Consider the following 57,671-nt stretch of genomic DNA (forward strand, 5'->3'; position numbering starts at 1 on the left):
ATCGGAAGGAGTGAATACGTGGCCAACATTGGCGCTTCGTCTGTCAGGGTGTAAATAATCTTGGCCATGGGTGAGCGCTCTCCTGCGAAAATTCAATCGATTACTTGAGAATCTAGCGATATTTCTTTCCCTCTTAACTTACCCGAGAGAGCCGCTTTGCCCGCTATCGCCGCTTTAGGTGACACACGCCGTCAGTGAACTCGGCCGTAATTTCTGTGCACGATGGCCAATTTCGCCATAGCGTGGTGCCATGGAACTCAAAGGAAAACTCGCAGAAGCCATCAACGACCAAATCACGCTGGAGATTCAAGCAGCCGTGGTCTACCGCCAGCTGGCCATCGAAATGGACGTCCAGGATCTTCCCGGCATCTCCGGCTGGTTCTTGGCCCAATCGGCCGAGGAACTGGTACACGCGCAGAAGTTCACCGATCACATGACCGATCGCAACGCGGCACCCAAGATTGGCACCATTACGGCCCCCAACGTGACCATCAACACGGTGCTCGAGGCCTTCGAAGCGTCCTTAGCCCATGAGCAAAAAGTCTCTGAATCCATCCGCAACCTCTACCGCCTTGCCCAGCAGGAAGGCGACATCGATTCCATCCCGCTGCTGAACTGGTTCATCGAGGAGCAGTTGGAAGAGGAAGCCTCGGTTGGCGAAATCATTGGCCGCGTGCGCCTGATCGGTGCCGACGGCAACGGCCTGTTGCGTCTGGACGCCGAGCTAGGCTCACGCAAGAGCGCCGGCGAATAACCGCCTTTTCAAACGCCGCATCATTTTACGGGGTTTAAACCGTTTCGCTCCCGCACTTATGTGCGGGAGCGAAACGATTTAAAGCCCCGAATGTGATGGAGCGAAACGGTTTTAACCCCGTTATGTGGTGCAGCGTCTGAGGTGTTAGCGGGAGCCGGTGGGCGGGATCGCTTGGGCGCCCGGATGAGGGACGTTCTCCGGCCGCAACGTTTCATGCTTTGCTGGGCGCATCCTGCCTACCAACAACAGAATCCCCAGCACAACTACGATCAAGACGAAAATCCCGATCACAATGGCCATACCCAATGAACCTGACATGGTCCCCACTCCCCCTCATAATGCGGTTAACCCGCGTTGACTCGAGTCTGCCACACACCGCCGCGTCTTAGTGGAAGAAGTGGCGGGCACCCGTGAAGTACATGGTGATGCCGGCGGCGTTGGCAGCCGCGATTACTTCTTCGTCACGCACGGATCCACCGGGCTGAACGACGGCACGAACACCGGCGTCGAGCAGGATCTGCAGGCCGTCGGCGAACGGGAAGAATGCGTCGGAAGAAGCTACAGCACCGATGGAACGCTGTGCGGAAGCACCAACGGCACCTGAAGCACCGCCGGCTGCGTCGACGTCGGATTCAACCACAACACCGAGCGTGTTGGCGCGCTCAACGGCCAACTTGCAGGAGTCAACACGGTTGACCTGGCCCATGCCAATGCCAACTGCTGCACCGTTGTTGGCGAGCAGGATGGCGTTGGACTTGGCGGCACGGACGGCCGTCCAGGCGAAGGCGAGGTCGACCAAAGTAGCCTCATCGGCGGCAACGCCAGCGGCTAGGGTCCAGTTAGCGGGGTTGTCGCCGTCGGCGTCTACCTTGTCCGACATCTGAACCAGCATGCCGCCGGAAACCTGACGAACTTCTGCCGGGTAGCGGCCGTAGCCTTCGGGCAGGGCCAGCAGGCGGATGTTCTTCTTCTTGGAGAGGATCTCCACGGCTTCGGGCTCGAAGTCAGGGGCGATGACAACTTCGGTGAAGATGCCGGCCACGGTGCGAGCCATGGCCGCGGTAACGGTGCGGTTGGCCGCGATGACGCCACCAAATGCGGACAGCGGATCGCAGGCGTGCGCCTTGGCATGGGCGTCGGCGATGGGATCTACGGCGTCCGGCGATGCCACGGCAACGCCACAGGGGTTGGCGTGCTTGATGACGGCAACGGCGGGCTCATCGAAATCGAAGGCCGCGCGCAGGGCTGCATCGGCGTCAACAAAGTTGTTGTAGCTCATGGCCTTGCCGTGGAGCTGATCGGCCTGGGCAATGCCCGCGGGCGCACCCTTGTCTACGTAGAGAGCTGCCTGCTGGTGCGGGTTTTCTCCGTAACGCAGAACCTCTGAACGTTCCAGGGAGTAACCGGCGTAGGACGGCCAGTCGATGATGCCGTCGCCGTCTTCATCCAAGAACTGAGCGGAGGTCCATGCGGCAACAGCGTTGTCGTAGGCGGCCGTGTGGGAGAAGGCTGCTGCGGCGAGGCGCTGGCGGGCAACAAGGGTGAAGCCACCCTCGGCTGCGGCGAGCACTACATCGGCGTACTTGGCGGGATCAACCACAACGGCAACCGACGGGTGGTTCTTTGCCGCGGCGCGGACCATGGACGGGCCGCCAATGTCGATCTGCTCAACAACAGCATCCTGGCTGGCGCCAGAGTTCACGGTGTCAACGAACGGGTAGAGGTTAACAACCACCAGGTCGAAGGGCTCAACGTGCATTTCTTCAAGCTGACGCACGTGGTCTTCCAGGCGGCGGTCGGCCAGGATGCCGGCGTGGATGAGCGGGTGCAGGGTCTTCACGCGGCCGTCGAGGCACTCCTGAAAACCAGTTACCTCGGAAACTTCGGTCACGGGAACACCCGCTGCGGCGATCTTGGAGGCCGTTGAACCGGTGGAAACGATGGCGACACCGGCGGCGTGCAGGCCCTTGGCCAACTCCTCCAAACCGGTCTTGTCGTAAACCGAAATCAAAGCTCGGCGAATGGGAACACGGTTAAGCGGAACGCTGGTCACAGAAATACTCCAGAGGTGGATCGAAGGTGGCGACTCCATAAAGTTTATGCCACTTGAGCACCTATATGATCTCCCTTATGACCTACCGTGATCTTCGCCACGAACAAGCACCAGCTGCGGCCGGTTCCCCCACCCCGAAAGACGGGCTTCCACTGGAGCTGCCCCGCCTGATTAACTCCGTGATCCTGCCGGGGTTCGTGGGCACCACGGCACCACCGTGGTTGGTGGGCGCCCTCGATAACGGGCTGGCCGGCGTCGTATATTTCAGCCACAATATTGAAGCGGACGCACCAGGCCAGGTGGCCTCGCTCTCCGCCGCGATCCGTGCCGCAAACCCGGACGCGGTCATCGGCGTCGATGAGGAGGGCGGCAACGTCACGCGCCTGCAGTCCCGCGACGGTTCCGGCATTCCAGGCGCAGCCGTGTTGGGCGCACTCAACGAAGTAAAGACGACCGAAGCTGCTGGCCGCGCCATCGGCCGCCTGTGCCGCGACGCCGGGATCAACCTGACCATCGCACCCGTGGCAGACGTCAACACGAATCCGCGAAATCCCGTGATCGGCGTGCGCGCGTTCGGCGCGGATACCGCGTTGGTGAGCGCTCACACGGCCGCCGCTGTCACCGGTATCCAGTCCTTGCGCGTGGCCGCGTGTGCCAAGCACTTCCCGGGGCACGGGGACACCATTGCGGATTCGCACATGGACGTGGCGCGCGTGGAATTGAGCATGGAGGAGATGCGCCAGCACCACCTCCCGCCGTTCCGGGCCGCCGTGGAGGCCGGAGTTGCCGCCATGATGAGCGCGCACATCATCATTCCCGAGCTCGGCGAGGCCCCTGCCACCCTGAACCCGGCTGCGAGCGCGCTGCTGCGGGAGATGGGTTTTGCGGGCGTGCTGATCACCGATGCCCTGGACATGGCGGCCGTGCGTGCCACGGTGGGCCCGGGCGAGGGTGCCGTCTTGGCGCTGCTGGCCGGCAACGATCTGCTCTGCGTTGGCAATCCCCTCAACGCGTACACCACGGGGCGCGATGACGAGTCCTGCTACACCGAGGTCTATGACGCCCTGTTCGCTGCCGTGGTTTCCGGCCGCCTGTCCGTGGAGATCTTGCGCCGCGCAGGTGCCCGGGTCCAGGCGTTGGCACGGTGGTCGGCCGGGGAGATTTCTCAAAACGCGGACGACGCCGTCACGTGGGTTTCCGTGGCTGCCCGCGCCTGCCGCACGGACTCGCTAGGTGCAAAGCCCGTACTCGCCGGCGCCGGTTCCGTCACCTTGATCGATGCCCGAACCGGCCACAACATGGCGGCCGGGCCTACCGGGAACTTTCTGGCCACGGCGTTGGGCGGCTATGGGGTGACCGTGATCGGCTCCGATGCACTTACCGAGTCCCAGCTTCACGCTGCCCAATCCGAGGGCGCCGTTCTGGTGCTGGTCGATTCGCTATCCTCCCCCGAGCAACTGGCATCACTGGCGAAGATTCTCGCGGCCGCCCCGCAAGCCATCTGCATCAACGCCGGGCTAGCTCCAGACACACCCGCGAGCTTTGCCGCCATCCATTGTCACGGCTTCAGCCGCGTCACAGCCCGGGCCGTAGTCAGCCTGCTCGAGAGGTAACTCGCCCCAGGGCCGGTCCCGGCAAGTTGATCCCGCAGCTCTGACCCCCACAGTAAGAATCAGCCCTGACTGCGGTCCTTGCCGCCGGGCCCTTGGACGGCTTGATGCGTGGCCTCGAGAGCATCCACCGCACCGTCGAAGCGTTGCTGGGCAATACCAACAAAAAGGCAGTCCACCACTGCCAGCTGCGAGATGCGGGATGCCATGGCTCCGGCGCGGAACGGAGTTTCGCGCACAACGGTGAGCAAATGCATGGCGGCGGCCTTGGCAGCCGACGAATCGGAGACATTGGTGATGACAAGTGAGTCCGCACCGTGGGCCCTGGCTGTATGCAGGAACTCCACAACAGAGCTGGTTTCCCCTCCGTGGGAGAAAGCAATGGCGACGTCTTCGGGTCCCATCAGGGACGCGCCCATGAGCGCGTTGTCCTCGTTCGGGAACGCGTTGACGCTCATCCCGATGCGAAAGAGCTTGTAGCGCAGATCCTCCGCCACCACGGTTCCTGATCCCACGCCGTAGAGGTTGATTCGCCGAGCTGCCGCGATGGTGGTGACGGCCTTTTGCAGTACCACCAAATCCAGGTTTCGGGTGGTCTCTTCGATGGCCATCGTTTCGGTAAATCTGATCCGGGCAACCGTCTCTGCCAGCGAGGAACCCGGATTGAGGTCACCGCCAAATTCGGGAGCAGGCGCTTCCTCCGAGGTGGCACCTTCGCGGCCGAGCTCGGTGGCTAGCGCAAGTCGCAGCCCGGCATATCCGGTGAAGCCGATGGCTTGGCAAAAGCGGACCACGGAAGGATCCGAGGTTTTGCACAGCTGCGCAAGTTCGGAGATGGTGTGGTTGAGCACCCGCGAGGGGTCGGCGATGATTGCCATGGCAACCCTGGCCGACGCTGGCGGCAGTGATGGCAGCCTGGATTGGATCGTGGATTGAATACTCACCGTACGCCTCCTTGCGTTATGTTCCGTCAGTTGTGATCTGTGCGTTGTGGTCCCTCAATGAGCCCGGAAGCTTGGGCTATGGTGCCCGGGGCCCTCGAAGAATATACTCAAAACTACATGTAGTTATTGACTTACGAAACTGATTCGTTCATTGTAAGAAAATTACACCTATGACTTAATCATCCCTCTCCACATGAAAGGACGCCGTGAATACCTCAGACGCTACTGCTGCACTGCGAACCGAACTCGCCTCCCTGACCACCGAGGCGTCCAATGACCGCTATCCAGATCTTGCCGCACTCAGCACTGCGGAATTGGCGGCGGGCATGAATGGCGAGGATGCATTGGTACCGAAAGCCATCGAGAGCCATCTACTCACCATTGCGGCCATCATCGATGAGATTTCCCTCCGGATGCTCGAAGGCGGCCGACTCATCTATGTGGGCGCCGGTACCCCCGGGCGCATAGGAATCCTGGACGCCAGTGAATGCCCGCCCACCTTTGGCACGGATCCATCCTTGGTGGTGGGGGTCATTGCCGGTGGCCGGAAGGCCGTCAACCAAGCCGTGGAGAATGCCGAGGATAGCGCGGCAGCCGCAGTATCGGACCTGGCAGAGCTGACTTTGACAGCCAAGGACAGCGTCATCGGCCTTGCAGCATCAGGCCGCACACCGTACGTCATTGCAGCCATCAAGGCCGCGAAGGAGATCGGAGCCTTCACAGTGGGGTTTTCCTGCAACAACAATTCCCCGCTGGGGGCCGCAGCACAGATCGCCCTGGACATCGAAGTGGGCCCGGAATTCCTCAGCGGCTCCACCCGGCTCAAGTCGGGAACCTGCCAAAAACTGGTCTTGAACATGATCAGCACCATCACCATGGTTCGTCTGGGAAAAACGTACAAGAACGTCATGGTGGATCTGCGAGCCACCAACGCCAAGCTGCACGCGCGCAGCGAGCGCACCTTGATGACGGCAACGGGCTGCGACGCCACCACGGCAACCTCGGCCTTGGCTGCTGCCGACGGCCATGTCAAGGCGGCCATCTTGGCAATTATGACCGGATTGCCGGCCGGCGAGGCCGCGGCGCTGCTGGCCGGCAATGGCGGTTACCTCCAGAAATCCATCACGGCCGCCAGCTGATCTCAAGGAGCTGGACCCGCGGCGGCTCGATCGGGGTCATGGTGATGCGAAGCCGCAAGGATCCGTCGCGGGCCGGCATTTCCCATTCCACGGCGGCGGGCGTCTCCCACCGCTCGGACGGGCGATCGCCCGTGGAATCATCGCCCGTGGAATCAAGGAGCGGTCCGACGGCGGCGAGCGCGGCATCGAGCCCTGCCCGCCTTTCATCCCACGGAAGATCCTGAGCAACGTTGGGGCCGAAGATGTCCGGGCGGACCACTGACGTTTGCGAGCGAATAAACTCTTCTACAGCCGCTATGGCACGGACGGTTTCAGGCCACGGGACAACAGGAGCCTCTGGACTTGCCAGGACTTCCGTCTCCTCCTGGTTGGGCGCATCCGAAACCGCCGCCGGAGTCCACTCAAGCAAGTCTTCCAGCAGCGCCCGCACGGCGAGCCCAACTTTGGAGTAGGTGGCATTTTCAAAACCGATGACGGCGGTTCCTTGTCCCGGATGCCAGCGCATATGGGAACTGAAGCCCGGATATCCACCCGAATGCCCCACCACCGTGCCGTGAACTCCGTGCTGTTGGACCACGAGGCCGTAACCATAACCGTTGACGGTGGCGTCGGCCTCGACCGGCTCTGTCATCTGATGCATGGTCTGCATCTCCAGCCGCGATTCCCTGCTGAGCGGCCCGGGGCCGGCCTCAACCTCAAACGCATCCATCAACCATGACGCCCAGCGGCCAAGATCATCCAAGGTACTGAAAAGCCCTCCGATAGCTGAGAAAACGCCCGGGCCGGTCATGGGCAACGCCGTCCACCCATACGCCTGTGCATCCTGTGCATCCGGCACCCCAGCGGAGCTGTCACTGGATTTCTTGCGGTAGCCGGTGGCTATCCCGGTGGCCGATGAAGTGCCAGCTGCAATGCCCGTCAGCACCGATTCTTTACTGAAGGCGGTTCCGTCCAACCCCAACGGTTCGAGGAGTTCGCGTTCAATAAACGTTGTGCAGGCAACTCCGGACACCCTCTCCACCACCTGGCCGAGCATCGCATATCCCAGATTGGAGTACTCATAGGCTGAGCCTGGCTGGCGAACCAGCCGCACGCCGTCGGACATTAGGAGTTCAAAGTCCTCGTGACTCATGCTCTCTTGACGATCCGCCCAGGGATCATCGGTGGGCAGACCGGCAGTCATGCTCAGGAGCATGTGCAGGGTCATCGCCGTACCGTCAGAACCAGCCGTGCTGTCAGAACCCCCGGCCCAGCCCATGACGTTCAGCTCGGGCAGATAGCGCCTGACGTCATCGTCAAGATGGAGTAGTCCCCTGTCCCGCAGCACCAAGACCGCGGCGGCCGTAAATGACTTGGTGCAGGAGGCGATCCTGAAGGCCATGGTGGTTTCCGGAGCGGATCCCTGCTGGTCCACTCGTCCAGCCAAACCCTGCCCTATCCGGGCGCCCTTGGAGTAAGCGGCCAAGGCGCTCGCCGGAGCCCAACCCGCGCTCACACGGGCCTGCGCTCGTTCCTCTATTTCCATCATCGCTGCCCGCTTATCCCCGAGGACCCCTGTCCGCGATGCCACCTAGACGGCACCCAGAAAGTCTTCCAAGATGAGTTGGCCGGCGACAAGGCTGGCGACAGGAACCCGTTCATCAATTCCATGCACACCCGCCGAGGACCGCCCCTCAGGGTCTGCCCCCATGGGTGAAAACCCGTAACAGGAGATGCCCAACGGTGCGAAGGCCTTGGCATCCGTGCCGCCGCCCATGCAGTAGGGAACCACGACGGCGGCCGGATCGTGGCGCGTCAACGCGGCAGTCATGGCCGCGAACCAGTGCGAATCGGATGACGATGATGTTGGCGGCTGGAAGGACAGGAATTCCCTGCTGATTCCGGCGCCGAGCAAGCCGTCAATAGTAGCCAGGGTTTCCTCCACCATGCCCGGTAGCGCCCTGATATCAATGTCAGCCTCGGCAACTCCGGGGATGACGTTGACTTTGTATCCCGCGCGAAGCACCGTTGGGGTGGATGAGCTGCGCACCGTCACGGCGGCCACCGCACCGGCGCTCCCCATGGCCTCGATGGCAGCCTGCACACCTTCCTCGTCGGTGAGATCCGCAGCGAAGCCGAGTGCCGCCGTCGTCCGTTCCATATAGTCGCGAACAATCGGAGTCAGGGTGAGCGGCCAATGGTAATTGCCAACCCGGTCCAGCGCGGAGATGAGGACCTTGACGGCGTTCGTTTCCACAGGCCGCGAGCCATGCCCGGACGTCCCATTGGCTCGCACACGGATATGCAGCGTGCCGCGTTCACCCACGGCCACCGGGTACAGGTGCACAGGGGAACCATCGGCGCCGGTCAGGATTGTTGCAGCACCGCCCGATTCGCCAATGGCCGCCTCGACGCCGACAAAAAGTTCCGGGTGTTCCGCAACCAACCACAGGGCACCATAATCGCCCTTGTCCTCTTCATCGGCCACGAACGCCACCACAATGTCGCGGCGCGGTTTGGTTCCGGCGCTGGCCCAGTCCAGCAACGTAGCCAGTGTCATGGCCACCATGTCCTTCATATCCGAGGCCCCGCGCCCATAGACATAGCCGTCCTTGATAATCCCGGCGAACGGGTCAAAGCTCCACTGTTCGGGCTCGGCAGGCACCACATCCAGATGTGCGTGCACCAGCAACCCGGGCAGGGAACGGTCCGTTCCCGGCACCCTGACGACGACCGATGAACGCTGCGCGTCCGGCCCCAGCAAAACCGGATCATAGCCCGCCTGATGCAACAGCCCCCAGATGAAATCCGCAGCGTCCCGCTCCCCCCGGCTGTTTCCTTCACCAAAGTTCGTGGTGTCAAAACGGATGAGTTGGGCACACAACTCGGCTACGTCCTGCTTCATGGGTTCTCCTCATGATGGTTTTTCGTAAGAATTGAACTTTTCCTAGCAATCGTAAGTGATTTGCATTACGTTTGGGGAGTTCGTAACTCATTTACGCAATTTGTTTCAAGAGTTCCGGGTCGTGACCGAACAGCGCCGACCCGCGTGTTGCACAGCCGAGGGGAAAATAATGGTCTTCAACATAACCACCGACTCACCGATCCGCAGTTCGCGACGGAAAACCGAGTCCCGCAGGCCACGCTTGGCCGCCTGCGTTCTGGCACTTTCCTTGGCCTTGGCACCGCTTGCGGCAGCCCCTTCGGCTATGGCCGCCACGGACGATGCGAGCACCGGCACCATCTTGAAACTTGCTCTCACAGGTGACATCGATTCCCTGAACCCGTTCAAGGCCATCCTCGCCTCCAGCACCAGCATCCTTGGGCTGGAATACCAGAGCCTGGTGTCCTACGGCCCCAAGGACAATGAGGAAATTCCGGGCATGGCCGATAAGTGGGAGACCTCCCCGGACGGTTTGGTGTGGACCTTCCACATGCCCAAGGACCGCAAGTGGAGCGATGGCGAGCCCATCACTGCCAAGGATGCCGCCTGGACGTTCAAGGCCATCGCGAGTAACGATGCACTGAAACAAGCCAACGGCTCCCTTCTGGAAAGCGTTGCCTCCGCCGAGGCCACAGATGACGAAACCCTGGTGGTCACACTCAAGGCACCCCAGGCACCGAACCCCGGAACTCAGCTACCCATCATGCCGGCCCATATTTGGTCCGAGGTTGATCCTGCCAGCTTCACCAATGACAAGGACAGTGTGGGTTCGGGCCCCTTTGTGGTGACCAAGTACGACAAGACCTCTGGCGTGACGCTCAAGGCAAACCCCAACTACTGGGAGGGTGAGGCAAAGATCGCCGGCATCACCTATATCCCGTACAAAAACACCGATGCGGCCGTTCAGGCCTTGAAAACTGGTGAGTTGGATATTGTCAACGGTTTGACTCCGGCTCAGTACAACGCGCTGAAGGACGTTGACGGGATCACCACCAACGCCGGAACGGGCCGCCGCTACCAGGCAATTGGGATCAATCCCGGGACCCAGACCGCCGACGGAACTCCCATGGGAGACGGCAACGTTGCCCTTCATGACCTGAAGGTGCGCCAGGCCATCGTCATGGCCATTGACAACAAGACCCTGCTGGAAAAGGTACTTCAGGGCTTGGGTCAGCCCGCCACCGGCGAGATCCCCGCCGCTTACCCGTTGTACACCTGGAAGACGGACTCAGTGCCGCTGCAATACAACGTCGAGGCGGCCAACAAGCTCCTTGATGAGGCTGGGTACACCAAGGGTGCCGATGGAATCCGTGTCGGCAAGGACGGCAAAGCGCTCAAGCTACGCCTCACGGGCCGCAACTCCGATGCCACCCATCAGCAGATGGCCGACTACATCAAGCCGTGGCTGAAGGAGATTGGTATTGACATCACCACGGCAATGAAGGCACCGGCACAGCTCAACGACGATTCGACCGTTGGCAACTATGACCTGTACTTCACGGGCTGGGGCATGGGACCGGAGCCGGACTTCCAGCTCTCCATCAATACCTGCGCATCACGGCCCAATGCAGACGGAACCGGCGCCACAAGCGAGAACGGTTACTGCGACCCCGCCTACGATGCCATCTACAAGGCACAGCACGTGGAACTGGATCAGACCAAGCGCAGCGCCCTAGTGGCCCAGGCCCAGGAAATGATCCACAAGGCTGCCGTCAATAACGTCATGTACTACGCCAACACACTCGAGGCCTACCGGTCCGACAAGTTTGAACCGTTCACAACCCAGCCCGAGGTGGGCGGTGTCATCACCGGACAGAACGGCCCCTGGAGCTACTACTACGCCACACCGGTCGCCAGTACTTCCTCGGAAGACTCCGACGGCGGTTTCAATGCGGCCGCCGTTGTTGTCCCTCTGGTTATCGTGGTTCTGGCCGCCGGCGGATTTGTTCTCTACCGCCGCCGTCGTACCTCCTCCGACGAGCGAGAGTAACCTATGTCCGCGTCGCAACTAGTAGGGGCGGAGCCAAGCAAGGAGATCGACGAACCAGGCCGGGGAACCTCGTGGCTGCGCTACGTGGGATTGAAGGCAGGCGGCGCCCTGTTCTCCATGATCATGGTTGTTCTGCTTGGCTTCTTTGCCTTCCGGATTCTCCCCGGGGACCCCGTACGTTCCTTGGCGGACGGCCGCCAAGTCACGGCAACGCAGATGGATATTCTCCGTAAGCAGTATGGCTTGGATCAACCGGTCATCGCCCAATTCTGGCGGTACCTGACCGATCTGATGCAGGGCAAGCTAGGCGATTCATATACCTACAACCGGCCGGTCATGGAGCTAATCCTTGACCGGCTGGGTCCAACCCTTCTACTCACCGGAACCGCCGCCGCGCTGTCCGTTGTGCTCGGCCTGTGGCTCGGTCAACGGGCAGCGTGGCGCCGCGGCAGCATGTTCGACAAGGCGCACACCGGAATTGCCTTGACGCTCTGGTCGGTCCCCACCTTTTGGTTGGGTCTGCTGATGCTTCTGGTCTTTGGCGGGATGCTGCACTGGTTCCCGACAGGAGGCATGGCAACGGCTGGAAGTTCGGCAACAGGATTGGCGTACATCTGGGATATCGCCAGGCATCTGGTGTTACCCATGCTCACCATGGTTGCCGTGGTCTACGCCCAGTACCTCATGGTGATGAGGGCTTCCCTGCTTGAGGAAATGAGCGCCGATTATCTCGTCACGGCCCGGGCCAAGGGATTGCGTGAGGATGATGTGCGGCGAAAGCACGCCGTCCCCAACGCGCTGCTCCCGACCGTCACACTGATCTTCCTCACGTTGGGCGGCCTGATTGGCGGCGCCGTGACGGTTGAGACCGTATTCTCGTGGCCGGGGCTCGGCTACCTCACCTTTCAAGCGCTGTCAGCCCCTGATTTCCCTCTCCTGCAGGGAACCTTCGTAGTCTTTTCGTCGATTGTGATCATCATGAACTTCTTCGCAGACATCTTGTACCGAATCCTTGACCCCCGGTTGCGTACAGCATGAGCGTGCATACCGGGCAAGAAACCCGGATTCCCGCACGCAAAGTCAATGTGGCAGCCGCACGACGGCGCCAACGGGCCGGGGAGGTGTGGCGTGAGTTTTGCGACAACCGCTCCGGCCTGATCGGCTTGATCATCTTGTTGGTGGTTTTTGCGCTGGCACTATTGGCTCCCGTCCTCGCCCCTGTCGATACGCTCGACGTCACTAAGATCACGGCCGGCCAGAATGAAGCGCCGTCCTGGGCTAACCCCTTGGGCACCGATCCAGCAGGCAGGTCCGTGCTGGCCATGCTGGTTTGGGGCGCCAGGGTTTCATTGTTGGTGGGCTTTTGTGCCACGGCGGTCTCCATGGTCATCGGCACCGTGGTGGGCATGGCAGCGGGTCACTTCACCGGCTGGACTCAGGCGGCGCTGATGCGCCTTATCGACTTCTTCCTCGTGGTTCCGGGCCTGGTGCTGGCCATTGTCTTGTCCTCCATCATTGGCCCCGGCGTTGCAACTATCATCATCGCCGTCGGGATCACCTCGTGGGCTGGAACTGCACGCGTTGTCAGGTCACAGACCTTGACGGTGGAATCCAGGGCTTACATTGAACGCAGCTGGGCCCTGGGCGCCTCCAACGCCCACATCATCAAAAAGCACGTGCTTCCAGCGGTCATGCCGTTGGTGTTAGCCAATACAACGCTGACAGTCGGTTCCGCGGTGATTGCAGAATCGACCCTGTCCTTCCTTGGCTTGGGCGATCCCAGCAGTATCTCGTGGGGCTCCATGCTCAAGATGGCGCTAGACACCGGAGCCGCTACAGGAGGCTTCTGGTGGTATGTGCTCTCCCCCGGACTCGCGATCGTCGGAGTTGTCCTGTGCTTCACCCTCGTGGGCCGCGCCCTTGAATCAGTCATCAATCCAACATTGAGGGGACGCTAATGCCACGCTTGGAATTTGTGGATATGTCAGTCATCTACCGAACGCAAACCACTGTGGGCCCGGGCGAACTGCGGGCTGTTGATGGCGTGAACCTCGTGGTGGAACCGGGCTCAACGCTGGGATTGGCTGGCGAATCCGGCTGCGGAAAATCAACCCTTGCCATGTCTGTGCTGCGGCTGTTGCCGGCCAATACAACCACTACCGGGAAGATCCTGCTCGGGGATGAAAACGTGCCCGATCTGGGTTGGGGCCGCCTTCGCGCCGTCCGATGGACGGAAGCGGCCATCGTTTTTCAAGGCGCCATGCACTCACTGAACCCGGTGCGCAAGGTGCGGGATCAGATCGGCGAGGCACTGCTGGTCCATGCCACCGGCGAGCGGGCAAAGTACAAGGAAGAAAAAACCCGCAACGCCAGGGTGGCAGAACTGCTGGCGCTCGTTGACCTGTCCCCTGCCAAGGGAGCCAGCTACCCGCACGAACTTTCCGGGGGTCAAAAGCAGCGCATCATGATCGCCATGGCGCTGGCGTGCGAACCGGAACTGATCATTGCCGACGAGCCCACCACCGCACTGGATGTGGTGGTTCAGGCTCAGGTGCTGGACGTACTCAGTGAGCTTGTGGCCTCTCGCGGCTTGTCCCTGATCATGATCAGCCACGACCTTTCGGTCCTGGCTGCAACCTGCGAGCGGATTGTGGTGATGCAGCGCGGAAAGATCGTCGAGGACGGCCCGTCCGAACAGGTGATTCGGCATCCCCAACACCCGCACACGCAGGCCTTGGCGTCGGCTTTTCCACTCATCGGGGACGCTTCCTCACGTCGGCGCCTGCCTAGCTACTCCGCGCCCGAGCCAGCCACCGCCGTCGGTGACCCAGTTGCCGAGGGAAGCAACGACGTCGTCCTTGAGGCTCGCAACGTCACAGTCACCTTTGGTTCCAGGGGCAGCGGCACCACCGCGGTCGACGGCGTCAATCTCACCTGCCGGCGCGGCGAAATAACTGCACTTGTGGGTCAGTCCGGCTCCGGCAAGACTACTTTGGCCCGCACCCTGCTGGGCCTACAACAGCCCACGTCCGGGACGGTCCATTTCGAGGGAAAGCCGCTCAAGCACGGACGAAAGGAGCTCAAGGCTTACCGCAAGTCGGTGCAGTTTGTGCTGCAGGACCCTGCTGCGGCACTTAATCCCAAGCACACCGTGTACGAGGCCGTTGCGGAAGGTCCACGGCTGCACAAGATGCCCGGGGATGAGCGGGAGATCGTTTCCAACGCCTTGCGTCGGGCTGAGCTCAATCCGCCGGATCGGTACCTCGCCTCGATTCCGCAAGAACTCTCCGGTGGGCAGCGGCAACGAGTTGTCATTGCCGGAGCGCTGGCGCTTGACCCGGAGTTCCTCGTTGCCGATGAGCCGGTCGCTAGCCTTGACGCGTCCGTGCGGGCCGATATCTTGGCACTTTTGCTGAAACTGCGCTGCGAATCAGGGCTTGGCGCCCTCGTCATCACCCATGATCTTGGCCTGGCATGGAACATTGCTGACAGAGTTGTGGTCATGTATCAGGGAAAAATTGTTGAGGAAGGTCCGGTGGAACAGGTCTTGTTGAATCCACAGCACGAATATACGAAGAAACTGCTCAGTGTTGTGCCAACTGCGGATGCGTCCACTGTGGAAGTACCCACGGCATTAGCGTCCGGTGTGGGGCTCTCCGATCTCAGCGGCGCCAAGTGAGTGCCGCGCAGTTGCCCGGACCCCTAAAATCCGGGGACCGGGTAGGACTCATCTCCACCTCGGGAGCACCTACAGCTGAAAATGTAGACCGGGCCGTGGCGCTGCTTCAATCGTGGGGTTTGGTACCCGTCCTCGGCGAACACATTCGTGGCACCCACCCCCGGGCGAAGTATTTGGCTGGCACGGATCAGCAGCGCGCCGCGGATTTACAGTCCGCGTGGTGTGACGAAACCTTGGCGGGAGTCTTTGTGGTGCGCGGCGGCTACGGGACTGTCCGGCTTTTAGATCACCTTGAGGCTGATGCTTTGCGGTCGGCCCGCCCCAAACCTTTGTATGGTTCCTCGGATGTGACCGGTCTGCATGAATTTTGGGCTGACGAGCTTCATATCCCCACCTGGTTCACGCCCATGATCGCCACCGGATCCCTGCTCGATGATCCTGGTGCCACCGAGAGCCTGCGGCGGGCAGTTTTTGAACCGGTGTCGGGGCGGACGTTCACTGCAGAGACGGCTGAGACCCTGGTCCCGGGGACTGCCACAGGGGTGACAGTTGGCGGCAACTTGAGCCTTCTGGCCATGACCATGGGCGCCAAGGGGCGCAACAAGTCCTCCAATACAGGGAAAATCGGCCTGCTGGAGGACGTCACCGAGGACATCTACAAGCTCGACGGTTTGTTGCACACGCTGCTGCGGTCCGGTTGGTTTGCCGGCATGACAGGGTTGGCTTTGGGGTCTTGGAAGGACTGCGGCGAGTCCGCCGACGTCCGTGCATTGTGCGAGGAACTTCTGGTCCCCCTGGGAATCCCGTTGGTTTGGGAGCTAGGGTTCGGCCATGACGCCAATGCCCACAGCATCCCGCTGGGAGTACCCGCAACGCTGCTCGCGGACGAATCACCCCGGCTCGTGCTGCAATGACGACGCCGGGTGCCCAGCCGAGTGCCCTCGCGGACGTGCTGACCGGGCTGTTGGAAGACGCAGTGGCCGGGGGCGTCACGCCGTCGGCCACGTGCGCCGTCGTGATGGGCGGGCGCCCACAGCCTGTTGTTGCAGCAGGTGCGGCAACCGCCGCCACGTATTTCGATCTGGCGTCGATCACCAAGGTCTTCACGGCTGTGACTGCCTTGTCTTTGGTGGACAGCGGCGATCTGGCGCTCGATGAATCCGTGGGCACGTGGCTGCCTGATTATGGGAACGGCGCCAAGTCCGCCGTGACCTTGCGCCACCTGCTCACGCACACCTCCGGACTGCCTGCGGTCTGGCCAGGCTGGCGATCGGCATTGGCCACAGGTGAGCCGTTCAATCGCCGCGACCTCCTTGCCGATCTGCTCGCCATGGATTTGTCCGCGGCGCCCGGGACCCGCTTTGAATATTCTTGCGTTGGTTTTAACACCGTCATGGCCTTGGCCGAACGGGCTACCGGACGGCCGTGGGGCGAGCTGGTGGGCGAACGCGTACTGGGCAAACTGGTCGGCGGGAATTTTGCACCGGGATCTCCGGAATTGACCGGCAGCCCCGATCCAGAACGCTGCGCCCCCACCGAGTTGCAGCCGGAATACGGCAGGGGCATGGTGCAGGGCGTTGTCCATGACGAGTCAGCATGGTCACTGGGTGGACTCAGTGGCAATGCAGGAATGTTCGGAACAGCCACGGGGCTGGCTGTCTTCGGAGATTCCCTGCGCGAAGGCTTGCCCGGAATTCTCAGTCCAGCTCTGGCCGAGGAGATGTGGCGCGATCAGCTACCGGAGGTGCTGGGCCATCACCTAGCTGCAGGCGGTCCAGGCTACGGTCACGGTTTGGGCCTACGGATCGGTCAAGAGTCCTGGATGGGCGCCCACCCCGGCGCCCGCGGGCACAACGGGTTCACCGGAACCTCTCTGCTGATGGACCGCGAGGCCGGCATCACCGCCGTCCTGCTGACCAACCGGGTCCACCCCAGCCGCACTCTCTCGGACGTCACCGAACTTCGTCATGCTGTGGCTGATGCCGCGTACGCCGGAGCCTCCGCGCTAACCGAGCAGCCCACCCAGTACTAGAAAGGTCCTCCATGTCCCTTACCTCTGATTACAGCGACGGCGTTCCCACGGTCTCCTTCCACCTGACGGATATGTCAGGGACGGTCTTGGCCGAACGCAATGCCGACGTAACGTTCTATTCCGCCAGCACCATCAAGCTCGGCGTTCTGGTCGCTGCCATGCAAGCCGTGGAGCGCGGCGAGCTGTCCCTGGACCAGCCTGTTGTCTCTACCCACACCTTCAAGAGTGGTGTTGGGGCCAACACCCCGTTTAGTTTTGACCCCGACGACTATGACGAGGGGCTGCCTCCCGAGGGCAGCCTGACCACGCTGCGCACGGTACTCGAGCGCATGATCATTGTTTCCTCCAATGAGGCAACGAACCTTGCCATCGAGCTGGTTGGCTTCCCTGCCATCAATGCCTCCCTGGCTGCCTGCGGTGCCACCAACTCGTTCATGGACCGGATCTACGGTGACATGGACGCGTTGGCTGCCGGGCTGACCCATCAGGTCACCGCCCGGGATCTGGCCACGATCATGCATACCGTCTTGAGCGGGCGCGCGGCCGGGCCTGAACTGACGGCGATGATGATGGGTTGGCTGCGAGCGCAGGAGTATCCCGTGATCGGCCTCGAGGCCCAAGCCTTGGAACCGGGATGTGATTGGGGAAGTAAGTCCGGGTGGGTGACGGGGATCCGGCACGATGTTGCTTTTGTAGCTCCGGCCAGTGACGCGTCGGCAACAGGCAAAGCCCCGTCTGAGGGTTACATCCTTGCCGTCTGCACGCGGGCTTACTCCGAAGACGACGCCACCGAGGTGGTCCGCTCCATCACGGCCATGGCTCACGCGATCGTCAACTCGAAGCTGACGCAAACCCTGTAATGCCAAGCCCTGGCGCCTGAGAAAGCAGGATTTCCGGGCCGTTGTACGCGGCTCCGCCGGAGACCGGTGACGCTGCCAGCCATAAGCCGCCGTCCAAGTCTTGAGCCATGGCGGGCAGTGTCGAAGCGAAGGATGCGGCCGCTGCAATGCCAACGCTGCTCTCGAGCATGCACCCAACAACCACCCCGAGCCCGGCCTCGGCTGCCCGGTTGGCCAGTTTCCTTGCGTGCCGGAGCCCACCGGTCTTGGCCAACTTGATATTGACCAACGATGCCCCCCGATGCTTCACAAGTAGTTCCAGATCGGCGCAGTTCCAGACGCTTTCATCCGCCATGATGGGAAGGTCGACGGCGGCGCTCACCTTGGCGAGTCCTGCCCAGTCAGCTGCCGCCACGGGTTGCTCAACAAACTCCACACCCAGGTCCGCCCTCTCCAGTTCCCGGATGAATGCGATGGCCTGTTCAGGAGTAAACGCTTGGTTGGCGTCGACGCGCAGGATCGGATCCACTCCCACGGCGGCACGCACGGCCACCATCGCGGCCAGCGGGTCACCGGCAGCATTGAGCTTCACCTTGAGGCAGTTGAACCCCTCACTGACGTGGAGGAGTGCCGTTGCCGCCAAGTCTTCAGGCGAGGCAATGGAAAGCGTCATGTCCGTCAATACCGCTGTCGGGGCTGAGGCGCTCCCCTGAAGCCGGTCATTGAGATACTCCGCCAAGGGAATCCCGGCCTGCTGTGCGGCAAGATCGTGGAGAGCGCAATCCACGGCAGCTCTGGCAACGGTTGGTTCGCGGCTTTGTTCAACGAGCGCTAGTGCGTGATCCACGTCGTCGGCCGCCACTATCAATGACCAGAGCGGCCCATGAACCGAGGCCACCACCGCATCCGTTGTTGTCTTCGTGACAACGCTAATGGGCGCTTCGCCCCAACCGCTTCGGCCGGCGTCGTCCCGCAGTTCCACAATGACCGTCTCCAGCTCCACGGCGCTACGCACCGCAGTGGTAAATGCTCGGCGCAGGGGCACCTTGATTCGGTGCGCGATCACTGACACGAACTTCACGGGAACCGCCTTCTTGTTAGTGAAATACACAGCCACCATCAGTTTAGTAATTGATCTTCTCCACGAGGTGCGACGGCGGTCACTTTGCCGGATAATCTTGAGGCAGGTGCAACGCCAGACGTGAACAAAGGACCCCATGAGTATCCCCACAGCCATCTTGACCGGCGACCGTGTAGTGCAGGAACTGCCCTGGCGCTGGAAGGTGCAGGGCAGCATCTTCCTCATTGGCGGACTCGGCTTCATGTTCGACGCCTGGGACGTGACGCTCAACGGCTTCCTGATTCCCTTGCTCTCCAAGGAATGGGGACTCAGCCCAGGGCAGGCGGCGTGGATTGGTACGGCGAACCTGATCGGCATGGCAGTTGGTGCGTTTGCCTGGGGCTCCATTGCCGACATCATCGGGCGCAAGAAGGCCTTCACGCTGACACTGCTGATCTTCTCAATTTTCACGGTTCTTGGCGCCTTCTCCAATGAGCTCGTACTCTTTTGTGTGTTCCGCTTTATGGCAGGTTTTGGCTTGGGCGGGTGCATCCCGGTGGACTACGCACTGGTTGGCGAGTTCACGCCGCGCAAACTTCGCGGCCGCGTGCTCACGGCAATGGATGCCTGGTGGCCCATTGGCGCATCCCTGTGTGGCGTGGTTTCCGCCGTGCTCATGGCATCGTTTGGCAACTGGCGGTATTTGATGTTGGTCATGGTGCTCCCGGCGCTCTTAGTATTTTGGGTGCGCGTTGGAGTGCCGGAATCTCCCCTGTATTTGGTGCGGGCCGGCCGGCAGGCCGAGGCCAAGGCCGTGATTGAGAAACTCATTGAGCGGACCGGGGCCGTTGTTGGGCCGTGGAAACTACCGGATCCTGCCGACGCCCCGAAGTTGTCGCTGGGCAAGGTAACGGATCAGCTCGCTGGTTTGTGGCGGTTCAATTGGCGGATCACCAGTGTCGCGTGGTCGCTGTTCCTGACCATTCTGTTGGTCTACTACGGTGCGCTGACGTGGATGCCTTCCATTTTGGTGGCCACCGGCTATGCCGAAAACAAGGCGTTCATGGCCACCGCTTCGATGACAGCGATCGGCCTGTTGGGCGTTGTTGCCGCGGCCTTGCTCGTTGAGCGCGTTGGCCGGAAGTGGATCCTTGCCATCACCGGCCCGCTGGCCGCGCTGTCGCTGGTGATTTTCGCGCTGGTGCTGGATGCCCCGGTCGCCGCACAAATCTGGCTGCTGGTGTTTGGCTTTGTCATTCAGGTGGCAATCCCGGTGCTGTACACCTACGTCTCGGAGCTGTACCCCACACACCTGCGGGCCACTGGCTTCGGCTGGGCCTCAACCATGTCGCGGGTGGGCGCCGGGTTGGTGCCGCTGATTTTCGGCTCGCTCCTGTGGCCCGTGCTGGGCCTGCCACTCACCTTCGCCCTGACCGGCGGACTGGTGCTGCTGGCCGTCCTGTGGATGGCGATCTCCGCACCCGAGACGAAGGGCGCCGCGCTGGATTAAGGCTTGCCGTGTCCGCGCAGGAGAACCCTCAGGGTTTGTCCAAGTTCAAGCGATACTGTGTTGCTGACATTGTGTTGCCAACTTTAAGGATCATCATGAGCGCGCTGCTTCCCACTGCCCTTGCCACCACCGGCCTGTTGGGTGGTTACCAGACCGCCCGTGCCACGGGGAATCGTCAATTGGGTGGCGCGGTTCTGGCGGCAGCGGGAGCAGCAGCATTCATGGGCTGGAAGAAGAACGCCGGCGTAGGAACGGCCGCGGCACTGACGGCCGCCTACGTTGTAGCGTTTGGCGCCTCGCACCCGTTGGCCAAGAAGTTGGGCGCGTGGCCGGCCGTCTACACCGTGACGGCCGCAACCGCTGTGGCCTCGCTGGTGTTTGGCCGCGCCAAGAAGTAGCGGCCCCGCTCCCCTCCCCTTCCCTCTCCTCGCCGTAATCGCCTAGGGCGAGGGGGTCCGCCATGTCCCAAGCTCACGTAAACTGGTTTGACCGGCACCTCGCCGGAATCTCCTGCTTTTACAAGTTTGACAAGGACACCATGGAACTCGCGGCCTACGACCCAGGCTTGATGCAAGGGCTCTGGGTGTACCTCGCAGGCGGCGGATTCGTCATGGTTTCAGCCTTCATCCCGCCCGTACCGAGCACCACCGTGTTTGTTGCCTTAGGCGCTTTGGCCGGGCTCGACGGCGGACCTCAAGCGTTGCCGCTGGTGCTCGCCATGATGGCAGGAGCCTTGGCCGGGGACCTTCTTACCTACTGGTTCACCAAGTTGTTCGGCCATACGCGGTGGGGATCCAGCCGCGGTCCCAGGCGCCAACGCGCCGTGGACGCTGCAACCCGCCGGTTGCGTCAGCGCCCGTACATGTTCATGTTGACGTCGCGGTTCATCCCGCTGGGTAGGCTTTCCTCGAACATCGCCGCCACAGTGGCCGGCTACCCGCTGCGGGCCTTCACCATATTTTCGCTGGTCTCCGCCAGCGTGTGGTCGCTGTACTCGGTGGGCATTGGCATGCTCACCCGCCACTGGCCCAACGTTTCAACGCAGCTGGCCGTGGTGGTCGCCATCGTCTTCTCGATCGTCCTTGGCTGGCTCGTTGGCAAAGTCTCCACGTGGATCATGGACCGGAAGAGCGCAAAGCCCTCCCCCGCCGTCGCACCTTAAGCGGGTAAGCCTCAGTAGGCGCAGCGTCACGCCCTAGACGTTTAGGCGCTGGCCAGGTCTCCGAGGACCTTGATGAGAAGTTCACGCTCGGCAACCTTGATGCGCTCGTGGAGCGTTTCCTCGGTGTCGTCCGGGAGGATCGCCACGGGGGTCTGGGCGATGATGGGGCCCGTGTCCACTCCGGCGTCGGCGTAATGGACCGTGCAGCCGGTGACCTTGACGCCGTACGCCATGGCATCGCGGACGCCGTGGGCGCCGGGGAATGCGGGCAACAGGGCCGGGTGGGTATTGACGTAGCGGCCGGCAAAAGCGTCGATGAAACTCGGCGCAACGATCCGCATGAAGCCGCTGGAAATCACATAGTCGGGCGCATAGGCGGCCACGGCATCCAGCAGGGCTGCATCCCACTCGGCGCGAGTGGCGAAGTCCTTGAAGTTCACAACGAACGTCTCCACGCCAGCAGCAGCCGATCGCTCAATGCCGAACGTATCCGGCCGGTCCGCACCTACGGCGGCGATCTCGACGGGCAGGCTGCCTGAAGCCACGGCGTCGAGGACTGCCTGAAGATTTGAACCGGAACCAGAGACTAAGACAACTATGCGCATGAGAACAATTTTAGGGGCACGGGGCACCAAGCCCTATTCGGCTACGTCTTCACGACGGCGCAGCATGTGCAAGCCCTCGCGTTCTCCTTCGAGCCAAGGGCCTAGCAATGAGCCAAGCATGACGCCAATACCGATTTCGGCACCGACCCACAGGGCAGCCGTGAACGGGTCCGGACCAACTTCGGTCAGCCGCCCCACGCCAGCCGAGCCCTGTGAGAGCCAGAACAAGACCCAGGCAAAGCCAGCCGCCACAGTGCCAGTAACGGCGCCAAGGAAGATCGTCGAGCCGGGCAGTGAGAGCCAGCGCAGGGAGGTCTTCTGCGAGAGCCATTCATCGAAGTGGTTCTCGCCAGCACGGACAAACCACCAGCCGGCCAGGGTTCCGGCAATGACGGGGATCAGCAGTGCGGCAAAACCCCAGGTCAGGGTTCCGGTGGGCAGTGCGGCGAGGATCGGGATGGGCGGCACGGGTGCCACCGAGGTTCCCAACGGGGACACCGTGGATCCAACGCCCAGCTGGAAGCCGTCGCCACCGGCCCACGCCAAGGTCCAAATGGCAAGGTTCGGCATGAAGGCCAATTGTGAAATGGTGAGAGCCGATCCGCCGATGGCACCCGGGCGCAAGGCCTGATAGACCGCGACAATATCGGCCCACCGCGCCATGAGATTGATGGCCAGCATGAGAGCTGAAAGGGCCAGCGCGGACATGGCAGCAATAAAACCGGAGCGCAGCACGGTCCAAGCATAGGAGCCGGCCCAGCGCTGATCCTGACTCGTCTTCTCAATCCAGTCCGAGGCGCTCATACCAATCAGGCGGCTCCATGAACCAGCCTCGAGCCGCGCACCAACAATGAGCCCGGCACCTGCAGGTATGACAGGGATGAACGTGGCCGCCAGCAATGGCGCATTGAATCCCGGGTCGCTGCAGACAAACGCGGTGGCCATCCCGGCTGCCCCGTAGACAATCGCTGCACTGAGGAGCGGTTGCCACAGCTGATCCGTATAAGAGGCCCTGGCCAGACGCCGACCGGCACGCCAAGAAAGGAAGAACGGCACCATTAAGAGGCCAAGAGGCAGCAGGCTGAAGGTCCCAGTCTCAACAGAGGCTGAGCTGGGGCCGCTGCCCAAAGTGAGGTTGAGTGGAACACCGTGGCCCAGGAGCCAGATCTGCCCAGCCAAACGGGCAACTACGGCCCCATCTTTTTGTTCGAAACCTCCGGCAAACCAGGTGGCCGCCAAGGGAATGGCAACGATCAGGGCCGAGATAACGAACATTTGGGCAGACTCAAAGGCCCCTTGCAGCCAAAGCGGCATGGGAATCCCGTCGCGTTGGCGCTTGACCGCATTGGTGTTCATCGTCTTCAATGGTGCCACATGGTGGGCATTTGTCTCGCGAACGGCGCTCGTGGACTTCCCCACAAAACGCTTTTAAACACAAATAAGGCCCGGGCGTACCCGGACCTTATTTGTTCAAGCCCTAAGGACTAAAGAATTTGCACGGTTACCCGCACGATTTCTTCAGAATTAGATAGCCTGGATGTTGACTGCCTGAGGACCCTTGGGACCCTGCTCAACATCAAAGGAAACCTTCTGGTTTTCTTCGAGGGAGCGGTAGCCCGAGGAGTTGATCGCTGAGTAGTGAGCGAAAACATCCTGTGACTGGTCATCGGGAGAGATGAAGCCGAAGCCCTTTTCAGCGTTGAACCACTTGACGGTACCTGTTGCCATTATTTCTATTTCCTTCTGAAGTTGGAGATTCCGCCCGACCTTCGGGCCTCCGTGTACGGTGTAAGTCCGCTTCTCCAGAAAAGCGACGTCTTCCCCGAAAGGATGGCGTCGCTTCAACTACAAAAAACGCAACACTACAACTACGAACAAGTATACATGTCTGAGGGGGCTGTGCCAGTTAAAACTGAGAGGTGCGTCACTAATTCTCAATGAGGGTCCTATGGATTCAAAAAATTCCCCTAGATTCAGGGGATTTTTTGATGGCATTTGCGACGTGTCACTCATTGTTTACTGATTGTTCACCGGGCATGTCGGATAAAAGTTGCGTCATAGAAGGAAGTTCGACGCCGGGCCCTTACCTTTTGCGCGGCCGCCCCGAACTTCTCCCCTCACCTGGCTGCTGCTGTACTTACCGCTGGCGCTCCTGCTCCCGCAGCCAGGCAACCACCTCAGGCCACAGTCCCTCGCGCAGCCCGCGGCGGAAGAATCCCATGTGCCCAATCGCGGCCACACCAAAGTCCGCCGGCGAATACGTACGCCGCTCAACGGCAGCAGCGGTCAAGTGATCTGTGATCGCCTCGATCTGCTGCGGCGTTGCCCAGGGGTCGTCGCTGAAGCCGATAGATAAGACGGGGCCTGTCACCTGCGATGCCCTATGAGCGGCGTTCATTGACGGATCGTCAAAGAAATACCCGGGCTTTCGGGACCAGCGGCTCCATTCGAGCATGGCGCCAGCCGGAATATCTTCGCCCAGGCCCAGCTTGCTTCCTGGCACATAACCCAGCACCCTGCCGGTCAATGGTCCCGCCACACGCAAAATCAGCCAGACCTTGCACCGTTCCAGCAGGGAAGGGATGGTTGCCGTGACGCCAGCATGCGAAGCGATGGAAACCATCCCCAGGAGACCATCCACCCCGGATCCCAAGGACAAGGCGTGCCCACCAACACTGTGCCCAATGGCGAACCGTGGCAGTTTCGGGAACTCAGCAGCGGCCCACTCGGCCACGTCCGGGACGTCCTGGTCCATCCAGTCCCGCATACGAAGAGAGCGATTGACCTTCGGCGACCCAGATTTACCCGTGCCGCGATAGTCGTAGCTAATGACAGCGAAGCCCTGTTCAGCCATGTACGTTGCGAATGCGGAATAGAGCCGTTCCGGAACGGCGGTTGCCGGATGAACCACCACGAGGGCACTCGGTTCAGTGTCCGACGGCGTCCGCAACGTTCCGCGAATCTGCCCGCCACCCCGGGATGCGATGCACAGGTCCACGGAGTCAATCACGCAAGTCTCATTGTTACTCATGAGTAACATCGTAGGGTCTTGCCTCAGAATTGTCTGCAGCTGACGGCGTCTAGACCCGTTCCAGAATTCCTGCCAGGTCCGAGTGTGCGGGCAAGTTTCCGTAGTTAAAGGAGCGTTCGGTTCCCAGCCGGGAAATCACGAACGCCTCTGACACCGAGACCGGGGCAAAACGAAGCAACAACGACGCCTGCAACGCCAGTGCCATTTTCTCCACTATGTTGCGTGCTTCCCCGGCGAAATCCAACGGCGCCGCCCGCATGGGTGCCAGCTGCTCCTTGAGCCGGGCCACGAAATCATCGAAGACGGGGTGCTCCCCCGAGGCCACCCGCAGCTCCGCAAAAAATGCGTCAACGGATTCAGGCTCATTTCCCATGGCCCGCAAAACATCCAGTGCGATGACGTTGCCCGTGCCTTCCCAGATCGCCATGACCGGCTGCTCCCTGTAACGCATCGCCAGCGGGAAGTCCTCGGTATAACCGTTGCCACCCAAACATTCCATGGCCTCATAAGCATGATTCGGGCCGCGCTTGCACACCCAATATTTGGTGACGGCAGTGGCAAGGCGACGGAAAGAGAGTTCGGAGGGTCCGGCGTCGTTATCAAAGGAACGGGCCAGACGCATGCTGACGGCGGTGGCGGCCTCGGATTCCAGGGCCAGATCAGCCAACACATTCGTCATGGCGGACTGGTCGATCAGCCGCGCACCAAAGGCCTGCCGATGCCGAGCATGCCACACCGCCTCGACCACAGATTGGCGCATGCCGGCCGCCGTGCCCAGCACGCAATCAAGGCGGGTCCGGCCCACCATGCCCCTGATGGCGCGCACGCCGCGGCCAGGTTCGCCCACGCGCAGGCCCAGCGTATTGGCGAACTCAACCTCGGAGGAAGCATTGGATCGGTTGCCGAGTTTGTCCTTGAGCCGCTGGAGCAGGAATGTGTTCCGCTCGCCATCCGGCAGTACGCGAGGCACCAGGAAACAACCGAGCCCGGCATCCTCCTGCGCCAAGACCAGGAAGGCATCGGACATGGGCGCCGAGCAAAACCACTTGTGACCCGTGAGCAGGAAGTGATCGCCATCGGGTACGGCGCGTGTGGTGTTGGCTCGGACATCGGAGCCACCCTGCTTCTCGGTCATGGCCATGCCGAACAACGCACCCGCTTTGCCCGTCCCCAGCAACGGAGAGTACGTCCGCGAGTACAGCCGCGGCAGCCACTCCCCCGCAAGCGCCGGAGTCTGCATCAGGGATTCGACGGCGGCGTGACTCATGGAAATCGGGCAGGCGTGGCCGGGCTCAACCTGCGCAAACAGCATGAACTGGGCGGCCCGCAAGGCATTGGCTCCGGGCCCGGGCTGCTCCCACGCGGCGGTATGCGCACCGGCCGCCACCGCCTGCGAAATAATCCGATGATATGCGGGGTGGTATTCCACGTCATCAATGCGCTGCCCGTATTTACTGTGCGTATGAAGAATGGGGGTGTTCTTATTGGCCAGCCGGGCATCGTCCTGAAACTGCGCTGAACCTACGACGGCGCCCGTCGCCTCGAGCGCCTCGCTTGCCGGAGCATCCCCGATGGCAGGCAAATACTCCCGCAACGGAATGTTCGCGGTGAACTCGTTGATGTCCACGCGCGGTGGGGGCTGGTTGGGTACGCCGCGCGGTGGGTGGGAGAGAGGTCCGGCAGAATTGACGGTCATGGCAACAGGCTACGCCTCTCGGTCAAGTGGCTACCTCGGCTGGGCAGTTGTGGATGCGGCACCGAGCCGTCAGTGTTGGTGCGGTCTCAGGGCTGCGAGCGCCAGCTGGCCAGGATCTTTTCCGTGGCGTGATCGGCACTGCCCTCGAAGAATCGCTCGAGCACTTCGCGGAACAGTTCCTCCTCTGGAACCGCCACGACGAAAAGCGTCATGCATGACTGCAGCTTCCTGGAATCGACAACCCCGAAGATGTCTACGGCGCTACGGTCACGCGTGGCCATGACAAGTGAAGCGCATTCCCGAAGTCGGGCTCCGAGAATTGGGTGGGCTGCGTAGTCCACGGCCTCCTGCAGGGACGCTATGGCATACAACTGCGCCCAAGGGCTGGTACCAAGTCCACTCACCTGCGGGAAAACAAACCACATCCAGTGGGTGACTTTGAGCCCAGTGGCTATTTCGGTGGTGACGTCGCTGTATATAGGGTCTTGCGCCTCAAGAAAGCGATCCAGATTGCGGCTCATGGGGTTCCTTCATTTGTATTGGCTGACAGCATCTCCACGCACGCACCGTCCAGGAATTCAGCCACCTCGCGAGGATGGGACAGCATCGGTGCGTGGCTGGAGTCGATCTCCGTGATCGCGGCACCTATGCGCTCAGCTATCTCGTGCTGCAGCCCCGGCGGGACCGCCTGATCTTGGGTTGCCACCAAGTAATGACTCGGCAAGGGCAGCCACGCGGGCGGGCCTACCTTCACCCGGTCCAGACCAATCCGCACCATCCGCTGTGTGGCCGCGGCGATAGCGATGGTTTCCGCCACCGCATCACCTGCGATGACGTCTCCGAAGTGAGCCCTATCTATATACGTATAGTCGCCGGCCACTACAACGTGTGCCGGGATTAAACTTCCGGGATATTTGCGCGACAGTCCGCTCACCGATTCACCTTCGGCCGGGGCGAAAGCGGCAACGTAGGCGAGCGCTTTAACGGACTCGACACCCTGTGCAGCCTCTCCGATGACTGCCCCGCCGTAAGACCAACCCGCCAGTAACACCGGCCCCGCCACAGTGGCGAGCGTGCGGCGGACGGAGGCAACGTCGTCGTCCATGGAATTCAGGGCGAGCTGGGCGGCCACGGGCTCGTGTCCCATGGCGCGCAGTTCGGTGATGACCTGGGCCCACGCCGAGCCGTCCGACCACAGTCCGTGAACTAAAACTATCGTTGCCATGCCCGCTCCGTTGCTGTTTCGCCCAATGTATCAGCTGCAAAAATAGGGCGCCGCTACTTCGCGGGCGCCGCGCGAACGTGCATGCGTTCCCCCTGCGGACCAAAGAGGGTCAGGAACTCAACGCTCTCGGTGGTGGCCCGGCCAAACCAGTGGGGTGTGCGGGTATCGAACTCGGCAGCCTCGCCTTGCTTGAGCTCAAAGTCCCGCTCCCCCAGCACAACTCGCAGACGGCCGCGCAAAACGTACATCCATTCGTATCCCTCGTGGACCTGCGGATCGGGTTGGGGCAAGGAACTGCCACCGGGAAGGAGCAGTTTGAAGGCCTGCAACCCACCAGTGCCGCTGCTGAGCGGGAGATAGGTCTGCCCATTTCGCTTGAAGGGGCGCAGATGGACGCGCGGGTCTCCTGTTGCCGGGGCACCGACGAGCTCGTCCAGCGGAACTGCGTGCGCCCGGGCCAGCGGCAGCAGCAATTCAAGGTTCGGCCGCCGCTGCCCGGATTCCAGGCGCGAGAGCGTACTGACGGAAATACCTGTGCTCTCCGCCAGCTCCGCCAGAGTGCTGCCCCTCTGAAGTCGGAGCGCTTTGAGCCTGGGGCCCACGCCGGACAGTACCGCTTCGGTCTCATTAGCCATAGCCCCAGTTTGCCATTCCGGCAACAAAGATTGCCAGTCTTGCAGGTCGCGGGGCACGCTTGAATAACCAACACATTTCAGCAGAAGGCGGACATCATGCAAGACGTAATCATCATTGGCGGCGGCACAGCCGGTCTCAGCGCGGCGCTTCAGTTGGGGCGCTCGCGCCGGTCCGTGACAGTGGTCGACGCCGGGAATCCTCGCAATGCGCCGTCACCTGCTGCCCATGGTTTTCTCACGCGCGACGGCGTTGCTCCCCTAGAGCTGACCCGGCTTGGTCGCGCTGATCTTGAGCCCTATGACGTAAGCGTTGTTGAAGGAACGGTCACGAATGCGGTCAAGGACAACGACGGTTTCCGGGTCACGCTGGCCAGTGGCGACGTCCTGACAGCGACGCGGCTCTTGATCACCACGGGTGCGGTGGATGTACTTCCGGAAATTCCTGGACTGGCCGAACGGTGGGGCAAGGACCTGGTGCACTGCCCGTATTGCCACGGCTGGGAAATTCGTGATGAGGCCATCGGTGTCATCGGCAGCAGCACCATGGCGGTTCATCAAGCACTGCTCTTCCGCCAGTGGTCACCCAACATCACACTGTTCCTTAACAGCGCACCCCAACCAACCGACGCCGAACGTCAACAATTGGCAGCCCGCGGGATCAAGCTCATCGAGGGACCAGCGTCCAGGATCCACAGCACAGATGGCGCAGTAAGCAGCGTGGAGATGGCCGATGGATCCAGCCATCCCGTCCAGGCGTTGACGGCGCAGTCGCGGTTGGTAGCGCGCGGCAAGTTCCTTCGAACGCTGGGGCTGGTTCCGGTGTCCAGCGAATTTGGCGAGCTGATCGAAGCAGACGCAACCGGACTTACAGATATTCCCGGCGTTTGGGCGGCCGGGAACGTCACGGACATGAGGGCCAACGTTGTGGCCTCAGCTTTCGCTGGCGCCATGTCCGGGGTGGCCATCAACATGGACATGATGGCGCAAGAGTTGGCCGAGGCCGTGGCCGCCCACTCGTGAAATAGCTGCGGGGCTAAGCCGGGTTCCCAAAAATGCACCTCTGGGAGCCCGGCCTACACATTGCACTTATTGTCTGTGCCACGCGGCGACGAATCCACCGTTCTTCGCAACGCGCAATAGTCGTTTACTTCCAGATCGTTCTCGCGGTCATCTGAAGTAACGCGTATCTAGACCGTCTTACGCATGATTGTCACCGTTGGCATAAATCCAACCTCACCCACGTCATAGCCTCCGCGAGTATGAGCTTTCACCCGAATTGTCTTCTCAGCGTTTCGATGCGATCCGGCAGGTCGACGCATAGTTTCCCTGACTGAATGGGCGATTTTGGCCCCATGCTGAATAAAGAAGTCTTCACCTAATCCGGCTGAAACTACATCTCCTTCGATAGTGATTGGGACGAGCCAAGAACTCTGCGGCTTATAGCTCAGGACTCTTGAAGGTGTTGCCGCCTTACCCGCGAAGTAGTTCCTTCCTAGCGGTGCATTCGGCTTTTCTTGAACTCTTCGAATCTTGTACCCGGCACGCAACATATTTGCGGCCTCGGCCAAGAATGCTGCCGTAGTTCGTGCAGAATCATCCAGTCCCACACCACTTTTCAAGGTGAACTGTTCGCCTACCAAAGCCTGATATTTGCCGTCGAACATACCTTCCAGCCAACTTGCCAGATCTTGGAATCGCACAATACAAATCGATATATTTCGCTCGATTGACCAGAATATGAATCTACTTCGCCCAAGATCAGTCAACAGTCCGGTCGACATCGGGAGGAGCTTTTTCGTCTGGACAATTAGTGTCTTTTCTGAGACTTGGCCCGAGTTCCGCCTTGTCTTTTCTGCGATAGCGTTGCCAACGTCGTGGTAGGCAAACAAACCGAATTTGCCGACAAAAACCTGACTCATGACCCCCAGCAGTGTCTCTTTAGTTCCCTCAAACTGCGGTTGATCTGTTGCCAGAGCCGTCCGAATTTTCCGGTCCAGCTTGACTACTCGTCTGAACTGATCAAATAGCACGGCATGATCTTTGGGCGAAAAATCCCCAAGTGTATTGGTCAGTTGAGAGATCTCACGGGCACCGATACCCACGGCCGTATGAACAGTTGGACGGTCGGAATTTCTCCTAGAAGACGCTCCGGAGGTCGTCCTTTCTGGATTAAGTTCTCTTGCGATAGTTCGCTGCGCCCGTTGGCTGCGCAACGCTGCGACCGCTGGATCCTTCGGCGGCACTATCGCCATTCCAGAAATAGAACTGTTAGCAGCAGGGAAGCCCCTCTTTGGCCGGCTAGTCGTTTCATTGGCCGAAATTTTGTCGTCTAACATCCGAGCCAAGTTGGGTTCGTCTTGTGACCCACGAGCTTTCACTGCAACACTTTGTTCCGTCAAGACGTTTAGCTTCGCCTTTACGGCGGCGCGATTCTGATCGATTCTCAGGTGAAAATGCTGCTGGACTTGAGGCCAACTACGGTTCGGATGAGCTACGACATCTCTGCGTATAGGTAGGTAGCCACCATTGAGCAGGTGCTGTCGGTAGTTCACGTCAAGAAGATCGTAGTCGGACAACCTAATTCTCCCGTCAGCCCGCGGAACATAGTCCGAGGCCTTCCACGGTTGCTTCTGGAGTTGCTGATAGTGAGAAACAAATTCTGTGAGCGAATCACATTCTGCCTGACTTAGCAAAAATGAAGATGGACTGGCGCCGACAGGAATCCCTAGTACACGTGCCTCCTCGACAAGCAACGCTATTGAAAAATCTAAGCGTCTCGCGAGACCACCCAGTCCAACAGATTCCATCGACCCTCGAATATTCCGACTTCGAGTGGGAGTGTGTCTAGACGTCACGTCCGACCTCTTGACGGCGACCCTCTTGGGTTTCCTAACTTCGGAATACTCGCTCCGAAATTGCCGTGCCGGACTCGATTTAGCTGAGGATTTACTTGAAGCCGTCCTCTTAGGGGCCGCTTTTATCTCTGGCGCCCCCGCATCGCGTATTACCTTACGATCGTCCCGGACCCCAGGAAGCGTTGCACGAAGTGATTTCAAAAGCTGAATTTGATCATCAGAAAATGCGGACATTATTATTCTCCCAACAGAATAAGAACGGGCGGAAAGACGATGAGCGCGAAATTTCTTCTCGATGAACTCAGATCTATGCGCTCAAATCGACCTTGTATTGAATCCTATCGATGGGGTATGACATTCATCCGCGGATACGCACGCACGACTCCGCACGTAGACAAAATTGACCCGCCGAAATAGATATTCCAGCGTTCCATTCACCTACCTGCACTCCCTAGAGCCGCATGTCCCCGGTCTCGATGTACCGCTGGTGCCAGGACAGTGCCTCGCCCATCAGGTGCGGTGTGTGCTTGCCATAGGAATCACGCAGGGCGCGGTCGAAGTAGTCCTCGAGCATCGGCTTGTATTCCGGGTGCGCCAGCTTTTCCGTGATCAACCGGGCGCGCTGCTTCGGGGAAAGTCCGCGAAGGTCGGCGTAGCCCTGCTCGGTGATGAGCAGCATGGTGTCGTGCTCAGTGTGGTCAACGTGGCTCGCCATCGGCACAATGCCGGAGATGCGGCCGTCCTTGGCCACCGACGGGGACATGAAGACGGAAAGGAAGCCGTTGCGGGCAAAGTCGCCGGAGCCGCCGATGCCGTTCATGACATGCGATCCAACCACATTGGTGGAGTTCACGTTGCCGTAAATATCGGCCTCAATCATGCCGTTGAGCGCAACGCAGCCCAAACGGCGGACCAGCTCGGGGTGGTTTGAAATCTCCTGGGTCCGCAACACAATGCGTTCCCGGTAGAAGTCCACGTTCTCGTTGAACTCGGCAATGCCGGCCTCGGACAGTGAGAATGACGTGGCCGATGCAAACGCAATGGTGCCGTCCTTGATCAGTCCCAGCATCCCATCCTGGATGACCTCGGTGTACGCCTTGAGCCCGTGGTATCCACCACGGGACAGCCCGGCCAGCACGGCGTTGGCAATGTTACCCACGCCCGATTGCAGCGGCAGCAGCTTATCCGTCATGCGCCCGGACTTGATTTCTCCGTCGAGGAAATCAAGCAGGTGGTCCGCAATCTTGTTGGAGGTGGCATCAGGCTCTGCGAAAGCGGAGAGCCGGTCCGGCGCGTCCGTCTCAACCACGGCGATGATTTTCGAAATATCAACGTCAAGGTACGGCTGACCAATCCGGTCTTCCGGCTGCGTCAGCATGATCGGTTTGCGGAATGGCGGCAGGGCGGTGCCGTAGTAGATATCGTGCATGCCGTCCAGACCTGCCGACTGCTGCTGGTTGACCTCGATGATCACGGCATCGGCCATGTCCAGCCAGGTCTTGTTGTTACCCACGGAAGAGGAAGGAATCAGGCTGCCGTCTTCACGAATGCCCACAACTTCAATGATGGCGATGTTGATGTCGCCGTAGAATCCGAACCAGGTGTGCTGGGCAACGTTGCTGAGGTGAATATCCATGTATTCAATTTCGCCGTCATTGATCCGCTTGCGCAGTGCCGGATCGGACATGTACGGCAGGCGCATTTCAATGCCGCCGACTTTCGCGAGCACGCCGTCGAGCTCGGGAGCGGTGGAGGCGCCGGTGAGAATCTTGATCTTGAAATCGGATCCCGCGGCATGCGCAGCTTCCATCTGGACAGCCAACGCCTGCGGGACTGACTTCGGGTAGCCGGCACCGGTAAAGCCACTCATGGCAACTGTCATGCCGGGCTTGATGAGAGCCGCCGCGGCCTCAGCTGACATACGCTTTTCCAACAGTCCGGAGTGGCGGATACGGTCATGCACGGTGGGCCTCTTTCACAACGTTGTCGAGACATCCTGCAATGCCATCCCAACCACTATAGACCGTGACGCAGGATACACCAGAACCAAAGTCTGGTCTATAGTTTTGACTCATCGAAAGTACGACGTCGAACCCTCCTGAGCTGGGCACTGGAACCTACCGCCGTTGCTGGTAGAAATAAGGGATGACCGAGAATCCCAGCCACCCTCCAGTTCACGGCGAACTGCGCCACAATCAGCGTTCGCAACTTAGCGGGACTGTTGCCTCACTGATTGGCTGGGCCGTGGTGATTCTGCCGATCGTCCTGCTGGCCATACTCATTTTCGCCGCCGTGATGGATCCCAGCGCTGGCATGGCCACACCTGGACGGATTGCGATCGCCGTTGGAGGCGCCGCGCTGCTGTTCTGCATGATCGCCGCACCCCATCTACTGGGGCAGGCCGTGATTCATCGCGAACGAGCCATGTGGAGAGCCGCGCTCATCACCGGCATTCCCGCGGCATGCGTGGTTATCTACTTCGTGTTCCGCTGGCTCAGCAACCTCGGCTGACATAGAAACCGTTCAGTTTCGCATGCCAAACTGGAACCATGCCCCGTCCCCACAGTGAGATCCCGTCCCAACGTCTGGCTGTCGCCCGGGCCCAGTCCGCAGCGCCCTCCACCAAGCCGCAACGCTCCGTGTGGTGGACCGTTGGCATCGTGCTGGTGGGTTGGGCAGTGCTGGCTTACCCCATTATTCTGATGACCCTAATCTCGCTGGTGATCATGACGGGCTCACTTGATGGCGAGGTCACAGCGTCAGGAGTGGCATTGGGAATCCTCGGGATGATTGGCGCCCTGGCTATGTTGGCATTCCCGGTTATGTTGGGCTTCGCCGTGAAAGTTCGACGCCGGGCGCTCTGGATCCCAGCGCTGCTCACCGGCGCGCTGACCATCGCCGCCTGCATCTACCTCACGGTGGAGTGGCTAATCCCGCTGGGCTGAGCAAAACCGCTGATTGAACGAAGGCCGCTGGTCGAGCCTGTCGAGACCCGACTCAAAGGCAAGCCCTATTTAGCACTCTCATGCTGAATAAATTCGACCTTCTCCGGATCCAAGCGAGTCTTCATCACAGCGATCGCCTCGGGGTTCTGGTCAACCATGACAAAGCGGCGATCCAGCTCCAATGCAGCTGCCCCGGTAGTGCCGCTGCCTCCAAAGAAGTCCAGCACCCAGTCACCCTTTTCGGTACTGGCCTGAATGATGCGACGCAAGACGCCGAGGGGTTTCTGCGTGGGATAACCGGTTTTTTCGTGGCCGTTGGGTGAGACGATCGTGTGCCACCAGGTATCGGTGGGCAGTTTTCCGAGCGCCACTTTTTCGGGCGTCACTAGACCGGGAGCCATATAGGGCTCGCGGTCCACTTCAGTGCTGTTGAAGTAGTACGTCTTGGGGTTCTTCACGTACACAAGAATGTTGTCGTGCTTGGCGGGCCACTTCTTTTTGGAGCGTGCACCATAGTCGTAGGCCCAGATGATCTCGTTGAGGAAGCACTCCCGGCCGAAGAGGGCGTCAAGGAGCACCTTGGCGTAGTGAACCTCGCGGTAATCGAGGTGGAGGTACAGGGTGCCGTCGTCGGCAAGTAGGCGCCAGGCCTCTTCAAGACGCGGTTCAAGGAATTCCCAGTAGTCGCCGAACGAATCGTTGTAGCTGAGCGTCAGGCCCTTGATCGTGTCGTAGCTGCGGCCCTTGAAACCCACGCGCGAGCCTGTTTCGCTGCGCACATTGGTCATGTTCTGACGGGCCTGGACCTTGCCGGTATTGAACGGCGGGTCAATGTAAATCAGGCGGAAACTCGCGTCCGGCAGCGTCCCCAGGAAGCTGAGATTGTCCCCCTCGGCGACCAGGTTATTCCCGTCAGCCCGCCAGGTTGTTGCCGGAGCTGGGCTCAATGGGGAATCGCTCGCGTCCGTTGTCATGCACCAAGGCTATCGGGGCGACCGGTAAGCCCGAAACTGAACTCATCCCGGCCGCCCGATTGCTCCTAGCCTTGGGCGCGCAAAACGTCTTTCGTGGCGTGGTCGTAGTGGAACGAGATGGGGCCGCCGGAGTGTGCGAACTCGTGATTGGCACCATCTAGGACACCAAACGCACCATAGTTTTCATCCCAGGATCCGTTCACAACAGCCTTGTAGCTGTACTGCCCCGCCGGCAAATCCGCAGAGAGCTGCCAGGTGCCTGTTTCTGCCAGCGTCATCTGGAGACTCGGGTGGTTGGGATCCCAGTTCTCAGCACCCAGGGCGTGGCCAAAGTTTCCGGCCAGGGCCACTGACGCGGGCTGGTTTTCGAGTACGACGCCGGGTGCTTCAGTCTTCTTTGCCGCGGCAGCTTTCGCTGACGGTGCCTTGGCTGACGTCTTCTTTGCGGCAGGTTTCTTAGCCGCCGGCTTTTTGGCTGCTGCTTCAGCCGGCTTTTCAGGCAACGGTGTGCCAGCCGGGATCAGGGTTCCGTCGCTCAAAGCGTCGGCCAACTTATCGGCGGTATCGAAAGCAACGGTTGCGCGCAGACCGTTTTCGGTGATCTCCCAGCCGCCGCGGCCCTTGGTGATCCAGCCAACCTTGACCAGGTCAGCCGTAGCCTTGGTGAGGTTCTTGTGTCCCCGGGGAATACCGCCGCTAAGGAGTTCAGACTCTTCCTTGGAGAACGGGATACGAGCGGCAGCCTCAGCGAGGACCACTCCCCCATTGGGCTTCTCGTCCAGCCACGATCCGGCGGCCATGATGTCAAGGACTTCTTTGAGTCGGCGGTTGTTATTGTCACGAATGCTCATGGCAGATCTCCTCTTGAAGCGGGGGGTACATGTCCACTCTGGCATGTAACGCAGGTTACGCGCTGGTAGATGACGCGGGGCGGCAACTTTTCCCACTACTGGGCAACTGCCGCCGCCTCAGCAAAGACGTCGCCCGGCATTGGACGATGTAGCTTCCACGTGATGGCTATCGGCTTCTCACCCTTGTGCTGCACATAGTCCACTTGGCCTAGGCAGGTGTAAGGAACCGTCAGCCCAGTTTCATCGTCAGCGGTATCTCGAGTGAAGATCAAGACCTGAGAACCATGTCCCTTCGGATCAAGATAGCGCTTCCCTGTAGGACTCACGGGTGACGTTGCGTTTTGTGATTCCCAGTGAAAGAGATCTGGGCTCAGCGCATAGTCCTTGTACATCGTGGTCGCTGAATGATTTGTCTCATCTTTGTTCAACGTCACGAAGAATGCATCGGTCTTACTGGTTTCGCACCAGGCAACCCCGCCCATGCTGATGAGTTTCCGCTGCTGCTGGGTATCAAGTGACTTCGCACCAAGCGCCGCCAGCACCTCATAACGTCCATATGTCAGGTGACTCTGCAAGGGAGACCACGCCAACTGTCCACCAAGACTCTTGCCGGCTCGCTTCGAAGCTGCCGCTCCGAGCGTTACGATCTGGGCAATCTCACTACACACGAACGGATATTTCCGCAGCGTCACTAAGCCTTCGTCGTAGTTGGCAAAGCCTCCTCCGTTGTCCCAAAGAGTGAAGAACAGCATCCGGGCATAGACCTGGTGCCGCGGAGAGAGATCCCTATACGCAGGCGCGTCGGGGCCAACCAACATTGAATAGGCCTCCGCACGCTCCTGGTCATCAACGTGAATGAGTGAAGCCATCCGGGTCAGCAACTTCTTTTCTTCGACCGATGCCATTTCGTGCAATTTGCCAGTCAGTAAAGCTTCGGCCGGTGACTGGTTGCCAATCAGGCCAGCAAGCCTCAGATACTCCGTCCAAGAGTTCTTTGTGGACTTGTAAATCGTCTTCATCTCATGGCCGGACTTCGCCAGGTAGTCCACCAAGAGAGTTTCACCGTAGGACTTTATGTCTGCAACCAGTTTCGGTTTGTTTAACTTCAATTGACTCTTCAGGTTCGCCAGGACGACGTCCTTGGCGACTCGGTCTAGGACAATCTGTGAGCCTAACGGCAGGAAGGGGAACTCGTCTTCAACTGCCTTCTCCAGCTGCTTCCGTCCGTAGCCGGTCATGGCCCGGAAGCGAACGTCAAACCGGAATTCACGATGCTGTTGGCCGATGAAATCCATGACCGTCAGGACAGCTTTGCCTTTTGCTCGGCGCAGTCCTCGACCGAGCTGTTGCATGAAGATCGTGGCGCTCTGAGTGGGGCGCAGCAGGAGGATGGTGTCGACCTGGGGAAGGTCGAGTCCTTCGTTGAAGAGATCCACCGCGAAAATGCAATTGATCTCCCGCTTACGCAGCTGTTTCAGCGCAAGGGCTCGTTCGCCGTCGTCGGTCATTCCGGAAACGGCGACTGACTTTATCCCTGCCTTATTGAAAACCTCGGCCATGTAGTGGGCGTGCTGGACGGACACGCAAAATCCGATGGCCCGCATGTCCTCTGTACTGGTTACCTTGCCCTGGAGTTCCTTGATGATCTTCGCTGCACGCGCATCGTTCCCCGTGTACACGTCATTGAGCTGTTGCAGATCATATGATCCGCGCTTCCATTCCAAATCGCTCAGGTCAACGCCATCTGACACACCAAAGTAGTGGAATGGCACGAGGAGATCGGCGTCGAGTGCATCCCACAACCGGAGTTCACTCGCTGTTCTCCCGTCAAAGAATTCGTCCGCAACGTGGATACCGTCTCCTCGCTCAGGAGTAGCAGTAAGCCCCAGCAATTCTTTCGGCGTCAGAGTCTCGATGAGCTTGCGGTAGGTCGGCGCTGCAGAATGGTGAAACTCATCAATGACAACGACATCGAAAGCAGCCGGGTCGAATGCAGCCAATGTTTTGGAATTCAAGGACTGAACGCTGGCAAATACGTGGCTCCACTCCTTCGGCTTGTTCTTGCCGACAAAGAGTTCGCCAAACGAACCGCTCTGTATAACGTTGCGGTAAGTGGTCATCGCCTGCTGGAGAATCTCCCTCCGGTGAGCGATAAAAAGGAGGGAGAGGTCCTTTCCAGCCGCTTCACATAGGCGTTTGTAATCCAGAGCAGCAATGACGGTTTTGCCAGTCCCCGTGGCGGCAACCAGTAAGTTGCGATGAAAACCCTTATTTCTTTCTGCTTCCAGGTCCTCCAGCATCTCTACTTGGTGAAGAAATGCCGCGACCTCGAGACCAGTGAATCCACTCGGTGCCTGAATCCTTTTGCCGCCATTCTTTTGAAGTGCGGCGTCCAGCTTGTCTGCGTCAGTCTCGGGGCTGTAAGACTGGAATGCCCGCTGCTCCCAGTAACTGTCAAAGGTGATGCCGAATTTCTGCAGCAATGCGGGCGTGCCAATATTGGATAAGCGCACATTCCATTCAAGTCCGTCGACCATGGCGGCATGGCTGAGGTTTGAACTGCCTACATAGGCGGTACTGAATCCGCTGTTTCTATGAAAAAGCCATGCTTTCGCATGAAGCCGGGTGGAATGTGTTTCATAGCTGATCTTGACCTCAGCGCCGTATCTATTGACCAATTCGTCGATAGCCCTGCGCTCGGTGGCACCCATATACGTGGTGGTAATTACCCTGAATTTTCCACCGCGGGCCTTGAGCGCGTCGAGTTCGCGCTCGAAAAGTCGCATCCCCGTCCAACGTATGAAGGCGCAGATTAAATCGACCGAGTCGGCGGATTCAATTTCGGCCCGAATCTCCACCGCCATGTTCGGATCATCTTTGGCATTTGTGAGAAGGGCGCTATCACTGAGGTTTGTGTTCGGCCTGCGAAGCTGCCGGCGCTTAAGCACATCGGGCCTGTGTAGGGACGTGAGTTGCGCAGGTCCTGATGTCACCAGATTTCCTGGATCGATTACCGTCAAAAGTTCGTTGACCTTTGAAACCCGGTCCTCGGCAGCGGTATTTTGCAGCAAACGCTTCACAGCCTCGGCCACGTGGCGAGAAAGCGCCTCGGGTGATTCGCTACTGCCAATCAGTGAGCTCTTAGATTCAAGATGCGGCACAGCTTTGAGCCGCGCATCCAGATCGTCTGTATGGAGGAGCTCATAAAGCCCCTCTGCTAGCAGCTCCGGCGAATTTTCCCCATCAAATGTGTTCACCAGGCCAGGCTATGCGGTGGGTGCGACAAAGACTAACTGAGCGGGGCGTCTGAAGGCAGGAACCGACTCACCTTATTGCGGGCCGTAAGGCGACATCGGTGAAACAATATCTGGCCGAAATTTTTAAGCAAGAGAAGACAAATAGTGACTAATAGACAAAACGTTTGAATGGACAGAAACCCTGACAGTTGCAGAATAACGGCAACTAAATCACGATTCTGAAATAACAGCGCTAACTCGATCCACCTTATAAAGGGACACACTAACAGAAGTCACAAGTTGCGGTTGAAACATTGCCAAATTGATCCCCCGACCCACCGAGCTACGATAAACAACACCATCGAACCCAAGTTTTTTCATAAATTCACACAAGTACTGACTAGGAATATATTCGAAGGCTGCTGCTGTAGGAAGCACGGGTCGAGATAACTCTTCACCCAATTTTTCCAGTAACGGAATATCGACTCGCAGTTGGCCAATATCACTAGAATCTGACAACAAGAACGGGGAAACTTGCTCTCGAGGATTCCTTAGATCGACTACTTTGATGTTAGGGACGGAAAATTTGGCGACACTAGCAGTGTCACCTGTGTGCGGCCGAGTTTCAGAAATGGCAGTTTCCGGATCTGACCCCAGGTAGAGGTAAGGGATACCAACCGGATTAGCTCTTCCATGACTAGCAAGTTCATGAGGTGGCGCTCCCATCTCGTCCAATGCGAAAGGCGATGACTTCACGTTTAAACGCGCCCTGTACCACGATTCACCAAGATCACTAATAATCAGAAAATCAAGCAATTGCCCGAATCTGTCCATGTCGATTGATTCCGTAAAGAACCAGCGATTCTTATGCTTGATCTCATCTCGCAAATTATCCCACTGAGGCAAATTATGACTCACATACTCGGGTGAAGGTCGAAACCTCCGCCGCACAATGTCACCATCATCTAGGATTTCACCAAGCAACTCTTTCGCGTGCGCATTGTCCATCTTAGAGTTACCGAACAACGCCCAATCCTGCCTGAACCATTCCACGAGCGATTTACCGCCCTCAGATTCTTCGTACACATTAGTGAGTCGTTCAAATTCAGCAAATAACTCTTTGGGCTCGACCAAGGGAACCTCAAGGCTTTCACAATACCCGCAAGTACCAATCTCTAATTTGCGGGTCTGAGCTATAGTTCGAAACGAAGTTTCCCTTAGTCCACGATCGCCGAAACATTCAGGACAACATTTCCGCATTCTTTAGTTGACCTGATTTTCGTGATATTCAGCAAGTGTTTCAATGTGATGTTTTATCGACAATTTCTTAATAAAGCCAAGCCCGGGAAAATGACCTCGCGAATGGAGATCACGAAACTCCTTTATTGCGCTGGTTTCGTAAAGATACGAAGCGCCGCTATCAAGTCGTACCATGAGTTTATTTAGAGCTTGCCCGAACTTCCCCGCCGGGTCAGTCGGCGTGTCATTACTATCCGAAATGAAATGGTAAACAAACATCTCATCATCACTCTCCGGATTAATGAAGGTCAAATGAATGGCGACAGCATATGCCGGCCCGCCGCCCTCACTGTAATTATCGCCAACGGTAAGAAAGTCTCCATATCCGGTCATGCCCATTTCTTCAAACAAAATATGCCTGTCCGAAAAACGATCGATCTCACCGTAGGCTGAGTTTTTCATACGGACAAATCCATCGTGGATAATAATTCGCTCACTACTCAAAAAATTACGCCTATACAGGGCAGATGACTGCAACTCGACGAAGACATTGATAGATTCATCGAATTCAGATTCAATAGCTTGAGCCAGTGGTTTCGCATCGACAAATCCCGTATGAATTAGAACGGATGGCGTCGAAGTGCCGCCCAAACCAACAATGGCTTCCTGGAGAGTGGTCTCGCTCCTGAGCAAGAAACCGGAACGGATGGCATCATTGCCTCGGTAGTTGTCCTCGAGCAGTTCTTTGATGCTGCGACCATCCGACCTATGGTCGCCGTGGATCGGATTGGTGATGACTATCGCTCGACCACCGGCGGCACAAACAGCGTCGAGTGTTCGCTCCAGTCCGCTCAAAGATTCCTTTACAGGCTCTATGATCGGGGTAAATCCGGAGTCGGCTAACGTATTTGCCAGTTCACGAATTGCAATCAATTCAAACTGTTTGCCACGAAAATACGGATAGTACATCTGAATCTTTACCCCCAGGACATCGCCACGCTTAGCGGCGTTTTGATTGCTTCAGAAATTCTTTGACGAGCAGCTTCGCTCGGACTTGACGTAAGAATACCGGCCTGTAGTGATTTTGGCACCATTTTGACGTAACTATTCAAATTACGCTGTCCGCGTGTTTTCTTGAGGACTTTTACCATCAAATGGTGTACAGTATCCGCCTCGAACCCGCATATCAATTCAGAGAGCATTGACCTTAAGTGGATATTGGGGACTTCCGGCACGTGTACGCCTAACGCCTGAAGAATCATGATTGCCTCTGACGTACGTAGAGTCTCAAACATGACGGCCGGACATGTTCGAGATGGTGAATCAATTGCTTCCCTTCGAACGGATATTTGGAACCGGTCGGTGAGTACCATCAGGCCGACATCTTCGGGAACCAAATCCCGCACGGATTTGTAGTGACTCTCACTCATGATTACATTAGTGGAGGCAAAGACCTTGCGATAGCTTCTAATCTGATTTTCAAGTCGGGCGAGTGAATCTCGCTCAGACTTTATTTCATATACTGTTGACGTCCCATTAAGAATAACCACATCGGCTTTGCATGCCCCAGCTCGAACTTCATTCAGAATTGATGCAGTATTAAGTGAGTGTTTACCGAGTAATATTTTATGAACCAAGGCACTGCGGTAAACGTACTCGTCGCGGTTCCCTGATATTTTGAGCTTGTCGAAAGCTGTGTCGAATAAGTCGGCGATGACTGCATCTTCGCCTAGCAGTTGCTCTAAGGATGACTGCTTTGCCAACCGAGCTAAAAGAGGGGATTTCCCCTTGGTTGCGAGTTGGCGGATTACGGATGCCGAGAAGAATCGGGTCAAAACTGGCAAGTTGTTCGTTGAGGACATGCAACGACCTCATTTCACTGTTCGCTTGCTCCTGCAGTAGACAGACTACAACGTCCGGGCCCCCGAGGCACAAGATTCATCCGTGAGCCGTCAATTGGGCGGCCTACGGTCGCCTCTGCGATTGCCCACTTTTGAGTTGGGGCTGCAGCCTGTCGATGCCTGGTCTAGTAGTCGAATACTTGATCGGAATTCGGTTCAATAATGCTGCACTTCGCCTGCATATCCTTATATGCGGAAGCTATGAGGACTGCGGCCAGCAGCCGCTACAAAATACTTGCCCAACCTTGGGTCGTATTCCCAAGGCGCGTCCCCACGTTCGGCAAAGTCCTTAACCCGTTCTGATGGACGTGAAAGGCGCCCCGCCGAGGCGAAAAGCCACTCACTGAGGTAACACTTAGGACATCCGTAGACATCCGATGTTATGCATGCCAAACTTGCACTGCATTGCGTAGATCACAGACAGTTCCCCGAGATGCGCAGAACAAACACCAGACCTATGTAGCTCAGGAGTTGTTTATGACCTTCGTACAACCAACCCGACGCCAGGCCCTCAAGCTCGGCGGCATGCTTGCCCTCACGCCGCTTGTCGCTCAACTTTTCACCCAAACTGCATCCGCCAAGACGGCAGTCCAACCCGCCACGGTCTTGGCACCCCACCCGGCACTTTCAAGCCACGCACTTTGGTACCAGCTGCCCGCCACTGATTGGCAGTCCGGCGCACTCCCCATTGGCAACGGCCGCCTTGGCGCCATGCTCTTCGGCGATCCGGCAAGCGACAGGATCCAGTTCAACGAGCAGAGCCTCTGGGGCGGCGCCAATGACTACGACAACGCCCTGGCAGGACAACCCGACGGCGCGTACGACACCAGCGTCACAGGCTTCGGCTCCTACCGGAACTTTGGCAACGTGGTTGTCAGCTTCAATGAACAACCAGTCGTCACCTCACCCGGCGGACCCTACAAGATCTGGGGCGCCGAAGGCGTCGAAGCCTCCGTCGACAACAACACCGGCACCAAATGGTGCATCGAAGGACCACCGGCAACGGTGACGTGGCAGATCAAGCTGCCGTCCGCCGTCGTGGTTTCAAAGTACACATTGACCAGCGCCAACGACGTGCCCGCGCGTGACCCGCAGAACTGGACGCTCTCAGGTTCCCAGAACGGTGAAAGCTGGACTGCCCTCGACACCAAGTCCCTTCCGGCGCCGTTCGAGGGGCGTCGCCAAGCCAAGGAATTCACCTCGACGAACCAGACCGCCTACGCCTATTACAAGTTCGATTTCACTCCCAAGCCCGGCGTGAGCCACTTCCAGGTCTCCGAAGTTTCCCTGGCTGGCGTGAACATGGGCGGACAGTCTTCCCTCTACCTCTCCTCCCCCACCGGCCAGTCCGACGGCGACGGAACAGGCGCGGATATCATGCGCACCGTGGACGGCTCCCCCACAACGGCGTGGTCGGCACCCAACCCGGGATCCGGCGTCGTATGGCAGGCAGACTTGGGCAAAACCGTGGCCCTGACGTCCTATTCATTGACATCGGCGGCAGACAACGCCGGCGAGGATCCAACACAATGGGTTCTCGAAGGCTCAAGCAACCGCCGCGACTGGGTTGTTCTGGATTCGCGCTCCCCCGGGGCACCCTTTGCCTCACGCAGCCAACCCCTCTCCTTCCCCCTGTCCGGCACGGCAACCTTCAGCTCTTACCGCTTGACGCTGCGCGGAGCTGCCGGCGCCGCGCACCTGCGCATCGCAGAGGTGAGGCTGCAGGGCAACGGCTTCGATTCCGCCGCAACATCTGCGGTGGCCGAGTACAAGCGCGCCTTGGACCCGACCATTGGCGTCCACCTCACCCAATTTGGCACCGCCGGCAACCGCGTCCTGCGAGAAGCATTCGCCAGCCGGACCGCCGACGTCATCGTCATGCGCTACGAAACCGACCGGCCCGGCGGACTCACCGCGTCACTTGCCCTGACCTCGGGACAGGACGGCGTAGCCACGGCGGCCGACGCATCATCGCGCTCCCTGGCCTTCTCCGGCATGATGGCCAACCAGCTCAAGCACGCGGCCACCCTGCGCATCGCCGAGACTGACGGCACGGTCACCGGTGTGGGCGCGAGCCTTCGCGTCCAGGGCGCCTCGACAATGACCCTGATCCTCGACGCCCGCACCAATTACAAGCTCGACGCCGCCGCTGGCTGGCGCGGTGCGGACCCGGAACCCGGCATCGCTACGGCCATTGCCGCCGCCGCATCCCGTCCCTACGACCAGTTACGCGCCGAACACCAAGGCGAACTCTCACCCCTGATGTCACGCGTCTCCGTGGATTGGGGAACGACGCCGGACCAGGTCGCCAAGGTGCCCACTGACGTCCGTCTCGCGGCCTACGGCGCGGGGCAGGATGATCCCAGTCTGGAACAAACCATGTTCGCCTACGGCCGCTACCTGTTGCTCGGCTCATCTCGCCGTGGCGGGCTGCCGGCCAACCTGCAGGGCCTGTGGAATGACAGCAACCAGCCGGCATGGGCTTCGGATTACCACACCAATATCAATGTCCAGATGAACTATTGGGGCGCTGAAACCACCAACCTGGCCGAAAGTCACGAGCCCCTCATAGAGTTCATCCGGCAGGTGGCGGTCCCCAGCCGGGTGGCCACCCGGAACGCCTTTGGCGCGGAGACTCGCGGCTGGACGGCACGGACCAGCCAGAGCATCTTCGGCGGAAACTCCTGGGAGTGGACCACCGTTGCCAGCGCCTGGTACGGACAACACATCTACGAACACTGGGCGTTCACGCAGGACGCGACGTATCTGCGTGAGACCGCTGTTCCCTTGCTGAAGGAGATCTGCCAGTTCTGGGAGGACCGCCTGGTTGAGGATTCCGACGGGAAACTGGTGGCCCCGGATGGTTGGTCGCCCGAGCATGGCCCGCGTGAGAACGGCGTCATGTACGACCAGCAGATCATCTGGGACCTGTTCCAGAACTACATCGACTGCGAGGCCGCAGCCGAGTTGGATCTTGAATACCAGACCAAAGTCAAGGAGCTGCAGTCGCGGCTCGCACCCAACAAGATCGGCAAATGGGGTCAATTGCAGGAATGGCAGGCCGACCTTGACAGCGCCACAGACATCCACCGCCACACCTCGCACCTCTTCGCGGTCTATCCGGGGCGTCAGATCAATCTGGCAGAGTCGCCGGAACTGGCAGCGGCCGCCTTGGTCTCACTGAAGGCGCGTTGCGGAGAAAAGGAAGGCGTGCCGTTCACCGAAGGCAGCGTCTCCGGTGACAGCCGCCGGTCCTGGACCTGGCCTTGGCGTGCCGCATTGTTCGCACGCCTAGGTGAGGCCGAACGTGCCCGGTTCATGCTGCGCGGGCTGTTGCGCTTCAACACCTTGCCGAACTTGTTCTGCAACCACCCGCCATTTCAGATGGATGGCAACTTCGGTATCACCGGCGCTGTGGCGGAGATGCTCATCCAAAGTCACACCGGCACAATCCACCTCCTCCCAGCGTTGCCCGCTTCGTGGGCTGACGGTTCCTTCACCGGGCTCCGCGCCCGGGGCGGATACCAGATCGACTGCACCTGGAAGGGCGGCTTGGTGACGGAAGTTGTTGTCATTGGCGACAAGTCGCCAAATCTGGGCAACATCACGATGCGCATGAATGGGAAGAACTATAAGGTCAAGCCCACAAAGCCGGGCGACAAGACCAAGCCGTTCTCGCCCAACTAGGCGCTTGACTTAGATCTACTGCAGCCATCTGAGGTTCAGGCTGCAGTAGGTCTAGTTGGGTTTCGTGTGGGCGTTCTAATTTGTTCTAGAAACTTTCGAACATTTATAGCAATAGGCGAACATATCAACTAGAATCGTGATATGGGTAGTTCAGCGAATTTCCCGGATTCTCGGGATGATTCATCCACCACAGCGAGTGTGGCGGACCTGATTACTGCGCTGTCTTTGCCCAAGGTTGAGCCGCTGAAGTCGTGCCTTGAGGCTCTTGCTGAACTACCCGAGCTGCCTGTCCTTGGTGAATCAGGACCTGCGTCGTATTCGCAGTTGGATGGGGTTCAGTCCTTGATGGATGAGTGCTTGCACGCCGTCACGGCGCTGCGTCGGCATCAAAACCAGTGCGCAGCACTTTTAGCGACCATGGTGGAGCGGTTAGAACAAGCGACCCTGATCGAGGGTAGCTTGTTGAGCCTTGATCCATGGCAGCGTGGCCTCTCAGTGGATCAGGTCCGGGCCGAGGTCGCTGTGGCGCTTTCCATTCCAGAGGGCGCAGCCAGTCGGCTCATGGGTCACTCCGGCACCCTCGTTCGTGAGCTACCCGAGTCGATGGCCGCGATACAGTCCGGAGACCTAGGCTGGGACTACGCCGTAACCATTGCCGAGGAAACCGATCTACTGCGCACCACCGGGCAGGAAGCGGCCGTGGTGACGGCCTTTGAGCGGGCCTTGCTGAAGAAAGCCGCGGGCAGTACCTTGCGGAGCTTTAGGGACAAAGCACGCCACCTGCGGGAACGTGCCTACCCGGAAACCATTCCGGCACGCACCCGCCGAGCCTACACAGACCGCAGACTTAGTATCAATCGGAGCCTGGATGGGATGTCATGGCTGAGCCTGTACGCACCTTCCTCTGCGATCGAGGCGATCTGGGATCAATGCACCATGACCGCGAACGCTGCTCAAGGCCCCCACGAAGACCGGACCGTGACCCAACTACGCGCCGACGTGGCCGCAGCCCTACTCCTGAATCAAACCATGAGCGAAAACCGCATCTACCGCCCCGCCCCCAGCACTGACACCGATGGCACTGATACAAATATCGACAAGTGCGCCGACTCCGGCGCCAGTTCTGATTCCGGTGATGCGTGGTTCTTTGCGTCGGAGCCGGATCCTTGCGGTGGTGGATCATTCCCTGATCCGTATCAGGGCGGTTTTACCTTGGGTCGAGGGGTGATTCCCGTCTTTGCTGATCCCGATTATTCCTCTCCGGGGTTCAGGGAACCGGATATTAGGAACAATCCGCAGTGGCATCCAGAACTTGACGTCATCCACCTCGAACCACCCCCAACTCAGTGCGGAGCACCGGACAGCCCTCAACCAGACGGCACCAGAGGAGGCCGCACCGGAGTAGACAATGGACAAAGAGCTCATTATCCGCCGCTGCCGCAGGCGTTGCCGGTGGTGCTGATCCCGGTGATGTCGTTGTTGGGGCTCACGAATGAGCCGGCCTGGATGGAAGGTGCCGGACCCATCAGCATGGACGTTGCCAAGCGGATGACGGAATCCGCGCCAAGCATGTACCGGTTACTGGTAGACCCGATCAGCAACATACCCCTGGAAGCTGCCATGGATAGCTACAGGATCACTAAGTCCATGCGGACCATGCTGCGGATCAGGGATGAATACTGCCAATTCCCCGGCTGCAACGCGAAAGCCTCCACCTCCGAGGTGGATCATATGAAAGCCTTTAGCGCCGGCGGGAAGTCCACGGCCGCTAACCTTGAGCATCTTTGCCGACGCCATCATTTACGGAAGCACTTCAAGGACGACAAGAACCGTTACGGCCAGCGCCGATCCATCAACGAACCCGAACGGCACAGTCTGCGCTTTCGCGGCTGGACACCGCGACGCGAAACAGACGGCCGTGTTTCCTGGACTTCACCCTCGGGACGGTACTGCCCACCCGAACCCGAGCACCACCAGCCACCCGCCTACCCAAAATGGGTCAAGAACACCATGACCACGATGACCACAGAGCAATCTGAACACGACTGGGAACAAGAAATACTGGACATGCCAGAAGACGACGGCAGTTGGGGACCCGACAGCATGCCCGAACCCCCACCCGGCTACTTCCCCGCCAATGCTGAGGAAGAAGAAATCCTCATCCTCGAAACCATCCAACAGGCACTCGCCGACCCCACCTTGGGCCTCGCCCTTTGATCTAGTCGAAATCTAGGTCTCGACAAGCTCGACCAGCGAGTAGCGAGCTCGACCACCGGGCGACAGGCTCGACCAATAGCCGATCACGAGCCAACAGGCAGTGGCCGATCACCTCGACAGCCTATGGTTAAGGCATCAGCCCTCTGACAGCTACGGAGACGTCCGCATGACAGATCTATCGAGCGCAAGCGCCACCATCTTGATCGCGGACTTCGTCAACATCGATGCTGCCGGGAAGGTCAATGTGATTGGCGGCGGCATCCAGTTCCTGGGATCGGACCCTGCCAGCGACCAGACCGCGCCGTTCTCGATATTTGTGAGCGTCACCGTCAGCATTCCCACCTTTGATGAGACGCAGGCGACCGTGGAAGTGGTGCTCGTGGATTCGGACGGGCAGCCTGTCACTGTGGCCGGCACGGATGGGCCCAACGTGATGCGCTTCAGCCAGTCAGTCGATTTCCGGCACTCGGCAACGCCTGACATGCAGCTGCCACCCATGGGCTTCCCGGGATGTTCGAACGTTGTGTTGAATTTTCCTGGCGGCTTGCCCCTGCCCACGGGGACTACATATGAGTGGATGGTGTTGCTGGATGGGACACGACTCTCTGCAACATCGTTCTTTGTGCCGGGGCCGTCTGAGTAGGCCTGCCACGGCTCAGATTTAAGGTTAACATTTCATTACTGTTCAGTAACATCTGTTGATCTGGGCTTCATTGGCGACAAGGCTCTTATTGTATGAAGCAACTAAAAAGACCTGATAATAGTTCATCACTCGGCCGACCCGTCATTGTTGCCGCAAGCGCTGTCGTGGCCGTCGTTGGATCCTTTATTGGATCTGGTGCGGCTGGAGGCACCGAAATTCAGAAGGCCTCTGGCGGAGCATTGGCCGCCGATGCCACCTTGCTCGCGCCAGCTGGTCCGGCATTCTCGATCTGGTCCGTCATCTACCTTGGACTTCTCGCCTACGCCGTCTGGCAATTCCTCCCTCAGCAGCGACAGCAGCTCCGGCATCAACGGCTGGGTTACCCCGTGGCGGCGTCTCTCCTGCTCAACGCTGCATGGATTCTTAGTATCCAGTTCGACCAGCTATGGCTCAGCGTGCCCATCATCATTGTGCTCCTAATGGTGCTGCTCTGGATCTTCGCCCTACTGCGAAAGAACCGTCCAACGTCAACGGTTGATGCCATTGTCACCGACGGCAGCCTTGGCCTCTACCTAGGGTGGGTCTGCGTTGCCACGGGTGCGAATATTGCCGCATGGTCAGTCTCCGCGGGCTGGTCGGGATTCGGCATCAGCGGAACCGTGTGGGCGCTGGGTGCCCTTGCTGCGATCGTGATTATCGGACTGTTGCTTGCCGTTTATGGCAAGGGCCGCCTAGCTACTGCCGCATCTTTTGCTTGGGGGCTTTCTTGGCTAGCCGTGGCACGCATCTCCGGTGATCTGGAATCTATCCCGGTAGCCGTTGCAGCCTTGATCGGCGCGGCCTTGGTACTTCTGGTGACCATCATGCTCCGGCTGAAGGCGACGCCCCGCAGCTAAAAAGTTTCCAGCCGCGACAGTCTGAACCGTACGACGGCGCCCCGCCCACCTCAGGTGAGCGGGGCGCCGTCGTACTTGCTGAAAAGGATCGCCTACTGCGAGCGCAGCACGTAGCTCTTCAGATCATCCATGGTCTGGGTCATGTGGTTGTCCATGGCCACCCGGGCCATCTCCGGCTGGCGCACCGTGAGCGCCTTCAGGATTGCTTCGTGCATGACAATGGCGTTGGCCTGAATCTGGGGCACGCGGGACGTTTCTGCGCGGCGATTTTCCAGTATGCGGTGCAGGGGTTCAAAAAGCACCGCGACAAAGATGTTGCCCGATGCCTGCAGGATGATGTCATGAAAGGCCAGGTCCGAATCAACGAACGCAGGCACGTCGGCCGCCTCGTGAGCAGCCTTCATCAGCGCAACCTGATCCGCCATGCGTGCCAGGTCATCGTCGGAGATGCGCGTCGCTGCGAGCTCACAGGCACCCGTTTCCAACATTCGCCGCAGCTCAATCAGCTGGACGGCCACAGCGGCATCGTCCTCACCCTCGGATACGGCCCGAAGCACCGCATTGAGCGAGCCCCAGCTGCCAAGCGGGTTGACGAATGTTCCCCGCCCCCGCTCAACCCGGAGAATGCGCTGGGCCACAAGGGTTTTCATGGCCTCCCGGACAGTCATCCGACTCACCTCATGCTGGGCACTGAGTTCCAATTCACCAGGGACAAGCGAGTCCGGCGTGAACTCTCCGGCGACGATTCGGTCCAGCAGATCATCAGCCACCATGTCGGTCAATGACTTGCGTGCCATGATTCCCTTTCGTCGCATCCTTGGATCATCAGTTTAGGGCCTTCCCCGCAGGGTCCCAGTTACTCACTTGCACAGTTCGCGTGTCCTGTGCCACAATAACATTCAAATGTTAGATGTCAGACATCTTACAAACGGTTTCCCCACAAAGAGGTGTGAAGAAATGATTCTTGAATCCGAGCTGTTGGCCGCATACCCGGCCGAGGTCAACGTGCCGGCCGGCATGGTGGCTGAAAAGGTCGCCGCATCAAACCGGGTGCTCATTGTGCTCGACGACGACCCCACGGGAACGCAATCAGTGTCCGGGCTGCCCGTGCTCACACGCTGGGAAGTTGCCGACTTCGACTGGGTCTTCGCCCACCAGATCGACGGCGCCCTCGCCAAAGCCGTGTACGTCCTCACCAACACCCGCAGCCTGGATCCCACTGAAGCTCAGGAACGTAACCGGGAGATTGTGGTCAACGCCTTAGCTTCCGCCCGAGCCGCCGGCATTTCCGTGGGCTTTGTGAGCCGCAGCGATTCAACCCTTCGCGGACACTTCCCCCTTGAACCCGACACAATCGCTGCAACTCTGACCTCAGAAGGCGCCGGTACGGCCGACGGCGTGGTCATCGTCCCAGCCTTCCCCGACGCTGGCCGCATCACGATCGGCGGCATTCACTACACCCGCGGTGACCAGGGCGCGCTCATCCCGGTTGCCGAAACGGAATTCGCCAAGGACGCCAGCTTCGGCTTCACTCATTCATCCCTTGCCGACTACGTTGAAGAAAAGTCAGGCGGCCGCATTCCCGCCACTCGCGTCATCACCGTTGACCTTCACCTCATTCGCCGCGGCACCGCCGAGGCCGGAGCTGCCGCCATCGCCGATGCCCTGGACACAGCCACCGAATCCACCCCGATTGTGGTCGACGCCGTCACGGAAAACGATCTGCGCATCCTCGCATTGGGCTTGGAAGAATCCGAGCGCCGCGGAAAGTCCTTCATCTACCGGGTAGGCCCTCCGTTTGTGCGCGCACGCATTGGCCAGGAAATCCACGAGCCGCTGGTCACCGAAGAGATCTTCCACTCCGGCCGCACGGTTCCCGCTGGTTCCGCTCGCGGCGGGTTGATCGTGGTTGGTTCCCACGTGGGTGTGACCACCCGCCAGCTCAAGGCCCTCACTGACGCCCATAGCTCGGCCCGCATCGTCGAGATTGACGTGGAACAGCTCTTGACGGACGACGGCGGCGCTCACGTTGCCGCCGTCGTCGCCGAGATCGCGACAGCCTTGGCCACCGGCGACGTCATCGTCCACACGAGCCGCCTCCTCATCAAATCCGACGACGCCGCAGCGAGCCTGAAGATTGCCCGCACAGTGTCGGCCGCCGTCGTCGATGTGGTCAACCAGACGCTCAAGGCCACTCCCCCTCGCTTCGTCATTGCCAAGGGCGGCATCACTTCCTCGGATGTGGCCGCCCACGGGCTGGAGATTCGCCACGCCATTGTCCGCGGCCCCATGCTCCCGGGCATCGTTTCACTGTGGGAACCCGTTGACGGGCCGGCCGCAGGCATCCCCTACATCGTCTTCGCCGGCAACGTTGGCGACGATCAATCCCTGGCTGATGTCACCCGCAAGCTCAGCGACACTTTCTAACCACTAATTTTCAAGGAGACAACCATGAACAAGAACTACACCGTCACCGTACTGGGCCTGGGCGCCATGGGACTGCCCATGGCCACTCGACTGGCCTCAGAACTCACCGTCCACGGCTTTGATATCGCAGAGCCGCGCTTGGAACTGGCCAAAGAGGCCGGCATTCACACCTTTGATTCGGCGCAGGCCGCAGCCCGCGGAGCCGACGCCCTCTTGCTGGCCGTCCGTAACGGCGAACAGCTCAACGAGGTACTGTTCGGCGCGAACGGCGTAGCGCCCGTTCTGGCCAAGGGTTCCGTTGTCATCCTCACCAGCACGGTGGGCACCGAGGCCATTCCGGCCACAGTGGCACGATTGGCCGACTTTGGCGTTGAACTCGTCGATGCACCCTTGTCAGGCGGCCCCGTCCGCGCCGGCCAAGGTGACCTGCTGATCGTCGTGGGAGCTTCCCCGGAAGCCCAGCGCCAGGCTGCCCCGGTCCTCGAATTACTGGCTTCCACACTCTCGATCGTTGGCGACAAGCCGGGTGACGGCCAAGCACTCAAAACCGTCAACCAGCTCCTGTGCGGCGTCCATATTGCCGCTGCTGCCGAGGCGCTTGCGTTGGCCGATGCCCTGGGCCTCGACCAGGCAAAGACGTTGTCCGCGCTTGAAGCCGGAGCCGCCGGATCATTCATGCTCTCCAACCGCGGCCCCCGCATCCTCGAGGCGTACTCCGAAGAAGGTGCCGAGGTCCTTAGCCGTCTAGACATCTTCGTCAAGGACATGGGAATTGTTGGCAAGGCAGCCCGCGCGGCCGGTCTGGCAGCCCCCGTCGCCGCGGCCGCCGAGCAGCTCTTCCTGCTGGGCCAGGCCCAGGGCCTGGCCGCCGAGGACGATTCCGCCGTCATCAAGGTTGTTGCCCCAACCCAGCGTCACGCCGGTTAATCACACCGCACTCACCTCGTATGTCAAAGGAGACATCTGAACCATGAACACCCTCATCACCCCTTTGATGCTGGCTGCAGCCGACGCGCCAGTCATCAAGCCTGAGGTCCAGCTTGGCACCCCGCTCTTGCTGACCATCGCCGCCGCTGGCGTTGCCCTGTTGCTTGTCATGATCATCCGCTTCAAGATCCACGCCTTCGTAGCCTTGCTGACAGTCAGCATCCTGGTTGCTGTGGCGGCTCGTATTCCGCTAGCGAGCATTTTCACCGTTGTCTCCACGGGAGTGGGTGGGACCATGGGAAAGGTGGCGCTGCTGATTGCCTTGGGCGCCATCCTCGGCCGCATGATCGAAGTATCCGGCGGCGTGCAATCGCTGGCCGATCACTTCACAGCCAAACTCGGGGCCAAGCGGGTTGCCGTTGCATTGACCCTAGTGGGTTTCCTCGTTGCCATCCCGGTCTTCTTTGAGGTGGGCGTGATTGTTCTTGTGCCGATCGTCTATGCGTTCGCCAAGATCGCCAAGGTCCACCCCATCAAGTTCGGTTTGCCCATGGCCGGCATCATGCTGGCCATCCATGTGGCCGTCCCTCCCCACCCCGGCATTGTTGCCGGCGCTGGTGTTTTGGGTGCCGATGTTGGGCTCATCATGATCATCTCCTTGATCATCTGTGTGCCATTGGGGTTCCTGTCCTACTGGGTTGCCAGCATCATGAACCGCAAGGACTTTGCCCTGCTGCCCAGCGTTCGTGCGCAGATTGAGGAGTTCGGCAGTCCGGAAACATTGGTGGCCTCCCACAAGGGCACCAACGCACCGCCCCGTCCGCGCCTGATCATTGGCCTCATCGCTGCCCCGATTGTCTTGATCTTGGCCGGCACCATCGGCACAATGACCATGCCGAAGGGCTCATTCGGGCACAGCATCAGTGCGTTTGTTGGCAATCCCTTCTTCGCATTGCTCGTGGCCGTTGGGCTCTCCTTCTTCACCCTTGCCGTCCGCCGCGGCTGGTCGCTGCAGGAAACCAGCGTCATCTTTGAAGGCGCACTGCCGCCCATTGCCTCCATCTTGATGATCGTTGCCGGCGGTGGCATCTTTGGCACCGTCCTGCAGGTCAGTGGGATCGGCGGCGCACTCTCCCAAACGCTCGACGGCTGGGGCGTTCCTGTCCTGTTGCTCGGCTTCATCATTTCGCTGGCCTTGCGTGCCGCCCAGGGTTCGGCAACCGTGGCGATCGTAACCACCACGGGATTGCTTTCCAGCGCCATCCTGTCCGGCGGCTACACACCCATCCAGATCGCCGTCATTACGGTAGCGATCGGTTTTGGCTCACTGGGACTGTCTCATGTCACCGACGCCGGCTTCTGGGTAGTTGTCCGCTACTACGGTTTGACCGTGGCCGATGGCCTGCGGACCTGGACAGTGCTGACCACCATCCTTGGACTGGCCGGATTTGCCCTAACCTTTGTCGCTTGGATCCTTGTTGGAGGCTTGACCACCTGATGCGTACATCATTGAACACCCTGGTTTCTGAATCTTTGGCCCTCGGCAATGCCGTACCCGCCTTCACCTGCTACGAGTTCACCACGGCCGTGGCCGTCGTGGCGGAAGCCGAATCAGCCGGCCAGGGCGTGATCTTGTTGGTGGCCCCGAAGACCGCCTCAACAACTCAGGGGCTGCGGCTGGTGACGGCCATGCGCACGCTCGCCGATGCTGCATCGGTACCCGTATCTATTCAGCTGGATCACGCCAGCGACATCCCCACGATTCTGGCTGGAATCGAGGCCGGGGCGGATTCCGTTCTTGCCGACGGATCGTCCTTGGACATCAACGCCAACATCGCCCTTGTGCGTGCGGTGCGGGAAGCCATTGCCGATCCGTCCGTGGTCATCGAGGCCGAGCTGGGCGGATTGGCCGGCGACGAGGACCGCGCTTTCGCAGCCGTAGCTACCGGGTTGACGGCGGCAGATCAGGTGGCTGGCTTTGTCCGCGACAGCGGAGCGCAGCTGCTTGCCGTCGCCGTGGGAAATGTCCACGGAAAGTACGCTGGCGAACCCAAGCTTCGGTGGGAACTTCTGGAACAAATTTCGGCCGTAGCCGGAGTTCCGCTGGTGCTCCACGGAGCGTCAGGAATACCCGCCGACGATTTGGCCCGGACCCCCGCATTCGGGGTGGGCAAGGTCAACTTCAACACCGAGCTGCGCACCGGCGTGCTGCACATGCTCGAAAGCCAGACCGGCGCTCATAGGGCCGACGGCGAAAACCTCTTGGGCCTTGTCAATGTCTGGCAGAACACGGTCCGGGAATTCACCGGCAGCACACTGCGGACCCTGAGCGCCGAGTAACCCTGTCCGGTGCGGCATGCGCCGCACCGGACGTTAGGAACCCACCGGGATCCTAGGCCGGTTCTCGCAATTTCAATCGATACCACTGCGGATCTGTCTGGTTCATCGGCCAGCCGAGCCCCTCCGTCGGTGCCGGCCAAACCGTGAGTGTTTCCCAAGCGACGAAGGCCTCCTCAATTTCTTCCCGCGATACGCCCTCGATCATCGAACGAAAACGTGTCCGGCTAAAGGCCAACATCAGCATCGTCGCTCCTGGTGTCGCGAGCGCGGAGACACTATCTCCCATGGCCTGGCGCTGCTGGCGATCCAAACCTTGGAAGCACCCGATGTCGACAAATAGCTCGAATGTGCCAAGGGCCAGCATCTCAAGCTCCGTAACATCCCCGACAACGTAGTTCACCCCTAGGTCATCCTTGCGCTGCGCAGCGGCGATGGCCTCGGGGACGGCGTCAACGCCGACGGCATCCCAGCCTCGCCGTGCCAGTTCGGGTGTATGCGATCCCCGGCCGCAGCCAAGATCCAGAGCCCGCCCGAACGGCGGTGTGCGGCCAGCAAGCTCTTGATCGAACACCTCAGCAACTTTCGTGCCCGCTGACAGCGCGTATCGCTCCCACGGGGTGGCCCGCGAACCATAGCGACGGTATACCCACGAATAGTTGACCATAGCCGTTTCCTCCCTGCACGATCACCGGCCGCTTTCGGTAATTCAGTAACACAGGGCGCCATTGGGTAATCCCGGGCGACCCGCAATAGTCCCAGTATCGACCCAGCTCGAAAACCACGCCAGACCTTGGCAACAAATCCGGGCACGCCTCAACTCCTGCAGGTACCCGGCCGCAAAAAGCTCTACCCGCGGTGCCGCGCCGGGTCTAGTCTGATGATATGAGCAAGAATTCTGATTATGACGACAAAGACTTGATCAACGAGCCCGCCTCCCCCGATCCCCTGGCTGAGGTCTACTCCGAGATGATCTCCCCGGATATCGAGGAAATCAACGAGCACGCAGCAGCGTTGTCCGAGGAAGCCGAGATCGAGCCGGACTCACTGTAAGAATCAGGGCACAGTTAGCTTTGTTAGCCAGCCTTGACCAGTGACGTCGCGATGCTGGCTGGATCGGCGAGCACCGGGGCAAATGCCAGCTGCGCCGCGCCTATCATGAGCAGGTCGAGCCCGAGTTCGGCGCGGGCAAACCTGACATCGTCGCGCGGGCCCATGAGCACGCGGCCACGGACGCCGGATTCCAGCATTTCCGGGGCAACCGCATAGAGCAGGCCCAGGAAGCCTCCCAAAATGACGAGCTCCGGGTTGAAGATATTGACGGTTCCCCGCAAGGCCTCCGCGAGGAATCCAAGCTGTCGGGTGACAAGTTCCAATACCTCCGGATCGGGTCCCTCGAGACGGGAAAACTGTGCGAGCAAGCCGCTCTCCAGCTGCTCACTGTCGGCAGCATCGAGGCCGACGGCGGCCAGAAGCGCTGATTGCCGCACCTCAGTTTCCAGGCAGCCATACGCACCACAGTGGCACAGCGATCCGGCTGAATTAACCAGTGAATGCCCAAACTCTCCCGCGAATCCGCTGACTCCCGGGAACAATTCGTTATTGATGACAATGCCGCCGCCAATACCGCTGGCACCGCCGTTGAGATA

At 59.8% G+C, this 57,671-nt stretch carries 51 protein-coding genes (2 of these 51 cut by a window edge); 25 read left to right on the forward strand and 26 right to left on the reverse strand.

The window, feature by feature from the left end:
• Positions 1–68, reverse strand: the beginning of a protein-coding gene (locus tag ACP7B9_RS14540) for an NADP-dependent isocitrate dehydrogenase (RefSeq protein ID WP_425864502.1). 2,152 nt of this gene lie to the left of the window's left edge; the window shows 68 of its 2,220 coding nt (coding positions 1–68); the start codon lies at positions 66–68; its stop codon lies off the left edge, out of view.
• Between the two features lie 182 nt (positions 69–250).
• Here ACP7B9_RS14540 and ACP7B9_RS14545 point away from each other — a divergent pair, with 182 nt between their 5' ends.
• Positions 251–754 (forward strand): ferritin, encoded by a 504-nt coding sequence (locus ACP7B9_RS14545; protein WP_425864504.1) that lies wholly within the window; start codon positions 251–253, stop codon positions 752–754.
• 144 nt (positions 755–898) lie between these two features.
• Here ACP7B9_RS14545 and ACP7B9_RS14550 read toward each other — a convergent pair whose 3' ends face one another.
• Both ACP7B9_RS14550 and purH read right to left on the reverse strand, forming a co-directional pair.
• Positions 899–1,072, reverse strand: a complete 174-nt coding sequence (locus ACP7B9_RS14550; RefSeq protein WP_425864505.1) for a hypothetical protein — start codon at positions 1,070–1,072, stop codon at positions 899–901.
• Positions 1,073–1,139: 67 nt separating this feature from the next.
• The gene (gene purH / locus ACP7B9_RS14555; RefSeq protein WP_425864507.1) at positions 1,140–2,846 is read right to left on the reverse strand and encodes a bifunctional phosphoribosylaminoimidazolecarboxamide formyltransferase/IMP cyclohydrolase; all 1,707 of its coding nucleotides are present in this window, start codon (positions 2,844–2,846) and stop codon (positions 1,140–1,142) included.
• Between the two features lie 14 nt (positions 2,847–2,860).
• Here purH and ACP7B9_RS14560 point away from each other — a divergent pair, with 14 nt between their 5' ends.
• Complete coding sequence (locus ACP7B9_RS14560) at positions 2,861–4,420, forward strand: glycoside hydrolase family 3 protein (protein WP_425864509.1); 1,560 nt, start codon at positions 2,861–2,863, stop codon at positions 4,418–4,420.
• 59 nt (positions 4,421–4,479) lie between these two features.
• On the opposite strand, the gene ACP7B9_RS14565 is transcribed toward ACP7B9_RS14560, so the two are convergent.
• Entirely contained in the window at positions 4,480–5,361 is an 882-nt protein-coding gene (locus ACP7B9_RS14565; RefSeq protein ID WP_425864511.1) for a MurR/RpiR family transcriptional regulator, read from the reverse strand.
• A 206-nt stretch (positions 5,362–5,567) separates the two neighbouring features.
• Here ACP7B9_RS14565 and murQ point away from each other — a divergent pair, with 206 nt between their 5' ends.
• Positions 5,568–6,500 (forward strand): N-acetylmuramic acid 6-phosphate etherase, encoded by a 933-nt coding sequence (gene murQ / locus ACP7B9_RS14570; protein WP_425864513.1) that lies wholly within the window; start codon positions 5,568–5,570, stop codon positions 6,498–6,500.
• On the opposite strand, the gene ACP7B9_RS14575 is transcribed toward murQ, so the two are convergent.
• Together ACP7B9_RS14575 and ACP7B9_RS14580 are read right to left on the reverse strand one after the other, a co-directional pair.
• Positions 6,484–8,070, reverse strand: a complete 1,587-nt coding sequence (locus tag ACP7B9_RS14575; protein ID WP_425864514.1) for a serine hydrolase domain-containing protein — start codon at positions 8,068–8,070, stop codon at positions 6,484–6,486. The genes murQ and ACP7B9_RS14575 overlap by 17 nt on opposite strands.
• Positions 8,071–9,384 (reverse strand): M20/M25/M40 family metallo-hydrolase, encoded by a 1,314-nt coding sequence (locus tag ACP7B9_RS14580; RefSeq protein WP_425864516.1) that lies wholly within the window; start codon positions 9,382–9,384, stop codon positions 8,071–8,073.
• Positions 9,385–9,553: 169 nt separating this feature from the next.
• On the opposite strand from ACP7B9_RS14580, the gene ACP7B9_RS14585 reads away from it, so the two are divergent.
• From ACP7B9_RS14585 to ACP7B9_RS14615, 7 genes are read left to right on the forward strand one after another with little or no spacing between them, the layout of a single operon-like run.
• Positions 9,554–11,413 carry an ABC transporter substrate-binding protein gene (locus ACP7B9_RS14585; protein ID WP_425864518.1) on the forward strand — a complete coding sequence of 620 codons (1,860 nt, stop codon included), beginning with the start codon at positions 9,554–9,556 and terminating at the stop codon, positions 11,411–11,413.
• Between the two features lie 3 nt (positions 11,414–11,416).
• Positions 11,417–12,451: an ABC transporter permease gene (locus ACP7B9_RS14590; protein ID WP_425864520.1), complete on the forward strand. Its 1,035-nt coding sequence runs from the start codon at positions 11,417–11,419 to the stop codon at positions 12,449–12,451.
• Positions 12,448–13,371 carry an ABC transporter permease gene (locus ACP7B9_RS14595; protein ID WP_425864521.1) on the forward strand — a complete coding sequence of 308 codons (924 nt, stop codon included), beginning with the start codon at positions 12,448–12,450 and terminating at the stop codon, positions 13,369–13,371. The genes ACP7B9_RS14590 and ACP7B9_RS14595 overlap by 4 nt, the downstream gene beginning before the upstream one ends.
• Positions 13,371–15,092, forward strand: a complete 1,722-nt coding sequence (locus tag ACP7B9_RS14600; protein WP_425864523.1) for an ABC transporter ATP-binding protein — start codon at positions 13,371–13,373, stop codon at positions 15,090–15,092. The genes ACP7B9_RS14595 and ACP7B9_RS14600 overlap by 1 nt, the downstream gene beginning before the upstream one ends.
• Complete coding sequence (locus tag ACP7B9_RS14605; RefSeq protein ID WP_425864525.1) at positions 15,089–16,006, forward strand: S66 peptidase family protein; 918 nt, start codon at positions 15,089–15,091, stop codon at positions 16,004–16,006. Before ACP7B9_RS14600 ends, ACP7B9_RS14605 begins: the two co-directional genes overlap by 4 nt.
• Positions 16,003–17,124 carry a serine hydrolase domain-containing protein gene (locus ACP7B9_RS14610; RefSeq protein WP_425864526.1) on the forward strand — a complete coding sequence of 374 codons (1,122 nt, stop codon included), beginning with the start codon at positions 16,003–16,005 and terminating at the stop codon, positions 17,122–17,124. Before ACP7B9_RS14605 ends, ACP7B9_RS14610 begins: the two co-directional genes overlap by 4 nt.
• An 11-nt stretch (positions 17,125–17,135) precedes the next feature.
• Positions 17,136–17,984 (forward strand): serine hydrolase, encoded by an 849-nt coding sequence (locus tag ACP7B9_RS14615; RefSeq protein ID WP_425864528.1) that lies wholly within the window; start codon positions 17,136–17,138, stop codon positions 17,982–17,984.
• Here ACP7B9_RS14615 and ACP7B9_RS14620 read toward each other — a convergent pair.
• Positions 17,956–19,044 (reverse strand): mandelate racemase/muconate lactonizing enzyme family protein, encoded by a 1,089-nt coding sequence (locus ACP7B9_RS14620; protein WP_425864530.1) that lies wholly within the window; start codon positions 19,042–19,044, stop codon positions 17,956–17,958. The two genes, ACP7B9_RS14615 and ACP7B9_RS14620, sit on opposite strands and share 29 nt — an antisense overlap.
• Before the next feature lie 136 nt (positions 19,045–19,180).
• On the opposite strand from ACP7B9_RS14620, the gene ACP7B9_RS14625 reads away from it, so the two are divergent.
• The 3 genes from ACP7B9_RS14625 to ACP7B9_RS14635 all read left to right on the forward strand — a co-directional run bounded on the left by ACP7B9_RS14625 (position 19,181) and on the right by ACP7B9_RS14635 (position 21,695).
• A complete protein-coding gene (locus ACP7B9_RS14625; protein ID WP_425864531.1) occupies positions 19,181–20,533 on the forward strand; it encodes an MFS transporter in 1,353 nt (450 codons plus the stop codon).
• Between the two features lie 95 nt (positions 20,534–20,628).
• On the forward strand, positions 20,629–20,931 hold the full coding sequence (locus tag ACP7B9_RS14630) for a hypothetical protein (RefSeq protein WP_425864533.1): 303 nt from the start codon (positions 20,629–20,631) through the stop codon (positions 20,929–20,931).
• A 62-nt stretch (positions 20,932–20,993) separates the two neighbouring features.
• A complete protein-coding gene (locus ACP7B9_RS14635) occupies positions 20,994–21,695 on the forward strand; it encodes a DedA family protein (protein WP_425864535.1) in 702 nt (233 codons plus the stop codon).
• Between the two features lie 41 nt (positions 21,696–21,736).
• Here the strand turns inward: ACP7B9_RS14635 and purN are convergent, their stop codons facing one another.
• The 8 genes from purN to ACP7B9_RS14675 all read right to left on the reverse strand — a co-directional run bounded on the left by purN (position 21,737) and on the right by ACP7B9_RS14675 (position 28,887).
• Positions 21,737–22,300, reverse strand: coding sequence for a phosphoribosylglycinamide formyltransferase (gene purN / locus ACP7B9_RS14640; RefSeq protein ID WP_425864537.1), 564 nt, complete (start codon positions 22,298–22,300; stop codon positions 21,737–21,739).
• Between the two features lie 33 nt (positions 22,301–22,333).
• Positions 22,334–23,656 (reverse strand): DUF6350 family protein, encoded by a 1,323-nt coding sequence (locus ACP7B9_RS14645; protein WP_425864539.1) that lies wholly within the window; start codon positions 23,654–23,656, stop codon positions 22,334–22,336.
• Positions 23,657–23,824: 168 nt separating this feature from the next.
• Positions 23,825–24,028, reverse strand: a complete 204-nt coding sequence (locus tag ACP7B9_RS14650; protein WP_038467205.1) for a cold-shock protein — start codon at positions 24,026–24,028, stop codon at positions 23,825–23,827.
• Positions 24,029–24,437: 409 nt separating this feature from the next.
• A complete protein-coding gene (locus ACP7B9_RS14655) occupies positions 24,438–25,331 on the reverse strand; it encodes an alpha/beta fold hydrolase (protein ID WP_425864541.1) in 894 nt (297 codons plus the stop codon).
• Positions 25,332–25,380: 49 nt separating this feature from the next.
• The gene (locus ACP7B9_RS14660; RefSeq protein ID WP_425864543.1) at positions 25,381–27,027 is read right to left on the reverse strand and encodes an acyl-CoA dehydrogenase family protein; all 1,647 of its coding nucleotides are present in this window, start codon (positions 27,025–27,027) and stop codon (positions 25,381–25,383) included.
• Between the two features lie 86 nt (positions 27,028–27,113).
• Complete coding sequence (locus ACP7B9_RS14665) at positions 27,114–27,548, reverse strand: DUF1810 domain-containing protein (RefSeq protein ID WP_425864545.1); 435 nt, start codon at positions 27,546–27,548, stop codon at positions 27,114–27,116.
• Positions 27,545–28,252 carry an alpha/beta fold hydrolase gene (locus tag ACP7B9_RS14670; protein WP_425864546.1) on the reverse strand — a complete coding sequence of 236 codons (708 nt, stop codon included), beginning with the start codon at positions 28,250–28,252 and terminating at the stop codon, positions 27,545–27,547. The genes ACP7B9_RS14665 and ACP7B9_RS14670 overlap by 4 nt, the downstream gene beginning before the upstream one ends.
• Positions 28,253–28,305: 53 nt before the next feature.
• The gene (locus tag ACP7B9_RS14675; protein WP_425864548.1) at positions 28,306–28,887 is read right to left on the reverse strand and encodes a helix-turn-helix domain-containing protein; all 582 of its coding nucleotides are present in this window, start codon (positions 28,885–28,887) and stop codon (positions 28,306–28,308) included.
• A gap of 96 nt (positions 28,888–28,983) precedes the next feature.
• On the opposite strand from ACP7B9_RS14675, the gene ACP7B9_RS14680 reads away from it, so the two are divergent.
• Positions 28,984–29,907: an NAD(P)/FAD-dependent oxidoreductase gene (locus tag ACP7B9_RS14680; RefSeq protein ID WP_425864550.1), complete on the forward strand. Its 924-nt coding sequence runs from the start codon at positions 28,984–28,986 to the stop codon at positions 29,905–29,907.
• 167 nt (positions 29,908–30,074) lie between these two features.
• On the opposite strand, the gene ACP7B9_RS14685 is transcribed toward ACP7B9_RS14680, so the two are convergent.
• Both ACP7B9_RS14685 and ACP7B9_RS14690 read right to left on the reverse strand, forming a co-directional pair.
• Positions 30,075–31,694, reverse strand: a complete 1,620-nt coding sequence (locus ACP7B9_RS14685) for a hypothetical protein (RefSeq protein WP_425864551.1) — start codon at positions 31,692–31,694, stop codon at positions 30,075–30,077.
• Positions 31,695–32,193: 499 nt separating this feature from the next.
• Positions 32,194–33,705 (reverse strand): acetyl-CoA hydrolase/transferase family protein, encoded by a 1,512-nt coding sequence (locus ACP7B9_RS14690; RefSeq protein WP_425864553.1) that lies wholly within the window; start codon positions 33,703–33,705, stop codon positions 32,194–32,196.
• 182 nt (positions 33,706–33,887) lie between these two features.
• Here ACP7B9_RS14690 and ACP7B9_RS14695 point away from each other — a divergent pair, with 182 nt between their 5' ends.
• The gene (locus ACP7B9_RS14695; RefSeq protein ID WP_425864555.1) at positions 33,888–34,253 is read left to right on the forward strand and encodes a hypothetical protein; all 366 of its coding nucleotides are present in this window, start codon (positions 33,888–33,890) and stop codon (positions 34,251–34,253) included.
• A gap of 38 nt (positions 34,254–34,291) precedes the next feature.
• Complete coding sequence (locus ACP7B9_RS14700) at positions 34,292–34,687, forward strand: hypothetical protein (RefSeq protein WP_425864557.1); 396 nt, start codon at positions 34,292–34,294, stop codon at positions 34,685–34,687.
• A gap of 65 nt (positions 34,688–34,752) precedes the next feature.
• Here ACP7B9_RS14700 and ACP7B9_RS14705 read toward each other — a convergent pair whose 3' ends face one another.
• The 6 genes from ACP7B9_RS14705 to ACP7B9_RS14730 form a co-directional block, all read right to left on the reverse strand.
• The gene (locus ACP7B9_RS14705) at positions 34,753–35,661 is read right to left on the reverse strand and encodes a DNA-methyltransferase (RefSeq protein ID WP_425864558.1); all 909 of its coding nucleotides are present in this window, start codon (positions 35,659–35,661) and stop codon (positions 34,753–34,755) included.
• Between the two features lie 65 nt (positions 35,662–35,726).
• The gene (locus ACP7B9_RS14710) at positions 35,727–36,512 is read right to left on the reverse strand and encodes a glycosidase (protein ID WP_425864560.1); all 786 of its coding nucleotides are present in this window, start codon (positions 36,510–36,512) and stop codon (positions 35,727–35,729) included.
• Between the two features lie 95 nt (positions 36,513–36,607).
• A complete protein-coding gene (locus tag ACP7B9_RS14715) occupies positions 36,608–39,769 on the reverse strand; it encodes a DUF3427 domain-containing protein (protein ID WP_425864561.1) in 3,162 nt (1,053 codons plus the stop codon).
• Between the two features lie 210 nt (positions 39,770–39,979).
• Positions 39,980–40,882 (reverse strand): RES family NAD+ phosphorylase, encoded by a 903-nt coding sequence (locus ACP7B9_RS14720; protein ID WP_425864563.1) that lies wholly within the window; start codon positions 40,880–40,882, stop codon positions 39,980–39,982.
• 129 nt (positions 40,883–41,011) lie between these two features.
• Positions 41,012–41,956, reverse strand: a complete 945-nt coding sequence (locus ACP7B9_RS14725; RefSeq protein ID WP_425864565.1) for a sce7725 family protein — start codon at positions 41,954–41,956, stop codon at positions 41,012–41,014.
• 8 nt (positions 41,957–41,964) lie between these two features.
• Positions 41,965–42,849 (reverse strand): sce7726 family protein, encoded by an 885-nt coding sequence (locus ACP7B9_RS14730; protein WP_425864567.1) that lies wholly within the window; start codon positions 42,847–42,849, stop codon positions 41,965–41,967.
• A gap of 516 nt (positions 42,850–43,365) precedes the next feature.
• On the opposite strand from ACP7B9_RS14730, the gene ACP7B9_RS14735 reads away from it, so the two are divergent.
• The 4 genes from ACP7B9_RS14735 (at position 43,366) to ACP7B9_RS14750 (ending at position 50,331) form a co-directional block, all read left to right on the forward strand.
• On the forward strand, positions 43,366–46,575 hold the full coding sequence (locus tag ACP7B9_RS14735) for a glycosyl hydrolase family 95 catalytic domain-containing protein (RefSeq protein ID WP_425864568.1): 3,210 nt from the start codon (positions 43,366–43,368) through the stop codon (positions 46,573–46,575).
• A gap of 141 nt (positions 46,576–46,716) precedes the next feature.
• The gene (locus tag ACP7B9_RS14740) at positions 46,717–48,792 is read left to right on the forward strand and encodes a DUF222 domain-containing protein (protein ID WP_425864570.1); all 2,076 of its coding nucleotides are present in this window, start codon (positions 46,717–46,719) and stop codon (positions 48,790–48,792) included.
• Positions 48,793–48,958: 166 nt separating this feature from the next.
• Positions 48,959–49,435 carry a DUF6941 family protein gene (locus ACP7B9_RS14745; RefSeq protein WP_425864571.1) on the forward strand — a complete coding sequence of 159 codons (477 nt, stop codon included), beginning with the start codon at positions 48,959–48,961 and terminating at the stop codon, positions 49,433–49,435.
• Positions 49,436–49,527: 92 nt separating this feature from the next.
• A complete protein-coding gene (locus ACP7B9_RS14750) occupies positions 49,528–50,331 on the forward strand; it encodes a TspO/MBR family protein (RefSeq protein WP_425864572.1) in 804 nt (267 codons plus the stop codon).
• A gap of 92 nt (positions 50,332–50,423) precedes the next feature.
• Here the strand turns inward: ACP7B9_RS14750 and ACP7B9_RS14755 are convergent, their stop codons facing one another.
• Positions 50,424–51,128, reverse strand: coding sequence for a FadR/GntR family transcriptional regulator (locus tag ACP7B9_RS14755; RefSeq protein ID WP_425864573.1), 705 nt, complete (start codon positions 51,126–51,128; stop codon positions 50,424–50,426).
• A gap of 160 nt (positions 51,129–51,288) precedes the next feature.
• Here ACP7B9_RS14755 and ACP7B9_RS14760 point away from each other — a divergent pair, with 160 nt between their 5' ends.
• From ACP7B9_RS14760 to ACP7B9_RS14775, 4 genes are read left to right on the forward strand one after another with little or no spacing between them, the layout of a single operon-like run.
• A complete protein-coding gene (locus ACP7B9_RS14760) occupies positions 51,289–52,758 on the forward strand; it encodes a four-carbon acid sugar kinase family protein (protein ID WP_425864574.1) in 1,470 nt (489 codons plus the stop codon).
• Between the two features lie 24 nt (positions 52,759–52,782).
• Positions 52,783–53,685 (forward strand): NAD(P)-dependent oxidoreductase, encoded by a 903-nt coding sequence (locus ACP7B9_RS14765; protein WP_425864575.1) that lies wholly within the window; start codon positions 52,783–52,785, stop codon positions 53,683–53,685.
• Between the two features lie 43 nt (positions 53,686–53,728).
• Positions 53,729–55,183 carry a GntP family transporter gene (locus ACP7B9_RS14770; RefSeq protein ID WP_425864576.1) on the forward strand — a complete coding sequence of 485 codons (1,455 nt, stop codon included), beginning with the start codon at positions 53,729–53,731 and terminating at the stop codon, positions 55,181–55,183.
• Positions 55,183–56,025: a class II fructose-bisphosphate aldolase gene (locus ACP7B9_RS14775; RefSeq protein ID WP_425864578.1), complete on the forward strand. Its 843-nt coding sequence runs from the start codon at positions 55,183–55,185 to the stop codon at positions 56,023–56,025. The genes ACP7B9_RS14770 and ACP7B9_RS14775 overlap by 1 nt, the downstream gene beginning before the upstream one ends.
• Positions 56,026–56,077: 52 nt before the next feature.
• On the opposite strand, the gene ACP7B9_RS14780 is transcribed toward ACP7B9_RS14775, so the two are convergent.
• Positions 56,078–56,689, reverse strand: coding sequence for a class I SAM-dependent methyltransferase (locus ACP7B9_RS14780; RefSeq protein WP_425864580.1), 612 nt, complete (start codon positions 56,687–56,689; stop codon positions 56,078–56,080).
• Positions 56,690–56,907: 218 nt separating this feature from the next.
• Between ACP7B9_RS14780 and ACP7B9_RS14785 the strand changes: the two genes are divergently transcribed.
• Positions 56,908–57,075 carry a hypothetical protein gene (locus ACP7B9_RS14785; protein WP_425864581.1) on the forward strand — a complete coding sequence of 56 codons (168 nt, stop codon included), beginning with the start codon at positions 56,908–56,910 and terminating at the stop codon, positions 57,073–57,075.
• A gap of 23 nt (positions 57,076–57,098) precedes the next feature.
• On the opposite strand, the gene ACP7B9_RS14790 is transcribed toward ACP7B9_RS14785, so the two are convergent.
• Positions 57,099–57,671 carry the 3' portion of an ROK family protein gene (locus tag ACP7B9_RS14790; protein WP_425864582.1) on the reverse strand. The gene runs 651 nt beyond the window's last position, so the window shows 573 of its 1,224 coding nt (coding positions 652–1,224); its start codon lies off the right edge, out of view; the stop codon is at positions 57,099–57,101.

Origin of the sequence: Arthrobacter sp. TWP1-1 (genome assembly GCF_049897845.1) — a bacterium.
Classification (GTDB): domain Bacteria; phylum Actinomycetota; class Actinomycetes; order Actinomycetales; family Micrococcaceae; genus Specibacter.

Bases quoted from the DNA above. Each gene is read 5' to 3' on its own strand.
- ACP7B9_RS14765 (WP_425864575.1), top strand. From the start codon at position 52,783: ATGAACAAGAACTACACCGTCACCGTACTGGGCCTGGGCGCCATGGGA.
- ACP7B9_RS14585 (WP_425864518.1), top strand. From the start codon at position 9,554: ATGGTCTTCAACATAACCACCGACTCACCGATCCGCAGTTCGCGACGG.
- ACP7B9_RS14670 (WP_425864546.1), bottom strand. From the start codon at position 28,252: ATGGCAACGATAGTTTTAGTTCACGGACTGTGGTCGGACGGCTCGGCG.
- ACP7B9_RS14580 (WP_425864516.1), bottom strand. From the start codon at position 9,384: ATGAAGCAGGACGTAGCCGAGTTGTGTGCCCAACTCATCCGTTTTGAC.
- purN (WP_425864537.1), bottom strand. From the start codon at position 22,300: ATGCGCATAGTTGTCTTAGTCTCTGGTTCCGGTTCAAATCTTCAGGCA.
- ACP7B9_RS14665 (WP_425864545.1), bottom strand. From the start codon at position 27,548: ATGAGCCGCAATCTGGATCGCTTTCTTGAGGCGCAAGACCCTATATAC.
- ACP7B9_RS14650 (WP_038467205.1), bottom strand. From the start codon at position 24,028: ATGGCAACAGGTACCGTCAAGTGGTTCAACGCTGAAAAGGGCTTCGGC.
- ACP7B9_RS14660 (WP_425864543.1), bottom strand. From the start codon at position 27,027: ATGACCGTCAATTCTGCCGGACCTCTCTCCCACCCACCGCGCGGCGTA.
- ACP7B9_RS14685 (WP_425864551.1), bottom strand. From the start codon at position 31,694: ATGGAATCTGTTGGACTGGGTGGTCTCGCGAGACGCTTAGATTTTTCA.
- ACP7B9_RS14600 (WP_425864523.1), top strand. From the start codon at position 13,371: ATGCCACGCTTGGAATTTGTGGATATGTCAGTCATCTACCGAACGCAA.
- ACP7B9_RS14725 (WP_425864565.1), bottom strand. From the start codon at position 41,956: ATGTACTATCCGTATTTTCGTGGCAAACAGTTTGAATTGATTGCAATT.
- ACP7B9_RS14705 (WP_425864558.1), bottom strand. From the start codon at position 35,661: ATGACAACGGACGCGAGCGATTCCCCATTGAGCCCAGCTCCGGCAACA.
- ACP7B9_RS14775 (WP_425864578.1), top strand. From the start codon at position 55,183: ATGCGTACATCATTGAACACCCTGGTTTCTGAATCTTTGGCCCTCGGC.
- ACP7B9_RS14740 (WP_425864570.1), top strand. From the start codon at position 46,717: ATGGGTAGTTCAGCGAATTTCCCGGATTCTCGGGATGATTCATCCACC.
- purH (WP_425864507.1), bottom strand. From the start codon at position 2,846: ATGGAGTCGCCACCTTCGATCCACCTCTGGAGTATTTCTGTGACCAGC.
- ACP7B9_RS14645 (WP_425864539.1), bottom strand. From the start codon at position 23,656: ATGAACACCAATGCGGTCAAGCGCCAACGCGACGGGATTCCCATGCCG.
- ACP7B9_RS14550 (WP_425864505.1), bottom strand. From the start codon at position 1,072: ATGTCAGGTTCATTGGGTATGGCCATTGTGATCGGGATTTTCGTCTTG.
- ACP7B9_RS14545 (WP_425864504.1), top strand. From the start codon at position 251: ATGGAACTCAAAGGAAAACTCGCAGAAGCCATCAACGACCAAATCACG.
- ACP7B9_RS14750 (WP_425864572.1), top strand. From the start codon at position 49,528: ATGAAGCAACTAAAAAGACCTGATAATAGTTCATCACTCGGCCGACCC.
- ACP7B9_RS14730 (WP_425864567.1), bottom strand. From the start codon at position 42,849: ATGTCCTCAACGAACAACTTGCCAGTTTTGACCCGATTCTTCTCGGCA.
- ACP7B9_RS14785 (WP_425864581.1), top strand. From the start codon at position 56,908: ATGAGCAAGAATTCTGATTATGACGACAAAGACTTGATCAACGAGCCC.
- ACP7B9_RS14675 (WP_425864548.1), bottom strand. From the start codon at position 28,887: ATGGCTAATGAGACCGAAGCGGTACTGTCCGGCGTGGGCCCCAGGCTC.
- ACP7B9_RS14625 (WP_425864531.1), top strand. From the start codon at position 19,181: ATGAGTATCCCCACAGCCATCTTGACCGGCGACCGTGTAGTGCAGGAA.
- ACP7B9_RS14595 (WP_425864521.1), top strand. From the start codon at position 12,448: ATGAGCGTGCATACCGGGCAAGAAACCCGGATTCCCGCACGCAAAGTC.
- ACP7B9_RS14630 (WP_425864533.1), top strand. From the start codon at position 20,629: ATGAGCGCGCTGCTTCCCACTGCCCTTGCCACCACCGGCCTGTTGGGT.
- ACP7B9_RS14710 (WP_425864560.1), bottom strand. From the start codon at position 36,512: ATGAGCATTCGTGACAATAACAACCGCCGACTCAAAGAAGTCCTTGAC.
- ACP7B9_RS14755 (WP_425864573.1), bottom strand. From the start codon at position 51,128: ATGGCACGCAAGTCATTGACCGACATGGTGGCTGATGATCTGCTGGAC.
- ACP7B9_RS14695 (WP_425864555.1), top strand. From the start codon at position 33,888: ATGACCGAGAATCCCAGCCACCCTCCAGTTCACGGCGAACTGCGCCAC.
- ACP7B9_RS14680 (WP_425864550.1), top strand. From the start codon at position 28,984: ATGCAAGACGTAATCATCATTGGCGGCGGCACAGCCGGTCTCAGCGCG.
- ACP7B9_RS14610 (WP_425864526.1), top strand. From the start codon at position 16,003: ATGACGACGCCGGGTGCCCAGCCGAGTGCCCTCGCGGACGTGCTGACC.
- ACP7B9_RS14770 (WP_425864576.1), top strand. From the start codon at position 53,729: ATGAACACCCTCATCACCCCTTTGATGCTGGCTGCAGCCGACGCGCCA.
- ACP7B9_RS14635 (WP_425864535.1), top strand. From the start codon at position 20,994: ATGTCCCAAGCTCACGTAAACTGGTTTGACCGGCACCTCGCCGGAATC.
- ACP7B9_RS14590 (WP_425864520.1), top strand. From the start codon at position 11,417: ATGTCCGCGTCGCAACTAGTAGGGGCGGAGCCAAGCAAGGAGATCGAC.
- ACP7B9_RS14655 (WP_425864541.1), bottom strand. From the start codon at position 25,331: ATGAGTAACAATGAGACTTGCGTGATTGACTCCGTGGACCTGTGCATC.
- ACP7B9_RS14700 (WP_425864557.1), top strand. From the start codon at position 34,292: ATGCCCCGTCCCCACAGTGAGATCCCGTCCCAACGTCTGGCTGTCGCC.
- ACP7B9_RS14615 (WP_425864528.1), top strand. From the start codon at position 17,136: ATGTCCCTTACCTCTGATTACAGCGACGGCGTTCCCACGGTCTCCTTC.
- ACP7B9_RS14735 (WP_425864568.1), top strand. From the start codon at position 43,366: ATGACCTTCGTACAACCAACCCGACGCCAGGCCCTCAAGCTCGGCGGC.
- ACP7B9_RS14745 (WP_425864571.1), top strand. From the start codon at position 48,959: ATGACAGATCTATCGAGCGCAAGCGCCACCATCTTGATCGCGGACTTC.
- ACP7B9_RS14780 (WP_425864580.1), bottom strand. From the start codon at position 56,689: ATGGTCAACTATTCGTGGGTATACCGTCGCTATGGTTCGCGGGCCACC.
- ACP7B9_RS14760 (WP_425864574.1), top strand. From the start codon at position 51,289: ATGATTCTTGAATCCGAGCTGTTGGCCGCATACCCGGCCGAGGTCAAC.